Genomic DNA, 51,491 nt, shown 5'->3' on the forward strand with positions numbered 1-51,491 from the left:
CCACCCGAAAGCTCCGCCTCGAGCTTTGCAGCTTCCGCTTTCAGATCGATCCCCATCAATTTCGGCGCGACAAACGGTACGTACAGGAGCGTGAGGATGTAGCCGAGCACGTAGGTGACGGCGTAGCCGGCGGCAATATTGGCGTCTTGCTGCTGCAGCACCTCTTTCGCCAGTCCGAGCTGGGATAGAGCGCCAGATGCGGTGCCGATGACCGACGACTGCGTCAGGGCTCCCGCAGCAAGGCCCGAAGCGGTGCCGGGACCGAGCGCGAATACATGGGCAAATATGAGAACGATGACGAGGCCGGTACCACCAAGCACGAGCGCGAGCGCGACCTGAGCCAGGGTCCGGATGCTCAGCGAGGCAAAGAATTCGGGCCCGGACCGGTAGCCGATCGTGAACACGAACAGGCTGAACAGAACGACCCTGAGCAAGGACGGAAACGTGAAGGTGCCGAGCTGCCCGATAAGGACGGCAACGATGAGCGTGCACGCGGTGGTACCGATCGAAAAACCGTGAATCCGGACGCGGCCAAGAATGGTGCCGAGCGCGACCGACAGCAGCAGAAAGATTTCCGGAGCGGCGGAGATAGTCCATCTGATCGTGCTCATTGCGCGTGCCCTCCAGCGATTTGCGCTAAATCTGGTTCGTCAAACCCGGCGATGCTTGATTCAGATCAACCCCTGCCGGGGTTAAGCCGCTCCCTGTTGAGCCGCAGGATTTGACGTGGGGACATGAGCACGATGGATACCGCCGTTGCTTCGTCGATACGGCGCGACGAAGCGGTGCCAGTCGCGCTGTTGCTGGCCTTCGCGGGCGGCTATCTCGACGCCTATACGTGGATCATCCACGGCGTGATGGCCAATGCCCAGACGGCAAATCTCGTGCTGCTTTGGGTCTATGGCTCGATCGGCGACTGGACGAAAGCGCTTCACTTCGTCCCACCGATCGTTGCATTCGCGGTCGGTATAGTCGTCGCGTCATGGCTGCGCCGGGCGGCGCGAGAGCGCGCCAATGCCATCAGCACGTTGATGGAAATCCTCCTGCTGGTCATTATCGCCGTCCTGCACAATCGCTTGCCGGATCTCGCTGGAACACTTGGCATTTCGTTTGTCGCCGCCGTACAGAGCGCCGCTTTCACGAGGGTTGAGGGCGTGCCCTACAGCTCGGTCATGATCACGGGTAACATGCGGCAGGCGATCGAAGGCATGTTCGCTGTGGCCTCCCGGAATGACTCGCTGCGACCCCCGGGGATTTTCGCTATGTTGTGCATCACGTTCGGGCTCGGCGCCGCCGTTGGCGCCTTCGCGACCAAGCAGATCCCGAATCTGACGCTCGGCGTTCCCGTGATCGCGCTCCTGATCGTGCTGTTGCGTTGCGAAAGTCCAGGCGACGAGGCCAGCCCATGACCTCATCTGACCGCAGATCGCGCTGGACCTTCCTGTTTCCGCCCGCGACTTGGCTGGCGCAGTATCACAGTGCCTGGCTGCGTTCGGACGCGATCGCCGGAATCACCCTCGCGGCTTATGCGATCCCCGTGTCACTGGCCTATGCGACGCTGGCGGGCCTGCCGCCCCAGATCGGCATCTACGGCTACATGCTCGGCGGCATCGGCTACGCGCTGCTGGGGTCGTCCCGCCAGCTTGCGGTCGGTCCGACCTCAGCGATCTCGTTGATGATTGCGGCGACGGTCGGCGCGCTGGCCGGCGGAGACGCGGCGAAATACGCCGAGATCGCGAGCCTGGCCGCATGCGCAGTGGCGCTGCTCTGCCTGATCGCATGGTTGTTCAAGCTCAGCGTTATCGTCCGCCTGGTGAGCGACAGTATCCTAGTCGGCTTCAAGGCCGGCGCGGGACTTACCATCATGATGAGCCAGTTGCCGAGCCTGTTCGGCGTCGCTGGAGGCGGTCACAATTTCTTTGATCGCGCCATTAAGCTCGCAGGCCAGCTCGTCGGCATCAATTGGCTGGTTCTGGCGATCGGAGCCATCGCGCTCTTGTTCCTGCTGGTGGGAGAACGGCGGCTGCCGGGAAAACCGGTCGGGCTCACGATCATGGTACTCTCGATCATCCTGGCGGCAGTGCTTGGGCTCCCATCATTCGGGGTGCCGGTCACCGGCAAAATTCCGGAGGGATTGCCGGCGTTTGGATTACCCAGCTTTGGTCTGTTGGAGCCCGACGAGCTCTTCCCCTTGGCCGCGGGGTGCGTGCTGCTGGCCTACATAGAAGGCGTCTCCGCCGCGCGCAGCTTTGCTGCCAAGCATGGCTATGCCCTCGATGTCCGGCAGGAGTTTTTGGGGCTCGGCGCGGCCAACCTCGTCACCGCATTCGGCCACGGTTACCCCGTGGCCGGCGGGCTGTCGCAATCCGCGGTCAACGACAATGCCGGAGCACGCACGCCGCTGGCGCTGGTGATCTGCTCGGTGACGCTTGCGCTGTGCCTGCTGTTCTTCACGGGGCTGTTGACGAACCTGCCCAAGGCAGTGCTTGCGGCGATCGTGTTTGCCGCTGTCTACAGGCTGGTGGACATCCGCGCGCTGTTGCGGATGTGGCAAGTCAGCCGCATCGACCTTTATGCCGCGGCTATTGCGCTGCTGGCCGTGTTGCTCCTCGGGATATTGCAGGGCGTCCTGCTGGCGGCCATTGCCTCGATCGTCCTGCTGCTGGCGCGGGCCTCACGTCCTAACGTCGCTTTCCTTGGCCGCCTGCAAGGTACCGGCCGTTACTCCGACAATGCGAGACATGAAGGCGTCGAGCCATTGGCCGGCATCATCGCGTTTCGACCCGAAGCCTCGCTGCTCTACATCAATGCTGAAACGATCCTGCAATCAGTGTTGGACGCGTTGCGCGCCTCAGTCGATATCAGGCTGGTGGTCTGCGATCTCTCGGCATCGCCCTACATCGATCTGGCGGGCGCGCGCATGTTGCACGATCTCTATAACGAACTTGCTGACCGGCACGTCGCATTCTCCATCGTCGGCGCGCACGCGCAATTGCGCGATCTGTTGCGGGCTGAAGGGCTGGCGGAAAAGACCGACAGCGCGGCGTGGCTTCGTTCGCTCGACAGCGTACTTGGGGAAAGCATGATCGGCCAATCTTCTGATCCCAAACCGTAGGATCCGGTCGACTTGTTGGCCGGTCGGCTCTGATGCGATCTCACCTTGTCCTCAATTGGTCACGCGGCAGCGCCTTGGACAGCGCCTTGGACGATGTCGTACCGCAAATTAGTCCGGGCCTCCTCAAGGTGCTCGACCCTTGACTTGGATCAATAGACCGAGGTGAGCGGGCATCACGATCCCGGCCACGACGTCACAAAGATCCGGAGAGAGACATGTCCAAGGACGCCAAGCCAGCAGAGAAGCGCATCGATCAGTTCATCTCCGGGCCCGGCGCACGGGCGGATGATTGGCGCGATCTGGTCGAGGCCGCAAAGGCATGGGTGCGCGGCGGTGAGCGCACGAAGTACGATGCGGCGCTGGCTGATCTTTCCGTCATAGAGGAGTTTCACGGCTATCCCGGGCTGCAATTGATGGCGGCGTTGCGGGAGGCCGCTTCGGCGGGGGATGCGGCGGGGTCACTGAGCCTTGCGACGCGCATCACGCAGGCCTTGATGACACGATCCTTCCGCCAGCACGCCGGCGACTGGGATCCCAAGGACGACGGCAGTGGCGATGCACCCGAGCTTGCATCCTCCACTTTCGGCTCACATGCAGCCCGCCGGCCCTATTTCGAAACGCTGATCGTCACCGGCCTCTCCTCCGAGAAGTGGTCTGCGCTCGCCGCCGAATGGCGCAAGCTGCGACGGCCGGTGGATTCGTTCGTTTATGAGCCGGTGATCGTCGGCAGCCTGGAGGATGCCTTCTGCGCGACGATGCTCAATCCCGACATCGCGGCCGTCGTCATCAACGAAGGGTTCGGGCTGCGTTCGCGTCACGACGCGCCGATCCTGCGGACCATGACAGCCGGCGCGGGCCTCATTGACGAGGCCGATGCATCCGCGCTCCGGCTCGCGCACATCATCAAGCGGGTGCGCCCCGAGCTTGATATCTATCTGATGTCGAACCGCGACGTCGAGAAAATGGCCGGAGACCCCGAAGCCAACGTGGTTCGGCGGATATTCTACTCCATCGAAGAGCTCCTCGAGCTCCATCTCTCGATCCTCGAAGGCATCCAGGACCGCTTCGACACGCCGTTCTTCGACAATCTCAAGAAATACGCACAACGCCCAATCGGAACGTTCCATGCGCTGCCGATCGCTCGGGGCAAGTCTGTGTTCAAGTCGGACTGGATCCGCGACATGGGCGAATTCTACGGTTTGAACCTGTTCCTGGCCGAGAGCAGCGCGACCACCGGCGGCCTCGACAGCTTGTTGGAGCCGACCGGCACCATCAAGAAAGCACAGGACAAGGCGGCGCGAGCGCTCGGCGCGGATCGCGTGTTCTTCGTAACCAACGGCACCTCGACCTCGAACAAGATGGCAGTGCAGGCGCTGCTCGGGCCGGGCGACATCGCGATCGTCGATCGAAACTGCCACAAGTCGCACCACTACGGCATGGTGCTGGCCGGCGCCCAGCCGATCTATGTCGAAGCGTTCCCGATGACCGAGTATTCGATGTACGGCGCGGTGCCGCTGAAGACCATCAAGCAGGCGCTGCTGAACGCGAGGGCCGATGGCCGGCTGGACCGCGTCAAGATGCTCGACCTGACCAACTGCACCTTCGACGGCCACATCTACAACACCCGGCGGGTGATGGAGGAGTGTCTCGCGATCAAGCCGGATCTGATCTTCCTGTGGGACGAAGCCTGGTTCGGCTTCGCGCGCTTCTCGCCGTTCCTGCGGCGACGGACCGCAATGGGCGCCGCCAACGAGATCGAGGCCTGGATGCATGATCCAAAATCGGTCGCGGCTTACGAGAAGCAGCAGGCCGAACTCGGCAAGACGCCCTCGGACGAGGTGCTGCTCAAGACCCGACTGATCCCCGATCCGCGTCAGATACGCTTGCGCGTCTACCAGACCAACTCGACCCACAAGTCGATGTCGGCAATCCGGCAAGGGTCGATGCTGTCCGTCAAGGACGTCGAGTTCCACACCGTCGAGCAGCAGTTCAAGGAGGCCGTGTTCACGCACGCGTCGACCAGCCCGAACCAGCAGCTCATCGCCAGCCTCGACGTGTCGCGGCGCCAGATGGAACTCGAGGGCTATGGCCTGGTCGCCAATGCGATCGAAATCGCGTTCGCGATCCGCAAGGCGGTCAACAACAATCCGCTGATCTCCAAATACTTCCGGATTCTCGGCGCGGACGCGATGGTGCCGGCGCAATATCGCCAGAGCGGATTCACCGACTATCTCGCAACAGGCATGAACTGGGCGAACGTCCTGAAGAGCCTGGACGACGACGAATTCTGCCTCGATCCGACCCGCATGACCTTGGTGTGCGGCACCGCCGGTTACGACGGCACACAGTTCAAGGGCATCCTTGCCAATGACTACAATATCCAGATCAACAAGACATCGCGCAACTCGGTGTTGTTCCAGTCGAATATCAACAACACCCGCAGCGACGTCGCCCACCTGGTGAGGGTGCTGGCCGAGATCGCGGGCGAGGTCGACCGCGGGCTGGTTCAGGGCGGCGCCAATGCGAAGAAGACCTTCGAGGCTCGGGTCAAGAGCCTGATGACCGATGTGCCCGACCTGCCGAACTTCTCCCACTTCCACGACAGTTTCCGTGGCGATGCCGGTACCAAGACCAACGAGGGCGACATCCGTAGCGGATTCTACTCGGCCTATGACGCCGCGGGGTGCGAATATATCCGGCTCGGCGACTCCGAGATTGACCGCCGCCTCAAGGCCGGGCCGGACCTCGTCTCCGCGAGTTTCGTGATCCCGTATCCGCCGGGCTTTCCGATCATGGTGCCGGGGCAGGTCATCACCCAGGAGACCATCGACTTCATGCGCAAGCTCGATGTGAAGGAAATCCACGGCTACGACGCCAAGGAAGGGCTGAAGCTCGTACGCGCCGAAGCACTGGCGAAAATCGGCCGGCCCAAGCCCGGTGCGACGCCGAAGCTGAAGGCGGCATCATAAGGGGACTAACATGCAGGGATTTTTCTCGTTCCTCCAGCACAATCCGTATTTGTTGCTGTTCTTCGTCGTCGGGCTCGCCGTCTGGATCGGGCGAGCCAGCATCAAAGGATATGGTCTCGGCATGGTTGCCGGTGCCATCGTGGTGGGCGCCGGCCTCTCCGTGTGGGCGTCGATCTATGGCGTGAAGCTCGAACTGAACAACTTTGCCAAGAGCCTCTTCTATTACCTGTTCATGTATGGGGTTGGCCTTCGTGTCGGGCCCTCTTTCATCAACAGCCTGAAGGGCGATGGGCTGAAATTCTGTCTCCTGGCGCTGGTGTCGAGCGTCCTCGGTCTGGCGCTTGTCGTCATTCTTTCGAAGCTCTTCGCGCTGCCGATCGGCGCTGCCGGCGGCATGCTGGCGGGGTCGCAGACCATGTCTGCCGCGATCGGTTCAGCCGAGCAGGCCATCACCTCGGGTGTCGTCAAGCTTCCTGACGGCATGAAGCCCGAGGATGCTTCGGGCATGATCGCGCTGTCCTACGGCATCACTTATATCTGGGGCACTGTTGGCATCATCCTGATCTGCAAATATCTCCCGCGCTGGTGGGGCGTCGATGCCAAGGCGGCGGCCAAGCAGTACGAGCAGGAGTTCGGCGTCAAGGATCTCGAAGGCGGCGGCCTGACGGGCTATCGGCAGTTCGGTCTGCGTGCCTACCGGCTCGACAATCCGGCCCAGGTCGGCATGAGCATCGCCAAGTTCCGCACCATCAACCCGGAATACCGCATCGTCAACGTGGTACGAGGCGGTCAGCCGTTGGGAGCCGATCCCGACGTCGTGCTGCAAAAGGGAGACCTCGTCGCGCTCGGTGGCGCGACCGAGCATCTGACCGACAAGATGGGATTGATTGGCCCCGAGGTTGCCGATGCCAAGGCGCTCGGCATTCCCATGGACCAAGCGGACATCCTCGTCACCAACAAGGAGATGGTCGGACGTACCTTCGAGTCCTTCCGCGAGACGGCGTTGGCTGGCCAGTTGCAGGTCACCAAGGTCGAGCGCGGCGGCGTGCAGATCCCGGCCGGTCTCAAGACCGAGCTGCAGCGGATGGATATCATCTCCGTTGTCGGCCTCAAATCTGCCGTCAACGAACTCGGCGACATGTGGGGACGCATTGCGCGGACCAACACGTCGACCGATCTGTTGACGCTCGCCGCCGGCATGATCATCGGCTTCCTGATCGGCATGATCGAATTTCCGGCCTTCGGCGCCAAGATCGGCCTCGGCAATGCTGGCGGATTGCTGCTGTCCGGCGTGATCGTCTCGTCGCTGGTTTCGCGGCTCCGCTTCTTCGGCAATACGCCGAACGCGGCACGCAATGTGCTCGAGGATCTCGGTCTCGTGGTCTTCGTCTCCATCGTCGGCATCAACGCCGGCGCCGGACTGTTGGCGCAACTCACGGGGGCGGTTGCCTTGAAGATCTTCGTCGCCGGCTTCATCGCCTGTACGATCCCGCCGTTCGTTGTCTGGGCGATCGGCTTCCACGTCTTCAAGATCAACCCGGCCGTGCTGATGGGCGGCGTGGCCGGTGCGCGGTCGCACTCCGGCCCTTGCCGCGAAGCCGCGGTGGAGATCCAGAGCTCCGTGCCCTGGATTGGGTTCCCGGTCGGCTACGCCGTATCGGGCATTCTGCTCACCGTGTTCGGCTACTTCGCAATGATCCTGGCTCAATAGCTCGGCGTCAAAACCAGAGGAAAGAAAAGTCATGAGAAAAGTCGCTATCTATGCCGCCCTGGTCGCCTCGCTGGCAGGCGTCGCCGGATTCAGCACGCCATCTCGGGCAGAGACCGGTCAGGTTGCCGTTGTCTTCACCAAGGGCGGATTTGTCATCGGCGTCGGTGGGGGCGAGGGCGTTCTGCTGTATCGCGGCCACAAATACCCCTTCACCGTCTCCGGTATGAGCGTCGGCTTCACGATCGGCGCCTCGACCACCAAGCTGGTCGGTCGCGCCCTCAACCTGAGAGGGCCGGAGTCGATCGAAGGCTCCTACGCTGTGGGCGGTGCGGGCGGTGCCATTGCTGCGGGCGCAGGTGCCGTCCAACTGCAAAACGGCAACGGCGTCATTCTGCAGCTCAGCGGCCCGAAGGTCGGTGCGGAGCTGTCAGCCGCTGTGGGGGGCGTGACGATAGCTTTGAAGCGGTAGAGCGGCAGTCGCGCCGCTTCGGCGGTCGCGGCGCTCTAGCTTGAATGGCGGCTGCTTCTCTCATGTACGTAAGTCGGAGAAGCGGCCGCAATTCGGTGCCATGTTCGGGTGCCAACCGCGTTCCGCGAGGCATCGTCGAAAAGCGGATCACGGCACCCATATCGAGGGAGGACATGCCATGCTTCGTTATCTTCTCGCTCTCGCTGCGGCCGTCGTTCTTCTCACAGCCGCGCTCGTTCCCGATGATGCCTATGCCCGCCGCGGAGGTGGCGGTGGTGGCTATCGTGGAGGTGGAGGGGGCATGCGCGCCGGAGGTTTCCATGGCGGCGGGGTTCATACCGGACGCATCCATGGCGGAGGCGGACGCCACTATGCAGGAGGTCCGCGGCCAAGCCATCCGATTGCTGGTCGTCCGGGTCGCCCCGGTTACCCCGTTGCGGGCCGTCCCGGCCGTCCCGTCGCCGGCTATCCTGGAGGCTATCCGCGATACGGCTATCGAGGCGCGGCTTACGGTGCTGCTGCCGTCGGTGCGGCCGCCGCGGGCGCTTACGGATACTACAATAACAACTACAACAATGGTTGCTATCAGGACACGTACGGAAACTGGGTCTGCCCCAACCAGTATCCATACTGAGAATGCGCCGCTGGCGGGCTCTATCATACACCGTCAGCATTGGCCCCGGACTCAACGATCGGACCGCACCGGCAGTGCGGCCCACCACTTCGTCAATATCGCTCCGCGACGAAGTTCATCCCGCGCAGGCTGGCCTGGTCATTGTAGCGTCCCTTGTCGGATCGCTTCGGCAGCTTCACCTTGTCCTTCCTGATCCGCTTATGCGGGATAGCCTTCAGGATGTGCGCGATGCAGTTCAGCCGTGCGCGCCGCTTGTCGTCGGAGCGAATGATGTACCAGGGCGCATGCTTGGTGCTGGTCTTCTTGAGCATCTCGTCGCGCGCTCGCGAATAATCATACCAGCGCCGAAAGGATTCCACGTCCATCGGACTGAGCTTCCATTGCCGCACCGGATCGTCGATGCGAGCTTTGAAGCGTTGCTCCTGCTCCTCCATCCCGACCTCGAGCCAGATCTTGATCAGGATGATGCCGCCGTCGATAGCGTACTTCTCCACTTGTGGACAGAGCGAAAGGAAGCGATCGTGCTCGGCTGGCGAGCAGAAGCCCATGACGTATTCGACGCCGGCGCGGTTGTACCAGCTGCGGTCGAAGATCACGATCTCGCCGCCGGCCGGAAACTGCTCCATGTACCGCTGAAAGAACAGCTGCGACTTCTCGCGATCCGACGGCGCCGGCAGCGCCACCACCCGGAACACGCGCGGACTGACCTTCTCTGTGATCGCCTTGATCGTGCCGCCCTTGCCGGCGGCGTCGCGGCCTTCGAAAAGCACGATGACGCGAAGCTTGTTTTCCCTCACATAGTCCTGGAGGTGGCAAAGCTCGACCTGAAGCTTTTCGAGCTCCTTCTCGTAATCCTTGCGCTTCATTCGCTCTGCAGCCTCGGCCTTTGCCATGCTTCGCGTTCCATTGCCTCGAGTTGGCCAAGCCGTGATCAGTCGCCCCAGGAGATGGTGACCCCAATGTCGCCGGGCACGCCGTCGGGGAAGTCGATGACCTGATAGCCGATGCGATAGCCGCGCGGCTTGAGGTATTCGGTCCAGAGCTCGAAGATCTCCTTTGGAATTCCAGTCAGTGTTGTCTCCCAGCCCGCCTCCATCTGGTTGATCGCGCGGCCCTTGTCGGTGCACAGCGTATTCGGGAAGCGATAGACCTGCACTTCGGTCAGGCCGTTGCGAACCGCGCGCTGGATGATGGTCGAGGCGAGCTTGATCTTCTCCTCCTCGGATTTGCCGGACGGTTTGCTCAGCCGTTCGATCAGGGCGCGCTTCTCGGCTTCGGCCGCGGCGGCGAGGCGCACGTATTCTTCAGCCTTTCTGGCCTCCTCGAGCGCGGCTTCCTTGCGGATTTGCAGTGCGTTGGGAATGAGCTCATCGATGCCGGGCATGATTGTGCGTTCCTGGCTTGCTGTGGGATCGGAGTCAGGGCTAGGCTAGGTTTCGCGCCGTTCGGACCTTTGATTCATATCAAGCAATTTTCTCACCTGCGCGGCCAAGGTAACTGAGCGGCGCGCAGACCGCCCTGATCCCTTCTGTGGAGGCGACCATTGAGCGAGCAACTTCATCCGATGGCCCCGCATCATCTGCCGTTCTATCTCGCGCCGGGAAGCGGGACGGACGTGCTGATGGTGGTGATGGGGATATTCCTGGTCGGCAGCGTGCTTTGGGTTGGTACGCTGTATTGGAAGCTGCACAGCCTGCCTGAACGAATGGCCCACAAGTCGCAGAAGCTTCAGTTCGAGATAGTGGCCGTGCTGGGCATCATCTCGCTCTTTACGCACATGCACATTTTCTGGGTGGCTGGCCTTCTGCTCGCGATGATCGACTTGCCGGATTTCGGCACGCCGCTGCGGAGTATCGCGGGCTCGGTTGAGAGGATCGCCGACGCCGCGCCCGGCGAGGGTCGCGAGCCCGAACTGCCCAGCTTGCCGTCGGTCGAGAAGCCGATCGTCAAGGGGAAGGAGCACAGCCATGTTTGAGCTCATGTTCTGCTCCATCCTGACCATCCTGCCGGACTATCTCTACCGCCGCTATGCCCAAGGCAAACGGTTCGGCAAGGAAATCACCTTCTTTTCGATCTGGTACGAGTTGCGATGGGGCATCACCGGCTGCTTGATGCTCACGGTGTCGCTGATCACCATGATCTTCTACTTTCACCCGTCCACCACTTCGGCGGCGCTCTATTTTCGGACTGTGCCGATCCTGCCCGAGGGCGCAGGCCGCGTTGCCGAAGTCAATGTTGGCTACAGCGAAGCAGTGAAGAAGGGAGACGTGCTGTTCAGGCTGGACAGTTCGAAGCAGAAGGCCGCCTTGGAGACCGCCACGCGCAAGATCGCCGAGGTCGACGCCGCGATGACAAGCGCCGAAAACGACGTGGTCAAGGCCGAAGCGCAGATCCAGGAAGCCAAGGCCAGCCTTCAGCAGGCCAAGGACGAGCTGGACGTCAAGACGGAGCTGCAGCGCCGCAATCCCGGTATCGTCCCGCAACGCGATATCGAGAAACTACAGGTCGTGGTCAACCAGCGGCAGGCTGGTGTGGACTCGGCCACCGCGTCCAAGACGTCGGCGATGTTGCGGCTTTCAACGCTGTTGCCGGCTGAAAAAGCGAGCGGCCAGGCGGCGTTGGCTGAAGCGCAGGTCGATCTCGACAAGACCTTCGTTCGCGCCGGCGTCGACGGGCGGGTCGAACAGTTCCTCGTTCGGACGGGCGATCTCGTTGCCCAGATCATGCGACCAGCCGGCGTGTTGATACCGGCGGATGCCGGCAGGGGTAGGCTGCAGGCCGGGTTTGGACAGATTGAAGCGGGAGTAGTGAAGGTAGGGATGGTCGCAGAAGCGACCTGCATCTCCAAGCCATGGGTGATCATTCCGCTCCTTGTCACCGATGTGCAGGATTACATCGCCGCCGGCCAGGTCCAGGCTGGCCAGGAATTGATCGAAGCTCAGAATGCACGTAAGCCGGGTTCAATACTCGCCTTCCTGGAGCCGCTGTACAAGGGCGGCCTCGACGGCGTGACGCCGGGAAGCAGTTGCATCGTCAATGCCTATACCAGCAATCACGAAGAGATCTCCGCGAAGGAGACAGGCACGGGTCGGGCAATTGCCTTGCACGTCGTCGATGGTGTCGGCCTCGTGCACGCCATGCTCTTGCGAATTCAGGCGCTCTTGCTGCCGATCAAGACGCTGGTGCTCAGCGGGCACTGAACGGGTCCGCTCTTGGCCTGAATCGCACCGGTTGAGCAATACGCCGCAGCTGAGCCGGGCGGTGCGGCAATGAGCCCGTGCGGCCACCGGACGTTCGATCCATTGTGAGCGCCATATGGTCCCTGCGAAAATGCCGATCTGGCTTCGTTCCCTCATTGTCATCAGCGCTGTTGTGCTCGTGCTAGGGGCCGGCCTGGTCGGCTACCGCTGGTACTCTCGCCCGACGACGCTGACCATCGCGGTCGGATCGCTGGATGGCGAAGCCACACGGCTGGTATCGGCGTTGGCAAGCCGGCTTGCCGCCGTGAACGCCCCGGTCCGGCTCAAGCTGGTCGAAACCACCAACGCGGTTGATGCTGCCGAGCAGTTTGCGGCGGAAAAGGTCGAGCTTGCTGTCGTCCGCGGCGACGTCGGCGACCTATCGCAGGCGCAGGCCATCGTGGTTCTCGCCCATGCCGTTGTCCTCTTGGTTGCGCCGCCGGGCTCGGCAATTACCGATATCGCCGGGTTGAAACGCGCCAGTGTCGGCGTGATCGGCGGCGAGATAAATCGCAACATCGTCAACGTGCTCAACGACGAATACGGCTTGGCTCGGGCCAACGTGACATTTCGAAATCTCCAGCCGGCAGACGCGCGGCGGGCACTCGATGCCAAGGAGGTCCGGGCGATTCTGATCGTCATTCCCCTTGCCGAAAAATATCTGGCGCTGTTGCGTGGTCTCTTTCTACAGTCCCCGAAGACCGCGCCGGTCCTCCTTCCCGTCGAGGCGGCCGGTGCCATCGCGGAAAAGCAGCGCGCCTACGAAAGTTTCGATGTCCCAAAGGGAACGTTGCGTGGCTCGCCTCCCGTTCCGAGCGACGATCTGACCACATTGCGGGTCTCCTTCTATGTGGTCGCGCACAAGCAGCTTGGTGCTGAAGTAGCCGGCAGCTTGGCCGACGCACTGATGAAGGCACGCAGGGATCTGCTGGGGGAATTGCCGATACTTTCTCAAATGACCGCGCCGAGCACGGATACGGACGCGTTTCTCCCGGTCCATCCCGGCGCTGCGGCGTTCTACAACGGCACGCAGCAGAGTTTTCTGGACGAATGGGGAAACATCATCTTCCTCGCGCCCATGATTTTCGGCGGCCTTATCTCGGTGTTAGCGGCGGCCTGGAAATTCCTTCGGGTAGGTGATCCCTCGAAGGACGAGCGGGGGCTGGACCTGCTGTATGCGTTGGGTGTGCGGATACGCAGGACCGAGGCAGCAGCCGAACTGTCCGATATCGAGGCCGAAATCGACCGGGTTCTCCAGGCTCAGCGCGCCAAAGCCGCGGCAGGAGACGAGAATGCGCTCGATGTCACGACCCTGAATGTCGCCGCGCATCGCCTTCAGAGCCTGATTCACGACCGTCGGATCCTGCTGTCCGCGCACGGACATGAGCAAGCGCTCGGTCAGCCAGTTGACCGAACCTGACGGTGATCACTCCAGATCAAGTCGAATCACGGCCGAACCCAAGCTCAGCTACCTTGATCTTGATCAAACCCTCCGGCCGCCAACCCCGTTTCCTTCAGAAATCGCGTCATGCGAAGGGTGCGGGACATTCGGGGATAGCGGACGGGCAATGAAGCGCCGTGAGTTCATGGCCTTGGTCGGGACTGCAGCTGCTGTTCCGGTCTTCGCGCGCGCCCAGGACGGGGCACCGCGGCCGATGCCGTCGGTCGGCGTGCTGACTGGCAATTTGGTGGGCGATGGCGGCGCTCAGATGCGTGTCAATGCCTTTCAGCAGGGTCTCGCCGATCTCGGCTGGATCGCCAATCAGAACTACCGGCTCGATGTGCGCTGGCCGGGCTCCAATCCGACATGGCAGGAACATGCAGCTCGCGAACTTGTTGCCGCGAGACCCGACGTGCTGTTTGCCACCAGCACGGCGACGACACGGGCGCTGCGGGCTGCAACGCAGGTCATTCCGATCATCTTTGTCGGGCTCTCGGATCCGGTCGGGACAGGCCTCGTCGTCGATCTGGCAAGGCCGACCAGCAATCTTACCGGCTTCTCGCTTTACGAGCATGCCATGAGCGGGAAATGGCTGAGCCTGTTGAAGGACATGGTGCCCAGCATGAGCAGTGCGATGCTTCTGTACAATCCCGAGACCGCGCCATATGCGCCCCTTTATCTTCAGGCCGCACACCAGGTGGAAAGTCGCCTGCGCATGACGGTTACCGGCGCCTCCGTCCGCAGCGGCTCCGAGATCGCGGGGGTCATCGAGGCGGCGGCGCGGAATGGTAGCGGGCTCGTCGTGCTGCCGGATGGCGGTTTCTTCAGTACTCAGAGCGCCATGGCAATCCCGTTGCTGGCCCAGCGCCGCGTGCCGGCGATCTTCGCCGTCCGCTTCTATGCTGTGAATGGCGGGCTGATGTCTTATGGCGCCGACCTGACGCAACAGTTTCGCGACGGCGCTGGCTATGTCGCTCGCATCCTTCGCGGCGCCGAGGTCCGCAGTCTTCCGGTGCAATTCGCCACAAGGTTTGATCTCGTTATCAACGTGAGAGCCGTCCACGCGCTTGGGCTGGCGATCCCGGAACGATTGCTGATGGAGGCTGAGCTGATTGACTAGCTTGCTCGGGCGTCGCGGGGGATGAGGCAGCGTTTCGTTGATCTCGATCAACAAACGCCAGCTCTCGGGTCTGATGATCGCCGGAACATGTGTATGGAGGATCTGATGTTTTGCTGCGGCAGGACCTTGATGGCGCTTGCGCTCGTGATCGCGATTCCGCTGGCGGCGGTGGCGCAGACCGCAGATAAGGCGCCGGCCTCCAGCCCGCAGCAGGAAAATCCCCCCGCTCAAGCCGCAGAGCTTCTGAAACCGGAGCAGCTCGAAGCTCTGGTCGCGCCGATTGCGCTCTATCCCGACGAACTGCTTGCCAACGTGCTGGCGGCTTCCACCTATCCTCTGGAAGTCGTTCAGGCCGATCGCTGGCTAAAAGAGCGCAAGACTCTGAAGGGTGATGCCCTGAAGACTGAAGTCGAGAAGCAGCCGTGGGATGACAGCATCAAGGCGCTGGCCTCGACTGCTGAGGTCCTGGCCATGATGAGCGACAAGCTCGACTGGACCAAGGCGCTGGGCGACGCCGTGCTCGCGCAGCAACCGGATGTGATGGATGCGGTCCAGCGTCTGCGGACCAAGGCCTTCGACAATAAGAAGCTGGTGACCACCAAGCAGCAGAAGGTGAGCGTCAAGACCGAGGAAAGCAGGCAGGTGGTCGTGATCGAGCCGGCGGTTCCCGATACGATGTACGTGCCGTACTACGAGCCTGCGACAGTCTACGGAGCGTGGCCCTACACCGAATATCCGCCGTATTACTTTGGCTATCCCTCCTACATCGGCGCAGGTGTCGTCGCGGCTGGTCTTGCATTCGGCACGGCCTGGGCCATCGGTCGCTGGGGCAATTATTGGGGCGGCGGCTGCAACTGGGGCAACCGCAACGTCTATATCAATCACCGGACCACGAATATCGGAAATGGCTGGCAGCACAATCCCTCGCATCGCCAAGGGGTACGCTACAACAACGCCAACGTTCAGCAGCGCTTCGGCAATAGCAATCTGAAGGCCGGCGCCGCCGACCGGATGGATTTCCGCGGCCGCGACGGACAGCAGAAGCCGGGACAGGATCGGCCAGGTGCGGGAGATCGCGCAGGAGATCGTGCCGGCGACCGCGCAGGTGATCGAGGCGGTGACCGACAAGGCGCGGGGGATCGTGCCAAGGCGGGGGGCGATCGTGCTAAAGGTGGTGGCGATCGCGCGGCCAAGGGTGGTGGTGCCAAGAATGCCGGCGCAAAAAGTACCAGCCCTAAAGCGGGCGGTACCAAGGGCGGCGGTGGCGCCAAGGCCGCGAACCGCGGTGGTGGCGGCGCCCTGAACGTGTCGTCGGGCCGCTCGGCGGCTGCAGCATCGGCCCGTGGCCAGGCGAGCATGGCGAGCATGGGACCGCGCGGTGGCGGCGGCGGAGGTGCGAGCTTCGCCGGCCGAGGCGGCGGCGGAGGCTTCCAGGGTGGCGGTGGCGGTGGCCGCGGTGGTGGTGGTGGCGGCGGACGGCGTTCCGATATCGGGCTGAAGCACGATGTCGTTCTGCTCGGCCATCTCGCAAGCGGCCTTGGTTACTACCGCTTCAGCTATATCGGCAGCGACAAGGCCTATGTCGGCGTCATTGCGCAGGAAGTCGAGGAAGTGAAGCCGGTAGCCGTCACCCGCGGAGCCGACGGCTATCTCCGGGTCTATTACGAAAAGCTCGGTCTGAAATTCCGTACCTATCGCGATTGGCTCGAGAGCGGCGCGCGGATTCCTGCGGGGGTGACGCCATGATGGGTTTGAAGTCGCTTCTTGGTGCGGCGTTGCCGGCCATCATGGCGCTGGCGCTCCTGAACTCGCCATCCCTGGCGCAGCAGTCCTATCCGACACCGGAGGATGCGGCAGCGGCGCTCGCTGCCGCCGTCAAGAGCGGGCCGGACCGAGCCATCCTGAAGGTCCTCGGCAGCGCTGCCGAGGACATCGTCTCGTCCGGTGATGAGGTCGCCGACGTCGACATCCGGAAACGCTTCATCTCGATGTATGACGCCAAGCATTCGGTCAAGACAGAGGGTAACAAGAAGGCGATGCTGATGTTGGGTCCGGACGACTTCCCGTTCCCGATCCCGCTCGTCAACACCAAGACCGGCTGGGAATTCGATGCCGCCGAAGGCCGCATCGAAGTGCTGTATCGCCGCATCGGCCGCAATGAGCTCGACGCGATCCAGACCAGTCTTGCCTTTGTCGATGCCGAGAACGACTACGCTGACAAGGATCGCGGCGAGGGGGCCGGCGTGTACGCACAGCGCATCGTCAGCAGCGCGGGCAAGAAGGACGGGTTGTTCTGGCGCGACGACAGCGACCAGAGCCCACTCGGCGCACTGGTAGCGCAGGCTTCGGCTGAAGGGTACCAGGCCGGGGATGGCCCGGAGCCCTATCACGGCTACTATTTCCGCATCCTGAAAGGGCAGGGCTCGAACGCGCCAGGCGGCGCGCTCAACTACGTCGTCAAAGGCAAGATGATCGGAGGTTTTGCGCTGGTCGCCTGGCCCGCCGAGTACGGCAATTCGGGCGTCATGACCTTCCTGGTCAATCATGCGGGCGTTGTCTACCAGAAGGATCTCGGGCCTCGGACCAAGGTCCTCGCTGCCCGCATGACTGCATTCGATCCGGACCAGACCTGGAAGAAGGTCGATAGTGCAAAACCCTGAGCGACGCACGCAGATCTTGCGCCGGCTTCTTTGTCGTCTGACACCCTCGTGTCGGTCGGCGGCGGGGCCGGCCTGATCGGCGGCATCAATGGTGCCAAGTTGCGTAACGACAAGGGCGTCACGGTGGTGCTGCAGGGGCCAAAGGCCGGGTAGGAATTTGCCGCCAACCTCGGCACGATCATGATCTCGATGAAGCGAGCGAAAGGCGGAACGATGGTGACGGCCTCGTACCGCTATTGCGCAGAAGACTGAGCGGAGATTGGCATCTCCAACTCGAAAACGGAGCCCCTGACGTCCGACTTGACTAGCCTCAGCCTTCCTCCGCACTTTGCGACCAGGTTAGAGGAGATGGCCAGTCCCAACCCCATACCGCCTTGCTTCGTCGTGAAGAAAGGGTCGAAGATGCGCTCTTGATGACGCGGTGTGATGCCAGTGCCTGAGTCCTCGACCGACAAATGGACGGTTGTGCTACCATCGAGGGCGGTTTTCAGACGGAGCTGCCGTTGATCGGCGGGGACAGAACTCATTGCGTCAATCGCGTTCTTGCAGAGGTTCAGGACAATCTGCTGAAGCTCAGTGCCGTCCAGGGCGACTGGAGGTATGTTGCCCTGAAGCTCCGTCGCTACTGATACACCATTGGCCAGGAGATCGTGCTTCAAAAGTCTCAGCGTAAGCTCGGCGATATCCTCGACGTTTGCCGAAGCGCCGCCGTGTGCCGTTTTGATTGTCATCTCTCGAATGCTCGAAATGATATCAGCGGCCCGGCCGCCGTCAGCTTCGATGTCACAGAGGATGTTCTCGAGTTCCTCCAGTTCAGGGGAGACAGCCCGCAAGTGGCTCAGGCCCGTCGCAGCATTGAGCGAGATGGCTCCCAACGGCGATCTCAGCTCGTGGGCGATCGCGCCAGTGACCGCGTCGATGCTGAGAAGCCGGTTCGCTCGTTCGCGCCGCTGCAGGGCGATGACGCTGGCAAGGCGGGAATAGATAAACATCGTTTCGATGAGCAATACGGTCAGCAACATGCAACTGCCGACCAGAACGAAACCGCGTGCTGCGTACCAACCGATGGTGAACCGAACCGAGCTGCCGATGATTGCTACCAAAAAGTTCGGCAAGTAGGCGAGCAAAGTCACCATCAGCCAAAGGTCAAGAATGGTGCGCATGCGCGCAAACAAAACGGTTAGAGCAGTCACATTCCATATCAAAAGTATCAGGTTGACCTGATTGCCAAGCGGCGTCTGATGCCTGACGTCGTTCACATAGAAGCTGGGGAGAAGCTCGGCTTTCGCGGTCACTAGCCACGCCAGACCTGCTATCGCGATGGCGATACAGCTGATGGCAAATGCGATGCTCGCTCGTGCAGGTCTGCCTGGTCTGCCGACAGTCGAATGATCCTTCGTGAACCCGTAGACCAGGATCGCCGCGGGAAAGGCTGTGTGCCAAAACACGTACAGCCAAGCGGGGCTGTTCAGTCCATCCCCGATGACACCAGCGGGAGCGTAGCCGTTGGGAAAGGCGAGCGTTTGCAAAAATGCAAACGATCCGCTGAAAACATATCCACTTGCCAGTGCGAGAAGTGCCCGCTGAGGCTGGATCGCAAATTGCGCAAACAGCAGGGCTGCCGTGATGAACTCGGCCAGGCCCAGAGCGGTCTGTAACACCGGAACAAAGCCATTGATCTGGCCCAGCTGGATTGTCGCGAACGGCGCGATACTCGCTGCAGCGACAATGAGCAAGACGGCGACCCCCACCGCCCAGGCCTTTTGGCGAGGGCTTGCAGGCATGTTGGCGATGATCAATGGGAATTCTTGCTCATCGTCGTGAGCTGGCCCGGCGGCCGTGTTGGCGCGCCGCTGTACGGCTTGCGGAATACCCGGCCCTGATGCCGCCGCACCGCCCACAAGTCCCATGAACTTGCGCTGGCTCATGCCGTCTCCGAGTACCCACCGGAGGATAGTTTACGCGTCCTGACCTCGTTGGATAGTCCGGAAGAGCGGCAAATGCCTCGGCGATCTTTCCGGTTCGGCCGCTGTCGGATCGACATCGGACATGCCAGTCGGAAGACTGACGCACTGAAGGCCGAGGCTGCCGCTTGATGCGAGCGCCGTGGACGCCGATCAGGAGGCAGAGCGCACATTCGAGCTTGAGGACAAGCTCAGGGTTGCCGAACGAACCATTGCCGATCTGCGTACCGAGCGCGACAGGGCCAACGAATTGGTGTCGAACATGGTGGAGCACGTCGGCGATGCCGACGCCACGATCGAGCGGTGGATTGAGGCATTATAGGTCGGCTTCGCCTCGGCTGTCTTCCGATCGGCAAGACCGCGCCAGTAAGCCTCCAGCGTCTCGTCATTCGGGCCGCGACCCTGCTGGCCTTGGTACCCGTGCGGTCGGTGGCGAATTGATCTTGATGCTCAGTTTGACGTTGCCGCGCGGTCCTGCGAGCGTCACGGGAGCTTCAATCATTTCAGATAAGTGGCTGAATTAGCGGGGGATTTAAGCGCCGATGATGGCGCTCCCTAGCGGAATCGAACCGCTCTCTCCACCGTGAAAGGGTGGCGTCCTAACCGATAGACGAAGGGAGCAAACCCAGGGCCCCGCCGCTTATCGCGGCACGGCCGCTGGCCGCCCGAGTCATGCCCGGCGGCTGCAGCGGGCGAACCTATAATGGCCTTTGGCGCCCTGGGCAAGCCGTTCGGGAACGGTCTTTTGACACCGGTGGATAGCATCCTACGCCAGGATCAGTCGGGGCGAATTCAACGGTTTCTTAGGTTCCCTGGGCTAGCGCTGGACTGGGAGAATTTGAGCAGATGCCACCGCCCAAGAAGCGCGCAGCCCGCAAGTCGCTGTCGCAGCATGCCTGGATCACGCTCGAGGGCGGATTCGCGGCACGGCAATGCCTGGTCCAGGACATCTCCGCCACGGGCGCCAAGATCACACTGGACGAGGATGCGAGCCAGCTCCCGGGCGTGATCCGGATGGCGTTCGCGCGCGATGCGCGGACCGGGCGGAGCTGCCAGGTGGTGTGGCGCCGCGGCAAGTCGGCCGGCATCAAGTTCATCTGAACCGGGTGAACCGGGGCCAAGCGACCCCCGATGGCGCGCGGCGCCTGTCCGGGCTAGAACGGCCCGCATGCGTGCGCCGCTCCTTATCCTGATCTCGTTGCTGACCATGTCCGCGGCCGCGGCAGAAGCCTTGCGTCTGCCGCCTGCGGAGCGCCCACAGGCTGGCAAAGCCTTGCCGCTGAAGGGGGCCGGCGGAAGCGCGAAAGCGGGCTCCTGCGCCGCCTATGGCCGCGGCTTCCATATGGTCGAGAGCACCGGCACCTGCGTCAAGATCGGCGGTTCGATCAGCGTCGAGACCGCGGTCGGGCGCTGACGTCGATGCCGCCGGACATCATGCGGCCCGAGATCATTGTCCCGTTCGTGATGTATTGCGCGCTGCTGTGGTGGGTCGGCCGCGGCCTGAGCTGGACCGCGCGGCTCGCCACCGCGGCCGTCACCCTCGTGCTCGTCGTCTGCGTGCTTTTGTTCGAGCGCGGCTGGCCTTAACAAAAAACGCGAAAACAACCCCATGCACAGTAGCCGCCACCTCCCGGCGGCGCGCGCGAGAATGCCGATTCATCGTGCTCTCAACGGACTTTAAGCCGCGTCACCGCTCACGACATCGGCGGCGCCACAAATTGCGCAAAACCGGCCCGTTTGCCGAGCTCGGCGAGCCATCGCGTCAAATGCGGCTGCGCGGGCCGGGCGATGCCCTCGACGCCGAGCCAGCGCCGCGCATAGGCGCCGATCGCGATGTCGGCGAGGGTGAACGCATCGCCGTCCATGTACGGGCGCGTGGAGAGCAGGCGGTCGGCGATGGCCCAGACCTCGGCGGCGGCATCGGCATCCTTCTGCAGCTGGATCATGTCCCGCTCGGCGGGCGGCGTGCGCACGAGGCCCCAGAACACCGGGCGGTCGACCGGCTGCACCATCGACAGCGTCCAGTCGAGCCAGCGGTCGACGCTAGCGCGGAGCTTCGGCGCCTCGGGATAGATTTGCGTGCCGCGCCCGTGCGCGAGGCAGAGATAGCGCATGATTGAATTGGATTCCCACAGCGTGAAGTCGCCCTCGACCAGCGTCGGGATTCGCGCATTGGGGTTCATCGCGAGATAGTCGGCCTCGCGGGTCTTGCCAAACGCCATCCCGGCGTCGATGCGCTCGTAAGCCAGGCCAAGCTCGGCAAGGCACCACAGCACTTTCTGCACGTTGACCGAATTGGCGCGGCCCCAGATCGTCAGCTTTTGGTCCGGCACGTCATCCTCCCCAGGCGTTTTTTAACTTGTAGCCCGGATGGAGCGAAGCGCAATCCGGGGTGCTTCGGCAGCGTCAGTCTCGGATGACGCGTGCGCTCCATGCAGGCTGCAAGCCCGGGTGATAGCGGAATTCACTGCGGCAAGCGACGCGCGATTGCGCCGATCCTCTCATGCAAAAGGTCGGCATGCAAAAAGCCCCGCCCGAGGCGGAGCTTTCATTGCAAGGTCAAGCTGGTCAGGCGATCAGCGGCCGAAGAACAGCCACAGCAGAATGATCACCGGGATCGGCACACCCAACATCCACAACAAAATTCCGCGTCCCATCGCGTTCTCCTCCAATTGCATTGTCGAAGAAAGAACGCGTGGGACAGGGGCTGGTTCCCGCAAAAAGGCTCTACCAATGGCCGATGTTGGGCATCGACGACCACGGCTCCTGCGGCGGCTTCGGCTCGCCCTTCTGCAAGATCTCGATCGAGTGCAAATCCGGCGAGCGGACGAAGGCCATGTTGCCGTCGCGCGGCGGACGGTTGATGGTGACGCCGGCCTTCATCAGCTTCTCGCAGGTGGCGTAGATATCGTCGACCTCATAGGCGAGATGGCCGAAGAAGCGGTCCTCGCCATATTTTTCCTGGTCCCAATTCCAGGTGAGCTCGACCAGCGGCGCGCCGCGCGTCTGCGGCTGCTTCTTGAGCGCCTCGAGGTCGTCCGACGAGCACAGGAACACCAGCGTGAAACGCCCCTTGTCGTTCTCGATGCGCCGCACCTCCTTCAGCCCCAGCGCATCCTGGTAAAACTTCAGCGCGACATCGAGATTGCGCACGCGCAGCATGGTGTGGAGGTATCGCATGGTTGTTGCTCCCTTGAACGGATGGGGTTTTGATTTGGGCCGGGACGGCGGGGGTAGGAGATAGCAGGAAATTGGGAGGAGGGGCAGAGGGTGGGCGCACGTGTGCGTGAGGGCGAAGCCGGCTGATGGAGTAATTCAGCCCGCGAACTCAATGCACGTTCACCGCAAATCCAGTGCCGCACACGCGCGATTGGTGATCTGGGCGGGCGGTCTGCTGCCGTGGCCTATCCCGCCGCGAGGCGCTTTCCGGCCTGCTCGATCGGCGGCATGAAGAGCGATACTGCGGTGCCTTCGGGGTCGCGAAACTGGAACGTCTTGTTGCCCCATGGCATCGTCTTCAGCTCGTGCACCAGCGTGACCTTGTCCTTCAGGCGCTCATAATCCGCATCGATGTCTTCAACCTGAAACTCGATCACGGCGGTGCGGTTTGCGCCGGGCTCGGCACTGTTTTCTTTCCAGAGCGCGACCGTCTCAGCAGCGCCTATGGCCAGGTTGGCGCCCGGCGTCACGATCTTGGCGAACACCGGCGCGAGCCATTCGGCGGAACATCCGGTGACCATCTCGTAGAACGAAACCATGGTTTTGATGTCGGTGGCGATCAGGCGAGTGGAAGCGAACTTCATGGCATGTCCTTTGTTGGCCGCAGATTTGAGCGGCATCGCGGGGCTCGTCGCACACCGCTGCTGCCACCCTGATGTCAGCAGTCACGATGCCGCGCCGAGCGCGCGAATTAAGGGCATGAATTATGATGGCCGTGCTGGACTGCGCCTCAAGTGAAACACGATGATCTCGGTGACAGGGCTGGACCACACCGTCACCGCAATTGCAGAGTCACACGGGCCGCGCGCCAGTTCGTCCGAGGCCGCTGTTGTCAGGACGCTCAACTTTCCAGATAATCGATCATTGGAGAGTCTTCAGAACGTTGGAGCTCGGGCGTCATGCCGGTCGACCGAAGGGGGTGGACGCTATTGCAAGCTCCGGGGAGATATTGATGCGTTTCAGAACGGCACTTTTGGTTGCTTCACTGGCCGCGCCGTGGAGTACGGCTCCGGACGCGGCAAAGGCTGCGGGTAGCATGGCTCTCTGCCTGCAGGCTGGCTTCTCGCAAGCTTGCTGCAAAGCCGAGGAAGCGAAGGGCGGTTTCAACGGTGACGGGGCCGATGCCTCTGCGCGCCGCTGGAATAGCCTTGCTATGTGCAAGAGCGGGAGTGCGCAGAGGACCAAGCGTTAGACAGCGAGCCCCTCCACGCGAAGCGCCCCACAGCGCTACCGGGCGCTCCGAACGGTGATGCAAACCGCAGAATTGGCCACTCACCCCCGGGTGGACAGGGTCGTTTAGCCGTTCGCAGATGAACTCCTCGCGGAGATGACGCGACTAACCGCCATGGCCAATATTCTAGGGGAGCTTCTGTTTGCACTGATCCGCTCGATTGTTGCTGGATGGGCGTATGCGCTCTGGGTGAAACTGGCGACATGGCTCGAGCCGAAGATCCAACGGCGTTGGGTGAAGGTTGCCGTAGGAGGTCTCCTCGGCCTGGCAGCCTTTTTTATGATTCCGATACTGATGGGGCTGTTGGGCCTTTGAAGACAATGAAATCCGTTCTCGTCCTCGCACTGGCAATCGGGGCGCTCGTCTCGACGGTGCTGCTCGTCATGGAGCAGCTCACCGATTACTCCATCGCTGTGATGGCATGGGAGATGCCGGGCATATCTGCAGCTTACCTATTCTGGGGAGCTGTCGGCAGTTCCGTTTTCCTGGGCGTCGCCATCACCTGGGCCGTGAATGCAATCGTTTACGGGGCAGTCGCCTTCGTCGTTCTTACGGTCGCCAAGCTGGCAATCCGCGGCCTACCGGAGTGATCCGGCAATGACCGTGATGCCGGATATTCGCCCATCCGACGGGAATTGCGGATTACGGTGACGCGCCGTTCGCTGCGTGATCGCGGTGCTCTTCGCCAGCATCGATGCCTTAAGATCCGCACCAAACCCCGCCACGTTCATTCCAAGTGAGTACAATCTAGGCGGGAAACCTATCAAGGAACGGTTGCGCGGATGCGATAGAATAACTGTTGGATGCGCCGGCGATGAGACATGCATCTGAGGCGGATTGATTGCTGTGCCCTACAGCAGACGCACGACCAGAGGGCTCGCTAGCGCTTTGCTTGCTGCTTGCCACGCCTGATTTCCTCGGCTTCGGCCACGAGCTTCAAGGCGGCGCCGTCGTAGCTCAGCTTCAGCCCACGGCCGACGGTCCATGTCCATCCCTCCCGGTCGTCCCTGGTTGGCTGGGCGTTGAATTGGTCGGATATCGATTTGACTGCAGCGTCTTTGGAAGCAGCGTCCTGGGGACCCGGATTGCTCACCTCCGCATTGACGCGCCAGATGGAATGTTTGGGGTCCGGATTCTTGGGGTCAACGTCGTCGGCAAAGATCGTGACCTTGGCGCCGTCGACTACGCATTCAAGGACGTAAGAATCGCGAAGCTGACGGCAGCGGTAGCGCCGTTGCGTGATGAGCTTGTTGGTCTCGTCGAATGTCATGCCGGGCGAAAAGCCGAGGATATCGGACTTCTGCACGAGTGCCAGAGACGCAGGCTTCAGAAAGCCGGGCTGTACCGCCACGAGAACGGCAGCAGCAACAACGGTCAACCCGGCGATAACAATGGCAATCTTCATCAGCCCCTCACAAGAAACGTGCGACCATACAACAGCCGCAGCGTTCTACCAGCCACGGCGCTGCATGGTTCGAGACGCCCGCTTTAGCGGGCTCCTCACCATGAGGGTCTGATATCTCGCCCGCAAAACTGGCCTCATCCTGAGGGCTCGACGCAGGCGCGCACGTATCCTCCGATCATGAACGTGAAAAACCGCCCCTGACATGACCAGAGGCGGCTTTCGCCAAGCGGCGTTTTCGAAACGCGATTAGTGACCGGTGCCGGGCTTCGTCGTCTTCGGCGGCTTGCCGTCTTCGATCCGGCCTTCGTTGCGCAAATCGCGACCTTCCTGGGCCTTCTTCTGGCTCTCGGGGGACTTGCCGTGTTCGTTCATCTCTTCTTTGATGAACCCGGCGCCTTCCTTCACTTTACCTTCAACGCTCATGACGATCTCCTTGCTGGAGATGGGGCAACTCGCGGCGAGACCTGGCCGTTCCGGCACGCGCGGGATTGTGAGGAGTGCAATGCGACAGGTTCCAAAAAGACCCGCATCATGAAATGGCCGTGCCGCTTGTGGAAGCGGCGCGGCCGGGAAGCGAGCCGTACAGGAAGCCGGCTTACTTCATGTTGCTGCGGGTCCTGGTGCCGCCCTGGTCGCTGCCGGGGCCGGAGCCGCCATGGCCGGAGGCGTCGGGCTTCACCATTCCGCCCTTGCTCATGCCGTCATGGCTCATGCCGGTCGTGCCCTTGGTCATCGTGCCCTTGTCCGTGTTGGTCATGCCGGGCTTCTGCATGTTGTCGGACTGTGGGGCAGGGCCGGTCTGGTTCTGCGCAAAGGCAGCGCCGCACATGAGGCCGAGGGCGGCGGTCGCAACGACGAGCTTCTTCATCTCAAACTCCTGGTTGGTTGTGTGGGCCAACGGGAGCGCGGAAGCCGTGTTCCTAAAACAGGGCGTTCCGGAGTGCAAAAATTCTCGTCTTCGCGCGAACCGCTATCACTTCGCTTGAAAACCTTCTAGGCCGCAAGCCGCTGATCGCCCGGGCCCGTCAGGTGCTTGAGCACTTCCGCATGCTCCAGGTCAGGAACCGCGATCGCCGTGTGGCTGTAGCTCGCATGGGTTCGTGAGTTTGCGATCCTGTCGAGGATATCGCCGCCCTTGATGACGTGGAGGCCCATGCCCTCTCCGGACGGGAAGATCGCGAGCACCACGTCATAGGCGGTGATGACGGCGCGAAGCGCTTCGGCCTTGTCTTCGGCAATCTCGACGAACACGCGAACATCGGCCGCGAGTTCACGCAGCTCGTTAAAATCCAGCACTGTGGGTACTCCAACGCAACGATACTGACAGGAGCTTGGAGGCGTTAGGTTACCGAAGTCTCAACGGGGCATGCCCGATCACAGGTTTCTCGACCAGGTGCCGCATGCGATCGATAGGCGCGCCGGCATTGCCGCCTGCTCGGCAATGCGCCGGCACGGGAAGGAGATCTGGAGCGGGGAGGGACGAAGCGCGCCTCGTACCCCTAGGGGCGTCACACGATGCGTGTGTGACTTATGCGCGCTTTACTTGGCGTATCCCTGCGAGCGGAGCCACGCGATCTTGCGGTCGCCGTTGATCCAGTCGTCGGCGTCTGCCTTGCTGGTGAAGCCCTTGATTTCGCGCTGTTCGCTGTCCGGGTAATCCGCCAGGATTTTCCAGTCGTTGTCTGCAATGCGGACGGTTTTGAAGGTCACTTTTGTTTTTGCCATGCCGCATTATGCAGGAGATGGCCGGAAAAGAGAACCTGCCTTGTGACGGTCACCCGCGTGGCCCCGGCGCAGACCTCGGGGCCCAGCCGGATCGGCAATGCGCGGCAGGGCTCCCGGCAAAGGCGAAAGCCCCGCCTGGGGGAAGCGGGGCTCTCTGATGGGGTGAAGTTTGGGGACTTCAAAGAGTTAGACGCCTCCGGGAGAAAATGGTTCAACGCGAAAACGGCGCAAGCTGCGGCATCCTTTGCCGGGGCGTGCGGCCCTCCGCAGAACCCCCTGCTTGCGTTTTGGCCGTCGATGGGTTCTAAGCCCCGTCACTTCATGAAAGTTGGCATGAATCAGAAGCGCGTTGCGCGGTCGGACCGCGTCCTGAGCAAAGCCTGCTCGCGCGCACAGAAGGAAATTCAGACATGGCGAAGATGACGAAGACTCAGTTGATCGATGCAATTGCCGAGGGCACGCAGCTGTCGAAGAACGACGTGAAGTCGGTCATCGAGTACATGGCGACGGTTGGCTACAAAGAGCTCAACGAGTCCGGCGAGTTCGTCATTCCCGGCTTCGTGAAGATGTCGGTGGTGAACAAGCCGGCCACCGAAGCCCGCATGGGCGTCAATCCCTTCACCAAGGAGCCGATGCAGTTCGCCGCGAAGCCGGCGAGCAAGTCGGTGAAGGCCTCTCCTCTGAAGGTGGCCAAGGACTCCGTCTAAGGGCTCGCCAAGGGCTCGCGTTTTCGTTGTGGGACTCTCCTTTTCGCGGAGTGCTGCCGCGGACTGCTGCAATGACTGCTTGCTTGTGCTGAACCAATAAGGAACTCTCTTAGGGAACTCTCGGGCGTCGTCAGGCTTTGCTTCCGAAAGGGAGAAATCACATGACTGGTCTCAGCGAAGAAGAGATTCGAAATCGGGCTTATCACCTCTGGAAGGAGGCCGGCGAGCCCGCGGGCACGATGGACACCTTCTGGTACGAGGCCGAAAAGGAGCTTCTCGCCGAGCGGACCAAGCAAGGCGAAGTCCCACCCGGGATGACCGACAATCTGCCGGTCTGACTTTGCTGGTCTAACAGGCGGACAGAGGCGAGTGTCGACAGTTCTCAAAGCAGCCACCCGGCGTAACACCCGGGATGGCTGCTTTGCTGTTCGGGCCACCGCTCTCAAAGAAAAACCCCGGGCTTGGGGACCGGGGCTCTTCAAGCTGGCAGGCCGCGTCGCGACATGCCGCCAGCACCACTGAATTCGACCTGATAACGCGGGCCGGGAAAATTCGTTCCGGCCGCTAGTCCGGCGACACGGACACGTCGATGATCGCCGGCGTATCGACCTGGCGCTCGCGCCAGACGACGAGATCGCATTTGGGATTGAGCCACTGATATTCGGAGCCGCGCGCCTTCAGGTGCGCGAGCGCTGCATCATGTGCGGCGGTCTGATCCGGCGCTTCGACCATGATCTCCACAGTCTCCTCGATCTGACGCACCACTTCGACGGCGTAGTATTTTCTGGTCACGGTCCCTCGCTCCGGAATGACTAACGGGGAGGGCGATGGCGCGTTCCCCAAAAGAAAAACCCCGCGCTTTCGCGCGGGGCCTTCTTAGCTGGCTGCGATGGGATTTCAGCGCGCCGCCCGCCGCGTTCTCGAACTTAAGGTTGAAAACCCAAAAAGCAACCGCGCCGGCGCGCGGAAGGCTCAAGGCGATCTGCCCGGCGAATTTCGCGAGGAGGGGCTGGACTTTGTGTTCTTCATTTGTTCTAGTGAAGCATCTCTTTGGCGGCGACCATTTGGTTGGAGGTGCCCATGACTGTCGAGAAACAACGCGAAGTGATCAGGCTCTGGAATCAACTCAGGAAGCTCGAAGGTCCGGCCGCGGAAGAACTCCGCATCCAGATCCTCGAATGCTTTTCGGAGAAGGACCTGTCGGGGAAGGAGACGGTGAAGCAAGCGGCGTGATGAGCGTCGCACTACGTCGATGATAACAGGCAATCGCGCCGGCCTTCACCGATCGTTAGGAATCGTTTTGTGCTGATTTCTCGACTCCGATTCGTTCCTTGCGAACGAAATGGAGTCGGATGCAGAACAAGCCGTGGCTTCTGTGTCGATGCGGGACGCGCCCTTCCTGACCAAGCCGGCGTGATGCTTCGCACAGTCCCGTCCGCGTGTCCTCGCTACGAGATGAGGCGAGGGAGACGCGACATGGATGCGTGCTGGTTGCTCGAGATGTTTGCCGAGATCGCGTGTTTTGGTACGACCGGCACCCGCGCTTGCGCAAAGGCAGGCCGTCGGTGCCGCAGGTGCCACCGCGATGGAAATCCGAAGACGCGATGTGAGCGCGCGATCGTTGGCGATGATGCGATCGTTTGCGCACAAACGAAGTGTTAAGACTTGCTTCGCGCCGATTTCTGCGATTCCGATTCGTTCTTCGAGAACGAAAGGCAGGTGAAGCTGGAACAAAGCCGGACGGCGGATCGCCAGAAGCTTCGGCTTCGAGCTTGAAGCGGCTCGCCGAGTTCTGGAGACGCTTCGCCAACTCCTAACGGAAGCTTGCCGCGAAGCCGATAACCCTATTCGGTTAGGTTAAAAGCGCAATCGCGTTGCGCTTGCCGCTGCTTGGGATAGGTGTCTGGCGAAGACGCGATCCGACTTTGCCAACAAGCGACTTTGACCAACAAGCAATTTTGCCAAGAACGAATTCATGACACCTTTTTCAGAACCGAGTTTTTATCAGGGCGACCGCCACACCTACCGGCGCGTCGCCATCGTCGGCACGCTTTTTTGTCTGGCATTCGTAGTGATCAGTATCTCGCTGCGGCCACAGCTCGAGGACACGCGTGTCGCGGTCAAGGCCGACCGGCTGATGCGCACGGCCGGCCAGGCACCGCACGCGAATTAGCGGTCGTCGCCGGAGATCTGATGGTCGGCGGAATTGCTTGGGCACGCGGTGCCCTGTGAGGCGAGCGCCACGAAGCCGGCATAGCCGGACAGGTTGAGCAAGACTTCGAGCCAAACGGGCATGTCGGCCTCTTTTCTCCTTGAAGGCTACGCCAACGTGCGCGCGAAGCGCATGTTCCCGGACAAGAACAACGGCACCTCAAAGCGGGGTGGTGGGGTCGAGCCGCCGGCCGAGGGCGCCTACGGACTCGCTCGACGGCTGTTCCTTGAGGAACTCGGCAATGGCCCGCGCCAGCTCGCCGTCGCTCATCGGCGTCGGCGGCGGGCGCAGCGTGCCGACACCGAAACTGCGGACGATCTCGTCGTAATGCTGATCGCCGGATCTGGGAACGAGCCTGCGGATACGGGCCAGCAATTTGGATATCGGCACTTCATCCTCCTAGGCGCTCCCCGCTGGCAGCAATGGTGGTGCGTTGCCAATTCGCTGTCGTAAAACTGAAAACCCCGCCAGCATTGGTGATGCTGACGGGGTCTTCGTGCTGTTGCCTCAACCCGACGGCGGAGGCTTCCGCACTTGAACAAACAATTCGCGGAACGCGCCCCTGTTCCATGCGTGGCCGGATTTATTCCGAGCTCGGTTCCACAGGCTTGCGCGCAACCATCGCAACGCGCCGGCGTTGTCTGTGCGAGATACGAAGGAGGACATTTATGATCAGGAAGACACTGGCAGTTCTGGCTACCGTTGCGGCCGTCGGCGTGACCACGATCGCGGCGCCTGCGCCCGCCGAGGCGCGCGGCCGCGGCATCGGTCCGGGCCTCGCATTCGGCCTCGCGGCCGGCGCCATCACCGCGGGCGCTGTCGCAGCATCCCATCCTTATGGCTACGGCTACGGCCCGGGGTATGGCTACTATGGCCGCCCGGCCTACGCTTACGGCCCTGGTCCGTACGCCTATTACGGCGATGGACCGTACTACCGCCGCCACCATTATTACCGTCACTGGTAACGGTTGAACAAACGAAAGAGCCCGGAGCAACGCTCCGGGCTCTTTTCATGCCTGGTGATCTGGTGTCGTTACGGCCAGAGCGAGGGCCGTTCCACCTTGCGCGCGTTGTCGAGCGTCGACACGAAATACTCGTCACGCTCGCGTTTGAATTTTTCCTGGGTGGCACGGAAGGCGGCGACACGGGCGGCGATCTCTTCGCGTTCGCGGATTTTACGCTGTTCGTCCTCGGTCATTTCAAATCCCCTCTGCACGTGAGTATGTGTCCTACTGAACCCAAGCACTGCCGCCGCAATCACGTTGAGTCGCGTCAACACATGCATTGGCGCTTCTGATTGGGGCGTCAATGGGGAGGAGGCATTGCAGGATTGTGATAAGCGAGGGTCGGAAAAAATTGCCGACCGCGTCTTGCGCGGCAGTGGATAACAGCGTCAATAATCTTGTCGCTTGCACATGTTGCAGCTAGCGCAAAAACAAATCAGCAAAACCGATCAGCCAAGCCAATCGGCAAAGCAAAACGGGAGGCCGCGTTGATTGCATCGGATCTTCGCAGCGGCGTCGAGCGTCTCGGCGACATGATCGCCGAAGCCAAACGGATCGTGCCGTTCACCGGGGCGGGCATCTCGACGGAGTGCGGCATCCCCGACTTCCGCTCGCCGGGCGGAATTTGGACGCGCAACCGCCCGATCCCATTCGACGAGTTCGTCGCCAGCCGGGAGGCGCGCGACGAATCCTGGCGCCGGCGCTTCGCGATGGAGGAGGTCTTTGCGGCGGCGAGGCCCGGTCGCGGCCATCGCGCGCTCGCCTCGCTCTACCGCGCCGGCAAGGTTCCCGCGATCATCACCCAGAACATCGACAATCTGCACCAGGCCTCAGGCGTCGCGAGCGATCACGTGATCGAACTTCACGGCAACACCACGTATGCGCGCTGCATCGGATGCGGTCAGGCCTATCCGCTCGACTGGGTGAAGCGCCGCATCGACGAGGAGGGCGCCGCGCCCAACTGTACCGTGTGCGACGAGCCGGTGAAGACCGCCACGATCTCCTTCGGCCAGATGATGCCCGAGGACGAAATGCAGCGCGCGACCGCGCTGTCGCAAACCTGCGACCTCTTCATCGCGATCGGTTCCTCGCTGGTGGTATGGCCGGCCGCGGGCTTTCCGATGATGGCGAAGGAATCGGGTGCGCGCCTGGTGATCGTCAATCGCGAGCCTACCGAGCAGGACGACATCGCCGACCTCGTGCTCCGCCACGACATCGGCGAAACGCTCGGGCCCTTTGTCGGTAATTGAGGCAGCAATTTGATTCGCGGCTGTGCAAGCTGTTCATAGGTTCCGGCGAATCTCTTTTTTGTCTATGCCTCGCAACCGGGAGTGTTATCTTTTGAGTCGAAAGATTCGCGTCGCGTCGAGTTGAGAAGATTCTCTAAAGACGCGTGATTCGGCGCCGCCATTCAGGCGGGTTGCATGGCATGTGTGGGGTCCGGGGTTATGGGGTCGTCGGACGGATTTGAGTCCAAGAAGGTCGGAGTTCCCGCGGTGGGCGAACACGGCGGGGGCGGTCGCGACAGCGCACTCAGTCCCTTCACCGGACTTGGTGAGAGCAGCGCCAACCTCGTCGAGGTTCACGGCGTCATCAAATGGTTCGATGCCTCAAAGGGCTACGGCTTCATCGTTCCCGACAATGGTTGGCCCGACGTGCTCCTGCACGTTACCGTGCTTAGGCGCGACGGCTTCCAGACCGCCTACGAGGGCGCCCGCATCGTCGTCGAGTGCATCCAGCGCGCCAAGGGGTACCAGGCGTTCCGCGTGGTCTCGATGGACGAGTCGACTGCGATCCATCCGGCGCAGATGCTGCCGCCGCGCACCCATGTCACGGTGACAGCGACCAGCGGGCTGGAGCGGGCTCAGGTCAAGTGGTTCAACCGGCTGCGCGGTTTCGGCTTCCTGACATGCGGCGAGGGCACCCCCGACATCTTCGTGCACATGGAGACGCTGCGCCGCTTCGGCATGACCGAGTTGCGGCCCGGTCAGTATGTCCTGGTCCGCTTCGGGCCCGGCTCCAAGGGTATGATGGCGGCCGAGATCCATCCCGAGACGGGATCGCCGGTCTCGTCCCACTGATCCAATTCCCGCAATCGTGAGCAGAGGCGCGCTGGCTGGCCGGCGCGCCTCTGGCTTTTCCGGCGACCGCCACGTAAGGACTGGTCCAGTCCCACGCCTCGAGAGCCATCCATGAATTTCGATCGAAAGGCCGTCTTCGCCGTTGCGAAGGGCTGGCTTGCCGCCATCCTCGTCGTCGCCGGCTGTGCCGTCGCGAGCGCGCCGGTCCGCGCCGCCAGCTTCCAGCCGCTCGAGATCGTCACCAAAAACGGCGTGCAGGTGTTCTCGGTCGAGATCGCGACCACCGAGGAGGAGAAGCAGACCGGCCTGATGTACCGCAAGGAACTGGCGGACGGCAAAGGCATGCTGTTCGACTTCAATCCCGAGCAGGAGGTGTCGATGTGGATGAAGAACACCTACGTCTCGCTCGACATGATCTTCATTCGCGCCGACGGCCGAATCCTCCGCATCGCCGAAAATACCGAGCCGATGTCGACAAAGATCATCTCATCCGGGGGGCCCGCGCGGGCTGTTCTGGAGGTGGTGGCAGGCACGGCACAAAAATATGGCATCCGCGCCGGCGATCGCGTCGGCCACCCGCTGTTCGGCAGCAAGTAGGCGGGAAGGGAGCTATTACCCCCGTCCCGGCGGTCTTTTGGGAAGCGTGCTTCGCGCCTTTGGAAGGCTTGCTGGCGCTTTGGGAAGCGTGTATCGACGGGGCTCGCCGGACATTCGGGGTATAGCGCAGCCTGGTAGCGCGGCAGTTTTGGGTACTGCAGGTCGTTGGTTCGAATCCAGCTGCCCCGACCAGTCCCGAGGTGGGCCGGACCCGCGCCTCAGAACAGCAACCGTTCGACGAGGCGCCAGGCGATCCCGGCCAAGCCGACAAGGCGCGTTCAGTGCCGATGCCTGGAGCTGCCAAAGCTTCCCAATCCTCGGCGCTCATTCCCTGCGCAACGCGACTTCCGCGCGATTTTTCAAGGCATTGGGCCGGATCGGGCGGCGCGGAATTCCTGAAACTTTGTCGAACCTTTAGGCGTCGCCCCAGACACATAGGTGTTGGGGGATTTCAGCGCCCAATGCCTAACGGACGCCGCCAAGCGATGATATTCCGCTTGCGCGGCGTTACGCTTTTCCAACCATCAGTTCGTCGCGTACCAGCCGAACGGAAACGGCAGGAACGGCCAGGCCAGCTGATTGTCGTTGGCGACCTTCCGCGGCTCTTGCTCCGGCGCCTTCGCAGGCAGAGCAGGCGGCGTCGATCGTAGCGCCAAGCGCAGACATGCACATTGCAAATTCATCGTAGTGGCCCCCGCCCATCAATCGTTTTCAAAAATTCGCGTCAGTCTGGAAATAACCGCGCGTCCTCAAAACGACGCGCTCATTCTCAAATCGCACACAGTCTAGGAAAATCGGCGACCGCTTTCAACCGGTCTTGCCACGCGCTCACAGGAAGTAAGGTTGACCGGTTAGGTTAAGGGCGAGCGGTTGTTGCGGCGGCCTTCGTGCCTGTTATCAGATCGGTCCGGCTTGCGATGGGCTGCCTGAAATCGTGCTCACACGACATCACAGTTCGTCGCAGCGCTCGTATCTTGTGAGTTCTGCATCATGTCTTTCGATCGCAACGTCCGAACCATCGGTCCGCAGGCGAGCTGGACCGAGATCTGGCACCTCTGGACGGTGTTCGTGCCGCGCCGCTCGATCAACGGACAGCTCGTTTACGGCAAGGTCTGGCGCCGCCACGACGGTCGCGACTGGATCTACAAGAAGTTTACCGAGTACGACGGCGAAGTGGCGGCCTAGCAGGCCGCGCCCGTTAACCCGAATGCCTCTCGCCCGCGGCCGATCCCGGCGTCTGCACACGCGGCAGCGGCAATTTGAAGTGACGCTTCGCGTAGGCGACGATTTCGTTATCGGAGGGATGATCGGCCGCTTCCACCGCGGCAATCCGCGTGGCGATGTCGGGCGCGTGTGCGCGAATGTGGCTGGCAAGCTCCGTCTTTCCACTCGCCGGACCGATGATCAGGATTTCGCCGGCATCGGCGAGGGCTTTGGTCACGTCGGCAAGGAACGCCTTGTCCGGCGCGGCATGGCCGCTGCCAATCGCGTTGGCCTTGTGATGAAGATGACGCGTCGCCAACTGCGGATGCAGTGTGATTTCGTCCGAGCCGCTCAGACCGAGATGGAAGATCCGGGCCTGGGAATGGTCGATCCATACCACGGCGTGAAAATGAGAGGGCATGTGCTTGGGCCTTGTCCGAGGGGAGGGCGCCGACATCGCTGCGGCGGGTGCGTCGCGGCGACATTAGGCCGGCGGGGCGCCGCCCTGGTTGAGGCAGGTCAATCCGATCCCGGACAAGCCGAAACAGTCCAGCGGACTGAACGGAGCCTGGAGGACCAGGCAACCGGCTCAGGCTGCTTTTGCGGCCGCAGGCTTGGGCGGCGGCGGCTTCAGCGGCTTGTCCTGCTTCTTCGACCAGGAGATGTAATAGGCCACCGTCGTCATGATCGCGATGCCGGCGACGCTGACGAAGATCTGCGCGAACAGCGAGCCCGAGCTCATCGACAGCTCGAAATGACCGACGAAGGACAGGAACACGCCGACGCAGAACACGGCGAGCGACTGCTGGCCGCACACGATGATGGGGTCGAACCCTTTCCATTCCAGGCCCGGCCAGTCCTTCGGCACGAAGCGGATCACCAGGATCACGATCACGACGAAGTGGATGAAGCGGTAGGGCGCAAGATTGGTCTTGTCATTCGGATTGAACGCCGAGAACAGCCATTCCGGGAACATACCGCCGAGGGTCGGGAAGCGGCCGGCCATGGTCATGACCAGCGCGAACAGCATGTAGCCGAGACAGAGCCACAGCGTGACCGGCGCGTTGATCAACGTCATCGAGCGCCGCGCGCCGCCCATGGCGCACCAGGCGCCGAACACGAACAGCACCTGCCAGCAATACGGGTTGAAGTACCACTGTCCGGCCGGATAGGCGTTCAGGTTCAAGCCGAAATGGCGCGCGGTCAGCCACAGCACGATGGACAATGCCATCGTCAGGTCCGGCTTGCGCAGCATGAACCAGAGCACCGGCGGAAACAGCCCCATCAGCACGATGTAGAGTGGCAGCACGTCGAGATTGAGCGGCTTGAAGCGCAGGAACAGGCCCTGGCGCAGCGTCTCGGTGGCGTTGTCGACCAGGCCCGCGACGTTGAACTCGTTGATCATCTCGGAATCGCCGAAGCGCAGCGCCAGATAGCTGATCGAGGCGATGTAGATCACGAACAGGATGATGTGGGCGACGTAGAGCTGCCAGACCCGCTTGGTCAGCCTCGTGGCGCCGACCAGGAAGCCGCGCTCGAGCATCATCCGGGCATAGACGAAGGAGGCGGTGTAGCCGGAGATGAAAACGAACAGATCGGCGGCGTCGGAAAAGCCGTAGTTGCGGGTGGTGATCCAGTTCACCACGTTGTCGGGGATATGGTCGAGGAAGATCGCCCAGTTCGCGATGCCGCGAAACAGGTCGAGCCTGAGGTCACGGCCCTTCTCGGGAAGCGTGGCGTTGATGTTCAGGAAGGACATGCGACGGGAGCTTTCGGAGGGGACGGATAGGTGGGCGTCAACGAAGCAGGGCCGCCGGGCGAGATCCCGGCGCGGAAGGCGGGTACGCAATTGTCACGATGCAGCATAGTGATTATACCGGTCGGCGAGGCATCCCGGGGGCCGGAATCACCGATTAGTTCCCAAAAGGTGTCTCTATACTATGCCCGCGGTTTCCACCAACTGCTACCGTGACGCATCGAAATCGAACGAAAAGACGAGAAGAGGGCCGGACGATCCATGACCGCACGCATTTTCAAGCCCGCCAAGAACGCGATGCAATCCGGCCGGTCGAAGACCAAGGAATGGCAGCTCGACTACGAGCCCGAGCAGCCGCGCGCGGTCGAGCCGCTGATGGGCTGGACCTCGTCCGGCGACATGAAGCAGCAGATCACGCTGCACTTCCACAGCAAGGAAGAGGCGGTCGCCTATTGCGAGCGCAAGGGCATCGCCTACCAGGTGATCGAGCCGAAGGAATCGGTGCGCCGTCCGGTCGCCTATGCGGACAATTTCTCGTTCCGCCGCGGCGAACCCTGGACGCATTGAGGACGGGCCACGCTCCGTGACTCGCGTCATGCCCGGGCTTGCCGTCTTCGCTGAAGCTTCGCCGGCCCAACACTGAATGCCCGGCGAAGCCTTGGCGGAGCCGGGTCCCGGGCATCCTTGTTTTAGCCCCCGCGTAAGAGCCCGCGGCTGGCGGGAATAAGCTCGGCCAACCATGCGCATTCTTCCCATAGTCCTGCCCTTGGCAGCCATTCCGCTCCGTGCTTCGCTGCCTCGCATAAGTCGAGCATGACGAGGTGGGCTATGGCGGGGCGTGACCAGCTCGACGGCGTCGATCTGAAAATACTCTCCGAATTGCAGCAGGACGGGCGGGTTCGCAACAACGAGCTGGCGCTGCGCGTCGGGGTGTCCGGGCCCAACTGCGTGAGGCGGCTGAAATCGCTGTTCAGCCGCGGCGTGATCCGGGCGGTGCGCGCCGTCATCGACGAGCGGCTGCTCGGCTACGAGGTGGTGTCGTTCGTCTCGATCCAGCTCGGCAGCCAGGCCCAGCCGGTGCTGGCGGCGTTCGAGAGCTCGGTCGCGGCGATCCCCCGTATCCAGCAGTGCTGGCGGATTTCGGGCGACACCGACTATCTTCTCAAATGCGTTGCGCCGAGCGTCGAGAGCATGCGCCAGCAGCTCCTGCATTTCGCCGCGATGCCGAACGTGAAGAACGTCCGCAGCTTCCCGGTGCTGGGCGTGGCAAAGGACGTTCCGCTGCCGTTGCAGGAGATCGCGGCGGCAGGATAGTTCGGCGGCGAAGGCTTCCAAACCTGGCTCGCACAACGACATCCAAAAAATCCGAAGGCGCCGGAGTAATTCCCTTACCGGGATACAAATTCGGATAAGGCGGATAAAAAGATAAGTAACTCACCTAACTGTGAGCGCTGGCCTTCCAGCCGAAGCAGACGCAGTCGCGCACCAAGTTTCGCCCGGGTGGGCAGGCAAACTCGAACTGATCGAGACCGGTTTCGGAATGATGCGGCCTCCGAGTGGACCTCGGAGGCCGCACCAGCTGAGAGCCCCCGCGTCAGCGATACCTGCCGCGAAACTCGCGCGGTGAGGTGCCGGCCCAGGTGCGGAAGGCGCGGGAAAAGCTCTTCTCGTTGCGGAAGCCGGCGATCTCCGCGATCCGCTTGATCGGGCTACGACCGCGCATCAGCTCCTGCTTGGCAAGCTCGAATTTTGCCTCTTCCTTGAGATCGCGAAGCGAGGTCGCTTCATCGCGCAGGCGCCGATGCATGGTGCGGGTGGAGAGTGCCAGCTCGCGCGCGACATCCTCGGCTCCGAGACTGCGTCCGCGCGCATTGCGGAGCACGCGGCGAACGCGCTCGACCAGCAGCCGGTCGCGCCGATAGGGTAGCACTGTCAGCCGCAGCGCGCCCTTGAGCATGTTGTCGAGGTCCGCCGCGCTCCGGGTGAGCGGCAGCGACAGATAATGCTTGTCGAAGGTGATGGAAGCACGGTCAGCATCGAAGCGGACGTTTCGGCAAAAGATGGTCGGATAGACCGAGACGTGGCCGGGCTCGGGGTGTGGAAATTCCGCGGCGCGGAGCGCGATCCTGGAATCTACAGCCCAGCAGGAAAAGCCGAGAACATAGCGGAGCAGGGTGACCAGGCAGAATTCGCGTAAAGGTCCGAGGTCGGCCAGTTCGCGGATGGACACGACCGCGGTCTCCTTGCCGACCTCGAGATCGAGCAGCACGTCTTCTGTAAGCAGACGATGGTGCCGACACCAGCGCTTGAGCGCGACCTCCAGCGTCGGGGCGGTGATTGAGGCGCGGCACAGCATGCCGTAGGTGCCGAAGGGCAGCCGCCGCGAGAACCAGCCGAGCGCCTCGTCATCCAGTTCGCGCATGGCGTGGCCCGCCAGCGCCTCGAACTGGCCGGCCGTGACCCGCCCATCCGGAGAATTGACAAGGTCTGGCGTTACCTGACCCCGGCTCAGCGCCTCGGTCGGATCGCGGCCGTAGCGTTCGTAAGCGGCAACGACGCCGCGGACGAAGGCGGCAGGGGTCACGGCACGGCGCGGGATCGCGGTTGCGACTTGAAAAGGCATCGGAAACCCTCTGGGAAAATCCTCGCCAAGTTTGGCGGAAAATGCAACCTTTTCGACGGCAGAAGGGCCCCGTTGCCGCTAGGTTCGGTCCCCAAAATACGGAGGAATCGCCTTGAATATCCCGAGCATCGATTTCGATCTGGGCGAAGACATCAGCATGCTGCGCGACACGCTGCGCGCCTTCGTGGAGGCGGAGATCGCCCCGCGTGCCGCCGATATCGAGAGAGCCAATCTATTCCCGGCGGACCTGTGGAAGCGCCTCGGCGACCTCGGCCTGCTCGGCATGACCGCGCCGGAGCAATATGGCGGCTCCAACATGGGTTATCTCGCCCATATCGTCGCGATGGAGGAGATTTCGCGCGGCTCGGCCGCGGTCGGGCTCTCCTACGGCGCCCACTCAAATCTCTGCGTCAACCAGATCCGCCGCAACGGCAATGATGCGCAGCGCGAGCGCTATCTGCCAAAGCTGATCTCCGGCGAGTATGTCGGCGCGCTCGCGATGTCCGAGCCCGGCGCCGGCTCAGACGTCGTCTCGATGAAGCTGCGCGCCGACAAGCGCGGCGACCGTTATGTGCTCAACGGCTCGAAGATGTGGATCACCAATGGCGGAGATGCCGACGTGCTGGTGGTCTATGCCAAGACCGATCCGGAAGCGGGTCCACGCGGCATGACCGCCTTCCTGGTCGAGAAGGGGACGAAGGGCTTCAGCCACGGCCAGCATCTCGACAAGCTCGGCATGCGCGGCTCCAACACGTATCCGCTGTTCTTCGACGAATGCGAGGTGCCGGAGGAGAACGTGCTTGGCAAGGTGGGCGAGGGCGTCAAGGTGCTGATGTCCGGGCTCGACTATGAGCGCACGGTGCTCTCGGGCGGCCCACTCGGGATCATGGCGGCCTGCATGGACGCGGTGGTGCCCTACATGCACGAGCGCAAGCAGTTTGGGCAGCCGATCGGCGACTTCCAGCTCATGCAGGGCAAGCTCGCCGACATGTACGCGACCTGGCAGGCCACGCGTGCCTATGTCTATGCGGTGGGGCGTGCCTGCGACCGCGCCGATCACGCGCGCAGCTTGCGCAAGGACGCCGCCGCTGCGATCCTCTATTCAGCGGAGAAGGCGACCTGGATGGCGGGCGAGGCGATCCAGGCGCTGGGCGGGGTCGGCTACACATCCGAATTTCCGGTCGGACGTCTGTGGCGCGATGCCAAGCTCTATGAGATCGGCGCCGGCACCTCGGAGGTCCGGCGCATGCTGATCGGGCGCGAATTGATGGCCGAGACGGCTTAAAACCTTCACGCAATTGGAATCAACATGCCGCTCCATTCCAGCATCGATACGTCTTCATCGGACTTTGCCCGCAATTCCGAGGCCATGCGCACTCTCGTCGCAGATTTGCGCGAAAAGCTGAGCCAGGTCGCCGGCGGCGGCGGCGAGGTCTCGCGCAACCGCCATACCTCGCGCGGCAAGATGCTGGCGCGCGAGCGCGTCGACCTGCTGGTCGATCCCGGCACCTCGTTCATGGAGCTGTCGCCGCTCGCGGCCTATGGCCTCTATGGCGGCGACGTGCATTCGGCGAGCGTCGTCACCGGGGTCGGGCGCATCTCGGGCCGCGAATGCGTGATCGTCGCCAACGACGCCACCATCAAGGGTGGCACTTATTATCCTATGACCGTGAAGAAGCATCTGCGTGCGCAGGACGTGGCGCGGCAGAACAATCTTCCCTGCGTCTACATGGTCGATTCCGGTGGCGCCTTCCTGCCGCTGCAGGACGAGATCTTTCCGGACGAGCGGCATTTCGGCCGCATCTTCTACAACCAGGCCCAGATGTCGTCGCAAGGTATCCCGCAGATTGCCATCGTGATGGGTTCCTGCACGGCCGGCGGCGCCTATGTCCCCGCGATGTCGGACGAGAGCATCATCGTGCGCAATCAAGGCACCATCTTCCTCGGCGGGCCGCCGCTGGTGAAGGCGGCGACGGGCGAGGTGGTGACCGCCGAGGAGCTCGGTGGCGCCGACGTGCATTCGCGGCAATCGGGGGTGACCGATCATTACGCCCAGAACGACGCGCATGCGATCGGCATCGCCCGCCGCATCGTCGGTACGCTGAAGCCAGCGGTACGGCCAAACCTCAACATGCATCCGCCGCGTGATCCCTTGTTTGCGGCGGAAGAGATCTACGGCGTGGTGCCCGTCGACGGGCGCAAGCCGTTCGATGTGCGCGACATCATCGCGCGCGTCGTCGACGGTTCCGAGTTCGACGAGTTCAAGAAGCTCTACGGCACGACGCTGGTGTGCGGCTTCGCCCACATCTGGGGTTTTCCGGTCGGCATCATCGCCAACAACGGCATTCTCTTCAGTGAAAGTTCGCTGAAGGGGGCGCATTTCATCGAGCTGTGCTGCCAGCGCGGCATTCCGCTGGTGTTCCTGCAGAACATCACCGGCTTCATGGTCGGAAAGAAATACGAAGCCGGCGGCATCGCCCGCGACGGCGCCAAGCTGGTAACGGCGGTCGCGACGGCCTCCGTGCCGAAATTCACCGTGGTGATCGGCGGCTCCTACGGCGCCGGTAATTACGGCATGTGCGGCCGCGCCTACTCACCGCGCTTCCTGTGGATGTGGCCAAACGCCCGCATCTCGGTGATGGGCGGCGAGCAGGCCTCGATGGTGTTGAGCCAGGTCCGGCGCGACAATATCGAGGCGAAGGGCGATAGCTGGTCGAAAGAAGACGAAGAGACATTCCGCGAGCCGATCCGCGCGCAATATGAGAGCCAGGGGCACCCGTATTACGCGACCGCGCGGCTGTGGGACGATGGCGTGATCGACCCGGCCGACACGCGCCTCGTGCTCGGCCTTGGCCTCTCGGCGGCGTCGAATGCGCCGATCGAGCCGACGAAATTCGGCCTGTTCAGGATGTGATGCGATGGACCGCTCAAAGCTCTACCGCCGTTTTCGCACGCTCCTGATCGCCAACCGCGGCGAGATTGCCTGCCGCGTGATCCGCACAGCGCGCGCCATGGGCCTGCGCTCGGTCGCGGTCTATTCCGAGGCCGACCGCGACGCGATGCATGTCGCGCTCGCCGACGAGGCCGTGCTGCTCGGGCCCGCTCGCGCCCGCGACAGCTATCTCAATGTCGAGCGGCTGATCGAGGCCGCGCGCAAGACGGGCGCAGAGGCGATCCATCCCGGCTACGGCTTCCTGTCGGAGAACGCCGAATTCGCCCAGGCGTGTTTCGACGCGGGCCTGGTCTTCGTCGGCCCGACGGCCGGGATGATGACGGCGATGGGCTCGAAGTCCGGCTCGAAGGCTTTGATGGAGAAGGCCGGCGTACCGCTGGTGCCCGGCTATCACGGCGAGGCCCAGGACGATGCGACGCTGGCGAAGGCGGCAGAGAAGGTTGGTTTCCCAATTCTGGTGAAGGCGTCCGCCGGCGGCGGCGGCCGTGGTATGCGCATCGTTCGCTCCGCGGATGAACTCGCGCCTGCAATCGTCAGCGCGAAGCGCGAGGCCAAGGCCGCGTTCGGCGACGACCGCATGCTGATCGAAAAATATGTCGACAACCCTAGGCATATCGAGGTGCAGGTGATCGGCGACAGCCACGGCAATCTGCTGTCGCTGTTCGAGCGCGAATGCACGCTGCAGCGCCGCCACCAGAAGGTGATCGAGGAGGCGCCGTCGCCGACGCTCAATGCGGCCCAGCGCGAGACGGTCTGTGCCGCCGCGCGAAAGGCGGCCGGAGCCGTCAACTATGTCGGCGCCGGCACCATCGAGTTCGTCTCCGACGGCAAGGACGTGTTTTTCATCGAGATGAACACCCGCCTCCAGGTCGAGCATCCCGTGACCGAGCTGATCACCGGGATCGATCTCGTCGAGTGGCAGCTCCGCGTCGCCTTCGGCGAGATGCTGCCCTTGAAGCAGGACGAGATCCGCCTCAACGGTCATGCGGTCGAGGCGCGCGTCTACGCGGAAAACCCGACCAGGAATTTCATGCCATCGGTTGGAAAGATTTCGACCTGGCGTCTGCCCGCTGAAACCGGGGGGCTGCGCATCGACTCCGGCTATCGGGAGGGCGATACGGTCTCGCCGTACTACGATGCGATGCTAGCTAAGATGATCGCCTGGGCGCCGACGCGTGATGTCGCGATCGAGCGGCTGAACCGCGGGCTGGAAGAGTCCGACGTCCGCGGCATCGTCAGCAATATCCCGTTCCTGTCGGCGCTGATGACGCATCCGAAGGTGAGGGCGAATGCAATCGACACCGGCTTCATCGAGCGCGAGCTGGCGGTTCTGACGCAGGCCTCGCCGGCGCCGGGCGAGCTCGAGCTCTGCGCCGCGGTGGCTGCGATCGTCAATGATGAGCGGCAGGCCGCGCAAGGCGAGGCGAGCTCGCCCTGGCAGACGTTTGGCTGGATGCCGGTCGGCCGCCGCCAGCGCGGCTTTGCTTTCCGCGTTGGCCACGGACCCGAGCAGAAGGTCGCTCTAAACTACGGCAGCGGCCCGTCGACGCTGATGATCGGCGAACGCGAGCTGGCGTTTGCGATTGTGCCGAGAGATGGCGGGTTCGATCTCACGCTCGACGGCGTCAAATCGTCGGTCGCGGCCGTGATCGACGGTCATGAGCTGTATTTGCGTACGCGCAACGGCCGCTTCGATCTGCACTGGATCGATCCGTTCGGCGGCGAGACCGAGGAGCAGGCCGGCGCGGACAAGATCGCGGCGCCTTTGCCGGGCACGGTCGTCGCCGTGCTGGCGGAGGAGGGCGCCAAGCTCGAGAAGGGCGCGCCGATCCTCACCCTGGAAGTGATGAAGATGGAGCAGACGCTGCGCGCGCCCTATGCCGGCGTGCTGAAGTCGATCAAATGCAAGGTCGGCGACATCGTCCAGGAGGGCGTCGAGCTCGCCGTGGTCGAGCCTTCCGGAGAATAAGATGAGCGATCAGGTCCGCATCATCGAAATGGGGCCGCGGGACGGCCTCCAGAACGAGAAGACGGCGGTCAGCGTCGAGGCCCGCATCGCCTTCATCGAGGCGCTGGTCGCGGCCGGCCTCAATACAGTCGAAGTCGGTGCCTTCGTCTCGCCCAAGGCGATCCCGCAGATGGCGAGCTCGGATGCTGTGCTGCGCGGCGTCAGCCATTTGACCGGTGCCGAATTCCACGTGCTGGTGCCGAACGAGAAGGGCTATGACGCCGCGCGCGCGGCCGGAGCGAAGATCGTCTCGGTGTTCGCCGCGGCCTCCGAGGGCTTTTCGCGGGCCAACATCAATTGCACGGTCGCGGAGTCCGTCGAACGGTTCAAGCCGGTGCTGACGCGCGCCAAGGCCGATGGTGTCAAGGTCCGCGGCTATATCTCCTGCGTGCTGGGCTGTCCCTTTGACGGCGAGATCAAGCCGAAAGCCGTCGCCGATCTCGCCACCACGCTGTGGGAGCTCGGCTGCTACGAGATCTCGCTCGGCGACACCATCGGGGTCGGCACGCCGGCCAAAGCCAAGGAGATGCTGCGGGCGGTCAGCGCCAACATCCCGCCCGCCAAGCTCGCGATGCATTTTCACGACACCTACGGCCAGGCGCTCGCCAATCTCCATGCGGGGATGGAGGAGGGCGTCCGCGTCATCGACGCCGCCGCGGGCGGCCTCGGCGGTTGTCCCTACGCGCCCGGCGCGACCGGCAATGTCGCGACCGAGGACGTCGTCTATATGCTCGAGGGCATGGGGATCAGGACCGGCGTCGATATGGACCGGTTGCTGGCGGCCACGAACGAGATGAGTGGCGTGCTCGGCAAGCCGCCCGTGAGCCGCGTGGCCTCCGCGTTGAATGCGAAGAAGAGGCGCGCGGGCTCCTAGTTCTCCGTCATTGCGAGCGCAGCGAAGCAATGACGGTGGACGCAGCCGCTACCTGCTCCCGTCCGGCCCCATCACCAGGTCCGGCAGCGCGGTCGAGATCCCCGGCACGAAGCACAGCAGCAGCACCGCGACCATCATCAGCAACACGAACGGCAGCGTGCCCCAGATCACCTCGCGCAGGGGAATATCCGGCGCGACGTTGCGGATGACGAAGATGTTGAGGCCGACGGGTGGATGGATCAGTCCCATTTCCATCACGATGGTCATGACGACGCCGAACCAGATGATGTCGAAGTTCGCCGCGCGGAGCGGCGGCAGGATGATCGGCGCGGTCATGAGAATAATCGAGACCGGCGGCAGGAAGAAGCCGAGCACGACGACCATGACGAGGATCGCGAACAAGAGGCCCCAGCGCGGCAGATGCATCGCGACGACGGATTCGGCGGCCGATTGCGAGATGTGCAGGTAGCTCATCACGTAGGAGTAGAGCAGTGACATGCCGATGATCATCATCAGCATGGTCGATTCCCGGATCGTCGATTTCAGGATCGGGGCGAGGTCGCTTGGCCGCCACACGCTGTAGATCGCCGCGATCAATGCCAGCGCCAAGAGGCCGCCGAGGCCGGCGGTCTCCGACGGCGTGGCGTAGCCGCCATAGAGCGCGATCATGACGCCGGTGAGCAGCAGCACGAAGGGGATCACGCGCGGCAGCACGCTGAAGCGTTCCGCGAGCGTGTACTCGTCGCGGGCGAGGATCGCAGCTTCCGGGCCGCCGTTCTTGTAGATCGCTTCGGCCGCGGCATATTCCTGGCGGAAGCGGATCACGGCGTAGATTCCGAACAGCGAGACCAGCAGCAGGCCGGGTCCGATGCCGGCGAGGAATAGCCGTCCCAGCGATTTTTCGGCAGCGACCGCAAACAGGATCATGGTGATCGACGGCGGCAGCAGGATGCCGAGCGTGCCGCCGGCGGCGATGATCCCCGCGGCAAAGCCGCCGGAATAGCCGCGTTTACGCATCTCGGGGATGCCGGCCGAGCCGATTGCCGAGCAGGTCGCGGGCGAGGAGCCCGCCATCGCCGCAAACAGCGCGCAGGCGAATACGTTGGCGACGCCGAGGCCGCCAGGGACGCGGTGCAGCCAGGCGTGCAGGGCCGAGTAGAGATCCTGGCCGGCGCGCGACTTGCCGATCGCGGCGCCCTTCAGGATGAAGAGCGGGATCGACAGCAGCGTGATCGAGGCCATTTCCTCGTAGACGTTCTGCGTCACCGTATCGAGAGAGGCGGCGGGCATGTAGATGCCCATGAACACCACCGCGACCGCGCCGAGCGCGAACGCGATCGGCATGCCCGAAAACATCACGACCAGCGTCGCGATTCCGTACGCGAGGCCGATACCGAAAACGCTCATGAACGCCTGGCTCCAGCGAAAGGCAGCGCAAGCTGCACGAGGATCTGGACGCAGAGCAGACTCATGCCGAACGCCATCAGCGAATAGGGGATGGCCAGCGGCGGCGACCACATCGAGTTCGAGACCTGGCCGTCGACATAGGCTTCATGCGCCAGCGTCCAGGACTTCCAGGCGAAGAAAGCGCAGAACAGAAACGTCACGGCATCGACCAGCCAGAGCCTGATCCGGTTCGCCAGCGGCGAGAGCAGGCCGACGAAGGCCTCGATGCCGATGTGACCGCGGTTCTGCTGTACGTAGGCGGCGGTCATGAAGGTGGCGCCGACCAGCAGGAACACCGCCGCCTCGTCCTGCCAGTAATTGGCGGCCTTGAACAAGGCGCGGCTGAGCACGCTGTAGCTCAGGATGGCGCAGGCGGCGATCAGCGCGATCGCGGCGAACACGACGATGATGTTGTTGAGGATGGCGAGACCGCGATCGATCGCCGCCGCAAGGCCGGTCCTTGCGGCAGCGTTGGCCTTGGCGTCACGATCCGGAAGCGGACCGTGGCTCATGCCGCGACGTCGGTCGCGAGCTTGAGCAGGTTGGCCGAGGTCGCGGTCTTGGCGCCGTAGTCCTTCCACGCGGTGTCGCGGGCGATGTCACGCCACTTGCCGACGGTCGCGGCATCGAGCGCCGAGACCTTGGCGCCGGCCTTCTCGTAGACCTTGGCGACCTCGATGTCGTCGTCCTGCGCGCCCTTGCGGCCGAAGGCTTCGAGCTCGGTGCCGACCGCGAGCAGGATGTCCTGCTGGTTCTTCGGCAGCTTGTCGAAGATCGCCTTCGACATCATCAGCGGCTCGAGCATGAACCAGTAGGACGCGCCTGCGCCCGAGGTCAGCGATTTCGCGACCTCTTCGAGGCGGAACGAGATCAGGCTGGTTGAGGAGGTGATGCCGGCATCACAGGCGCCCGTCTGCATCGCTGCATAGATTTCGTTCGAGGGCACCGACAGCACCGAGGCGCCGGCGGTCTGCAGCACCATGTCCATCTCGCGCGAGCCGCCGCGCACCTTGAGACCCTTGGCATCTTCGGGGGCCACGATCGGCTTGGAGCGGCTGGCGACGCCGCCGGCCTGCCACACCCAGCTGAGCAGGATGATGCCCTTGTCGGCGAGGAAGTCGGTCAGCGCCTTGCCGACCGGCTCCTTCTTCCAGCGCATGCCCTGGTCGTAGGTGGTGACGAGGCCCGGCATCAGGCCGATATTGGTTTCCGGCAACTCGCCGCCGGCGTAGGGCATCGGATAGAGGCTGATGTCGAGCGCGCCCTTGCGCATCGCGGAGAACTGCGCGTTGGTCTTGATCAGCGAGGAGTTCGGATAAATCTCGGCCGCGATGTCGCCGTTGCTGCGCTTGGCGACTTCGGCGGCGAACATGCGGCAGAGCCGGTCTCGGAAATCGCCCTTGTCGACGGTGCCGCCGGGGAATTGGTGCGAGATCTTCAGGGTGGTCGCGGCATGCGCGGTGCCGGTACCGAAACGGAGAATGGCGGGTGCGGCGACGGCGGTCGCAATCAGATGGCGGCGCGTAAGCATGGTGTGATCCCTTTGGACGTTTCTTTGAACGGTTCTTGTTTGCTGTGACTTTGGGTGGGCCTTCGAGACCGTGCTGAGGCCTATCCTAGCCGGTCTTTCAGACAATGTTCTCTAGTCTGATAGTTCGAGACCGAATGCCGCGGCAAGTGTCGGCTATGCTGCGTTGCACACTGCCGATTTCCCGTATCCGCCGAACAAGGGACGGCGGCGGGCGCGCAGAAATTTATCGGCGGCCGCGTAACAACGCCCCGTGGCAATCCGTCGAGATCAGATAGCGGCGTCCGTCGCTGACAAACCTCATCTCGAAGGGAAGACCAGTCATGACCATTCGTACCCGCATCGCGCTCGGCGTTTCAGCGGCCATTCTCTCGCTCGGCCTCGCGCTGTCGCCGGCTGCCTTTGCCCAGGACAAGATGGGCAAGGATGACGGCATGATGAAAAAGGACACGATGTCCAAGGACGGCATGAAGAAGGACACCATGTCCAAGGACGACGGCATGAAGAAGGACACGATGTCGAAGGACGGGATGAAGAAAGACGACGGGATGATGAAGAAGCACTGATCTTCCATCGTCGAGGCAGCGCTTGCGACAGGCAGGCGCGCGCCAAAAATCCGGGGGCGGTCACGTAGACCGCCCCCAGAATATTGTTTCAGTCCAAATTCAATTGAACGTGACTTGCGAGCGTTAGACTTGCGAACGCTACTTGCGCTTCGCCTTGCGGGCGGCGTAACGGGCGTCTCGCTTGGCCTTTTGCTCGGCTTCGGCTTCGGCCGCCTTCGCGACGAATTCTTCGGCTTCGCGGGCGATCCGCGCGGCCTCGAGCGCGGCAGCCTCTTCTTGAAGGCGCTTCTGCTCGGCCTTTTCCGTCTCGCGCGCAGCCTTTGCCTCGGCGCGCTTGGCCGCAAGGGCCTCGCGCTCCGCACGCTTCGCCACAACCGCGGGATCATCCGGCCCCGGCTGCGACTTGAATTTATTCAAAAGGTTTTTGCGTGCTTCCTGTGCCGCCTTTTGTCGGTCGGAGAAGCCTGGTTCCCTAAATCCACTCATCGGCGAACCTTGTCATCCTCGCTTTCGATCCTACATCACTGCCTGTTGGTACGTCGGCTGGGCATAGCGGGCGCCGCGCGACGCAGATGCGTGTACATCGGCGCGCGCCGTGATGCCACCTATAATCGCAGCCGATCAGGTAGACGAAAATCGCCGCCCCCGACGATCTCTCGTAGCCCCGAAAAACTGCCGAATTGTGATGTCCCTCATACGGGGGCACCAGGGCGGTGCCTAGCGTCCGCCCCGGTATGAGACGCGGAGCACGGGTATGACGATCTCAAGACTGAGCCTGAAGGCGCTCGCAATCGCTGTCGCGGTGGCAGCCCTGGCCGGTGCCACGCTGCTGCTCGCCGGGCCGCAGCCGATCGAAAGTGCCGTCCTGGGTGCAGATTGGGAATGCACCCAGACCGCGTTTGTGCTCACGACCTGCTCACCGCGGGTCCAGCAGGCGATCCCGGCGGTCGAGACCTCGCGCAAGGATGCGATCCGGCCGACCCGGGGCTAACCCAGAGAAGCTGGGCGGGATGTGACGCCACGCCGCAGAGGTGATAAAGCCCGCTCGCCCCCGTGATCGGTCAGCCATGTCCAAGTTGGAAGCCAAGCCCCAAGCTGAGTCCCGAGCCGAGTCCGAACCTGAGCCCGAACCGGGCGCGAAGCCCAAATCCCCTCCAAAACCTCAATCCGGTGACAACCGCCGCGGCGCCATCGCCGGCTTGATCATCGCGATCGTGATCCTCGGCGTCGGCTGGTGGCTCGCCCGTGATCTCACCTCCGCGAGCAAGATGCAGGACTGCCTGATGTCAGGGCGAAGCAACTGCAATGTGATCGAGCCGGCCCGCTAGAAGCACTCGTGCGCTGCCCGCGCCGACGAAAAAATGTCGTGATCTTAATCATTTGTAACGGGACTTGGCCGACCAAAGCAGGTCAGTCATGTCAGCCGGCATCAACTCAGCGCGAGCCGAATCGTCTATCGCGCCAGGCATCACGGCCATTGACGGCAATCGAGAAAGTAGGGGGCAAGCACGCATGAGTGCGTCCAGTCGCATCAAGATCATCATTCCCTTGGTTTCGGCGATGTCGTTGCTCGCCATCCCGGCGCAGGCTCAGGACGCCAGACCGCCGAGAGACGCCGCCCAGCCATCGGCCGGGCCAGGCGCCGGCGCGCCGCCTCAGAACATGCGAAAGGGGCCGCCGCCGCAGCAGGCTGCTCGGCCCGCGCCACAGCCGGGCGGCCAGCCCCACGCCGGCGGTCCTGGTCATGCAGGTCCAGGTCCAAATCCCGCTCTCGCAGGTCCTGCGCCGCGCAATGCCGGCGGTCCGCCGCCCGGACGCAATTACGCCAGGGGTCCCGCGCCGGCGCGCGATTGGGGCGGACACGCCTATCGCGGCCATCTTGCCTGGGATGGCGGACGCTGGCGCCACGAAGTCCACAACGGCCGCTCCGGCTGGTGGTGGGATGTGGGCGGCGCGCGGTATTACTATCCGCAGCGGATGGAGGGACCCCCGGCCTACATCTCGGAGGATTATTACGACGACGTGCCCGTGGCCTATGCCCCGCCCGTCGCCTACGAACCGCCGCCGCCTCCGCCGCCGGCCGATCCCGGTGCGAGCGCGCTCGGCGGCGCTATCGTTGGCGGCCTGCTGGGCGGCCTGATATCGGGCAACGCCTCGGGAGCGGCCGCAGGCGCTGTGATCGGCGGTGCCACCGGGGCGATAGCCGGCGCGACGGCTGCTTCGCGCCCCGGCTACTATCTGGCCCAGGGCAATTGCTACTACCGCTATCCGAGCGGCCAGTATGTGCAGGCCGATCCCCGGGCGTGTTACTGAGCGCTCCAGGCGAGAGCTGAAGCGAAGAGGCGGGCGAAAAGTCCGCCTCTTTTCGTTTTTGCGTTGGCCTTCGGCTGGCCGGGAATTGATTCAACGGCGATCGCCCCGCGCGTCAGGACACCAGCCAGCTGAAGAACGCGATCGCGGCCCAGACCAGGCCTGCGATCCAGGCCAGCATCACGATGCCGATGGTCGCAAGATAAGCTATGCCGAGCGGGTCGGATCTTTCGCGTCGCGTCGGGACGGCAATTTCGGCTGCGGCTTCTTGCGTCATGACGGGAATATCTCCCAAGCCTTCTCGCTCTCTGGGAGCGCTGAGGACTGTTTAGCGGAGACGCCGGGCGCCGGCTGTGACGCACTTCACAGATCGTTACGCATGAAGCCCACAATCGGCGCGGGTCGTTCGCCAGATGCGTGAGCTGGATCGCGTCGCAAATCCGTATCGGGAGGCATTAACCCCGCAATCATACGGACGAAATTGCCACGCGCTTGTCCAGATCGTCCGGCTAGAATTGGCTTCATGTGTACCAAGTACGATCCACAGCATGAAGCCGAGGCGGCGATGAAGCGCGCCGTGGCGGCCGATGGCCCCGACCGGCAACGTCTCATCGAGCTGGCCCTGGCCTGGCATCAACTCGCCCGCGACCGGCGGGAAGAGCGGACGGACTGAGCTCTCACTCTTACGACAATACCCGTATTCGACAATACCCGTATTCAC

Annotated in this window: 63 protein-coding genes and 2 tRNA genes; 40 read left to right on the top strand and 25 right to left on the bottom strand. The window is 62.8% G+C overall.

The features are described 5' to 3' along the window. Window positions 1-611: aspartate-alanine antiporter-like transporter (locus AC0L2F_RS29185; RefSeq protein WP_473250769.1), on the bottom strand; the 611-nt coding region annotated here is incomplete at its 3' end. 123 nt (window positions 612-734) lie between these two features. Between AC0L2F_RS29185 and AC0L2F_RS29190 the strand changes: the two genes are divergently transcribed. The 6 genes from AC0L2F_RS29190 to AC0L2F_RS29215 all read left to right on the top strand — a co-directional run bounded on the left by AC0L2F_RS29190 (window position 735) and on the right by AC0L2F_RS29215 (window position 8,898). Beyond that, window positions 735-1,409 carry a YoaK family protein gene (locus AC0L2F_RS29190; RefSeq protein ID WP_473250770.1) on the top strand — a complete coding sequence of 225 codons (675 nt, stop codon included), beginning with the start codon at window positions 735-737 and terminating at the stop codon, window positions 1,407-1,409. Next, window positions 1,406-3,115 carry a SulP family inorganic anion transporter gene (locus AC0L2F_RS29195; protein WP_473250771.1) on the top strand — a complete coding sequence of 570 codons (1,710 nt, stop codon included), beginning with the start codon at window positions 1,406-1,408 and terminating at the stop codon, window positions 3,113-3,115. Before AC0L2F_RS29190 ends, AC0L2F_RS29195 begins: the two co-directional genes overlap by 4 nt. 215 nt (window positions 3,116-3,330) lie before the next feature. Next, a complete protein-coding gene (locus AC0L2F_RS29200) occupies window positions 3,331-6,084 on the top strand; it encodes a decarboxylase (protein WP_473250772.1) in 2,754 nt (917 codons plus the stop codon). A 10-nt stretch (window positions 6,085-6,094) separates the two neighbouring features. Continuing rightward, window positions 6,095-7,795, top strand: coding sequence for an aspartate:alanine exchanger family transporter (locus tag AC0L2F_RS29205; protein WP_473250773.1), 1,701 nt, complete (start codon window positions 6,095-6,097; stop codon window positions 7,793-7,795). Window positions 7,796-7,826: 31 nt separating this feature from the next. Beyond that, window positions 7,827-8,264, top strand: a complete 438-nt coding sequence (locus AC0L2F_RS29210) for a hypothetical protein (protein WP_007610039.1) — start codon at window positions 7,827-7,829, stop codon at window positions 8,262-8,264. A gap of 178 nt (window positions 8,265-8,442) precedes the next feature. Continuing rightward, window positions 8,443-8,898 carry a hypothetical protein gene (locus AC0L2F_RS29215; protein WP_473250774.1) on the top strand — a complete coding sequence of 152 codons (456 nt, stop codon included), beginning with the start codon at window positions 8,443-8,445 and terminating at the stop codon, window positions 8,896-8,898. A 92-nt stretch (window positions 8,899-8,990) separates the two neighbouring features. Here the strand turns inward: AC0L2F_RS29215 and ppk2 are convergent, their stop codons facing one another. Both ppk2 and AC0L2F_RS29225 read right to left on the bottom strand, forming a co-directional pair. Further along, window positions 8,991-9,791: a polyphosphate kinase 2 gene (ppk2, locus tag AC0L2F_RS29220; protein ID WP_063994256.1), complete on the bottom strand. Its 801-nt coding sequence runs from the start codon at window positions 9,789-9,791 to the stop codon at window positions 8,991-8,993. A 38-nt stretch (window positions 9,792-9,829) separates the two neighbouring features. Beyond that, a complete protein-coding gene (locus AC0L2F_RS29225) occupies window positions 9,830-10,282 on the bottom strand; it encodes a hypothetical protein (protein WP_275167496.1) in 453 nt (150 codons plus the stop codon). A gap of 180 nt (window positions 10,283-10,462) precedes the next feature. Here AC0L2F_RS29225 and AC0L2F_RS29230 point away from each other — a divergent pair, with 180 nt between their 5' ends. The 7 genes from AC0L2F_RS29230 (at window position 10,463) to AC0L2F_RS29260 (ending at window position 17,511) form a co-directional block, all read left to right on the top strand. Next, window positions 10,463-10,873, top strand: a complete 411-nt coding sequence (locus AC0L2F_RS29230) for a hypothetical protein (RefSeq protein WP_007610043.1) — start codon at window positions 10,463-10,465, stop codon at window positions 10,871-10,873. After that, window positions 10,866-12,098: an HlyD family secretion protein gene (locus AC0L2F_RS29235; RefSeq protein WP_473250775.1), complete on the top strand. Its 1,233-nt coding sequence runs from the start codon at window positions 10,866-10,868 to the stop codon at window positions 12,096-12,098. The genes AC0L2F_RS29230 and AC0L2F_RS29235 overlap by 8 nt, the downstream gene beginning before the upstream one ends. Window positions 12,099-12,213: 115 nt before the next feature. Next, window positions 12,214-13,557 carry a TAXI family TRAP transporter solute-binding subunit gene (locus AC0L2F_RS29240; protein WP_007610046.1) on the top strand — a complete coding sequence of 448 codons (1,344 nt, stop codon included), beginning with the start codon at window positions 12,214-12,216 and terminating at the stop codon, window positions 13,555-13,557. Next, window positions 13,520-14,698: an ABC transporter substrate-binding protein gene (locus AC0L2F_RS29245; protein ID WP_473250776.1), complete on the top strand. Its 1,179-nt coding sequence runs from the start codon at window positions 13,520-13,522 to the stop codon at window positions 14,696-14,698. The genes AC0L2F_RS29240 and AC0L2F_RS29245 overlap by 38 nt, the downstream gene beginning before the upstream one ends. Window positions 14,699-14,803: 105 nt before the next feature. After that, window positions 14,804-16,444: a DUF3300 domain-containing protein gene (locus AC0L2F_RS29250; protein WP_473250817.1), complete on the top strand. Its 1,641-nt coding sequence runs from the start codon at window positions 14,804-14,806 to the stop codon at window positions 16,442-16,444. Beyond that, the gene (locus AC0L2F_RS29255) at window positions 16,441-17,358 is read left to right on the top strand and encodes a DUF2950 domain-containing protein (RefSeq protein ID WP_473250777.1); all 918 of its coding nucleotides are present in this window, start codon (window positions 16,441-16,443) and stop codon (window positions 17,356-17,358) included. The genes AC0L2F_RS29250 and AC0L2F_RS29255 overlap by 4 nt, the downstream gene beginning before the upstream one ends. Before the next feature lie 30 nt (window positions 17,359-17,388). Next, entirely contained in the window at window positions 17,389-17,511 is a 123-nt protein-coding gene (locus AC0L2F_RS29260; RefSeq protein WP_256379916.1) for a hypothetical protein, read from the top strand. A gap of 80 nt (window positions 17,512-17,591) precedes the next feature. On the opposite strand, the gene AC0L2F_RS29265 is transcribed toward AC0L2F_RS29260, so the two are convergent. Then, a complete protein-coding gene (locus tag AC0L2F_RS29265) occupies window positions 17,592-19,286 on the bottom strand; it encodes an MASE4 domain-containing protein (protein WP_007610058.1) in 1,695 nt (564 codons plus the stop codon). A 178-nt stretch (window positions 19,287-19,464) separates the two neighbouring features. On the opposite strand from AC0L2F_RS29265, the gene AC0L2F_RS29270 reads away from it, so the two are divergent. Then, a complete protein-coding gene (locus AC0L2F_RS29270) occupies window positions 19,465-19,644 on the top strand; it encodes a hypothetical protein (protein ID WP_063994261.1) in 180 nt (59 codons plus the stop codon). A gap of 224 nt (window positions 19,645-19,868) precedes the next feature. On the opposite strand, the gene AC0L2F_RS29275 is transcribed toward AC0L2F_RS29270, so the two are convergent. Then, window positions 19,869-19,943 (bottom strand) — tRNA-Glu (locus AC0L2F_RS29275). A 225-nt stretch (window positions 19,944-20,168) separates the two neighbouring features. On the opposite strand from AC0L2F_RS29275, the gene AC0L2F_RS29280 reads away from it, so the two are divergent. The 3 genes from AC0L2F_RS29280 to AC0L2F_RS29290 all read left to right on the top strand — a co-directional run bounded on the left by AC0L2F_RS29280 (window position 20,169) and on the right by AC0L2F_RS29290 (window position 20,909). Next, entirely contained in the window at window positions 20,169-20,423 is a 255-nt protein-coding gene (locus AC0L2F_RS29280; protein ID WP_007610106.1) for a PilZ domain-containing protein, read from the top strand. A 67-nt stretch (window positions 20,424-20,490) separates the two neighbouring features. Continuing rightward, entirely contained in the window at window positions 20,491-20,736 is a 246-nt protein-coding gene (locus tag AC0L2F_RS29285; protein ID WP_007610108.1) for a hypothetical protein, read from the top strand. A 5-nt stretch (window positions 20,737-20,741) separates the two neighbouring features. Further along, on the top strand, window positions 20,742-20,909 hold the full coding sequence (locus AC0L2F_RS29290; RefSeq protein WP_088931070.1) for a hypothetical protein: 168 nt from the start codon (window positions 20,742-20,744) through the stop codon (window positions 20,907-20,909). A gap of 107 nt (window positions 20,910-21,016) precedes the next feature. Here AC0L2F_RS29290 and AC0L2F_RS29295 read toward each other — a convergent pair whose 3' ends face one another. From AC0L2F_RS29295 to AC0L2F_RS29305, 3 genes are all read right to left on the bottom strand, one after another. After that, the gene (locus AC0L2F_RS29295; RefSeq protein ID WP_473250778.1) at window positions 21,017-21,655 is read right to left on the bottom strand and encodes a glutathione S-transferase family protein; all 639 of its coding nucleotides are present in this window, start codon (window positions 21,653-21,655) and stop codon (window positions 21,017-21,019) included. Window positions 21,656-22,049: 394 nt separating this feature from the next. Next, the gene (locus AC0L2F_RS29300; protein WP_473250779.1) at window positions 22,050-22,502 is read right to left on the bottom strand and encodes a VOC family protein; all 453 of its coding nucleotides are present in this window, start codon (window positions 22,500-22,502) and stop codon (window positions 22,050-22,052) included. A gap of 224 nt (window positions 22,503-22,726) precedes the next feature. Next, complete coding sequence (locus AC0L2F_RS29305; RefSeq protein WP_063996744.1) at window positions 22,727-23,125, bottom strand: VOC family protein; 399 nt, start codon at window positions 23,123-23,125, stop codon at window positions 22,727-22,729. Window positions 23,126-23,886: 761 nt separating this feature from the next. Here AC0L2F_RS29305 and AC0L2F_RS29310 point away from each other — a divergent pair. Further along, the gene (locus AC0L2F_RS29310; protein WP_007591403.1) at window positions 23,887-24,087 is read left to right on the top strand and encodes a hypothetical protein; all 201 of its coding nucleotides are present in this window, start codon (window positions 23,887-23,889) and stop codon (window positions 24,085-24,087) included. Between the two features lie 5 nt (window positions 24,088-24,092). After that, window positions 24,093-24,362, top strand: coding sequence for a hypothetical protein (locus AC0L2F_RS29315; RefSeq protein ID WP_473250780.1), 270 nt, complete (start codon window positions 24,093-24,095; stop codon window positions 24,360-24,362). A 290-nt stretch (window positions 24,363-24,652) separates the two neighbouring features. On the opposite strand, the gene AC0L2F_RS29320 is transcribed toward AC0L2F_RS29315, so the two are convergent. The 5 genes from AC0L2F_RS29320 to AC0L2F_RS29340 all read right to left on the bottom strand — a co-directional run bounded on the left by AC0L2F_RS29320 (window position 24,653) and on the right by AC0L2F_RS29340 (window position 26,887). Beyond that, the gene (locus AC0L2F_RS29320; protein ID WP_473250781.1) at window positions 24,653-25,177 is read right to left on the bottom strand and encodes a hypothetical protein; all 525 of its coding nucleotides are present in this window, start codon (window positions 25,175-25,177) and stop codon (window positions 24,653-24,655) included. 246 nt (window positions 25,178-25,423) lie between these two features. Further along, window positions 25,424-25,600, bottom strand: a complete 177-nt coding sequence (locus AC0L2F_RS29325; protein WP_007610124.1) for a hypothetical protein — start codon at window positions 25,598-25,600, stop codon at window positions 25,424-25,426. Window positions 25,601-25,772: 172 nt separating this feature from the next. Further along, on the bottom strand, window positions 25,773-26,045 hold the full coding sequence (locus AC0L2F_RS29330) for a hypothetical protein (protein WP_473250782.1): 273 nt from the start codon (window positions 26,043-26,045) through the stop codon (window positions 25,773-25,775). Window positions 26,046-26,170: 125 nt separating this feature from the next. Then, window positions 26,171-26,473 carry a hypothetical protein gene (locus tag AC0L2F_RS29335; protein ID WP_063994336.1) on the bottom strand — a complete coding sequence of 101 codons (303 nt, stop codon included), beginning with the start codon at window positions 26,471-26,473 and terminating at the stop codon, window positions 26,171-26,173. A gap of 243 nt (window positions 26,474-26,716) precedes the next feature. Continuing rightward, entirely contained in the window at window positions 26,717-26,887 is a 171-nt protein-coding gene (locus AC0L2F_RS29340; protein WP_231170940.1) for a hypothetical protein, read from the bottom strand. 425 nt (window positions 26,888-27,312) lie between these two features. Between AC0L2F_RS29340 and AC0L2F_RS29345 the strand changes: the two genes are divergently transcribed. Together AC0L2F_RS29345 and AC0L2F_RS29350 are read left to right on the top strand one after the other, a co-directional pair. After that, window positions 27,313-27,609 carry an HU family DNA-binding protein gene (locus AC0L2F_RS29345; protein WP_007591377.1) on the top strand — a complete coding sequence of 99 codons (297 nt, stop codon included), beginning with the start codon at window positions 27,313-27,315 and terminating at the stop codon, window positions 27,607-27,609. Between the two features lie 161 nt (window positions 27,610-27,770). Then, a complete protein-coding gene (locus AC0L2F_RS29350; RefSeq protein WP_007610132.1) occupies window positions 27,771-27,947 on the top strand; it encodes a DUF2934 domain-containing protein in 177 nt (58 codons plus the stop codon). A 226-nt stretch (window positions 27,948-28,173) separates the two neighbouring features. Here the strand turns inward: AC0L2F_RS29350 and AC0L2F_RS29355 are convergent, their stop codons facing one another. After that, window positions 28,174-28,401, bottom strand: coding sequence for a hypothetical protein (locus AC0L2F_RS29355; RefSeq protein WP_007610136.1), 228 nt, complete (start codon window positions 28,399-28,401; stop codon window positions 28,174-28,176). Between the two features lie 288 nt (window positions 28,402-28,689). On the opposite strand from AC0L2F_RS29355, the gene AC0L2F_RS29360 reads away from it, so the two are divergent. Beyond that, on the top strand, window positions 28,690-28,842 hold the full coding sequence (locus AC0L2F_RS29360) for a hypothetical protein (protein WP_007610141.1): 153 nt from the start codon (window positions 28,690-28,692) through the stop codon (window positions 28,840-28,842). 742 nt (window positions 28,843-29,584) lie between these two features. Further along, complete coding sequence (locus AC0L2F_RS29365) at window positions 29,585-29,782, top strand: hypothetical protein (protein WP_473250783.1); 198 nt, start codon at window positions 29,585-29,587, stop codon at window positions 29,780-29,782. On the opposite strand, the gene AC0L2F_RS29370 is transcribed toward AC0L2F_RS29365, so the two are convergent. Together AC0L2F_RS29370 and AC0L2F_RS29375 are read right to left on the bottom strand one after the other, a co-directional pair. Continuing rightward, window positions 29,779-29,904, bottom strand: a complete 126-nt coding sequence (locus AC0L2F_RS29370; RefSeq protein WP_473250784.1) for a hypothetical protein — start codon at window positions 29,902-29,904, stop codon at window positions 29,779-29,781. The two genes, AC0L2F_RS29365 and AC0L2F_RS29370, sit on opposite strands and share 4 nt — an antisense overlap. Before the next feature lie 76 nt (window positions 29,905-29,980). Beyond that, the gene (locus AC0L2F_RS29375) at window positions 29,981-30,211 is read right to left on the bottom strand and encodes a hypothetical protein (RefSeq protein ID WP_007610151.1); all 231 of its coding nucleotides are present in this window, start codon (window positions 30,209-30,211) and stop codon (window positions 29,981-29,983) included. Window positions 30,212-30,489: 278 nt separating this feature from the next. Between AC0L2F_RS29375 and AC0L2F_RS29380 the strand changes: the two genes are divergently transcribed. Continuing rightward, window positions 30,490-30,786: a hypothetical protein gene (locus tag AC0L2F_RS29380; protein WP_275174556.1), complete on the top strand. Its 297-nt coding sequence runs from the start codon at window positions 30,490-30,492 to the stop codon at window positions 30,784-30,786. Between the two features lie 68 nt (window positions 30,787-30,854). Here AC0L2F_RS29380 and AC0L2F_RS29385 read toward each other — a convergent pair whose 3' ends face one another. Then, on the bottom strand, window positions 30,855-31,019 hold the full coding sequence (locus AC0L2F_RS29385; protein WP_007610153.1) for a hypothetical protein: 165 nt from the start codon (window positions 31,017-31,019) through the stop codon (window positions 30,855-30,857). A 294-nt stretch (window positions 31,020-31,313) separates the two neighbouring features. Between AC0L2F_RS29385 and AC0L2F_RS29390 the strand changes: the two genes are divergently transcribed. The 5 genes from AC0L2F_RS29390 to AC0L2F_RS29410 all read left to right on the top strand — a co-directional run bounded on the left by AC0L2F_RS29390 (window position 31,314) and on the right by AC0L2F_RS29410 (window position 34,688). Beyond that, window positions 31,314-32,075: an SIR2 family NAD-dependent protein deacylase gene (locus AC0L2F_RS29390; RefSeq protein ID WP_473250785.1), complete on the top strand. Its 762-nt coding sequence runs from the start codon at window positions 31,314-31,316 to the stop codon at window positions 32,073-32,075. Window positions 32,076-32,273: 198 nt separating this feature from the next. Next, complete coding sequence (locus AC0L2F_RS29395) at window positions 32,274-32,906, top strand: cold-shock protein (protein WP_018457757.1); 633 nt, start codon at window positions 32,274-32,276, stop codon at window positions 32,904-32,906. A gap of 111 nt (window positions 32,907-33,017) precedes the next feature. After that, complete coding sequence (locus AC0L2F_RS29400; protein ID WP_473250786.1) at window positions 33,018-33,503, top strand: DUF192 domain-containing protein; 486 nt, start codon at window positions 33,018-33,020, stop codon at window positions 33,501-33,503. 115 nt (window positions 33,504-33,618) lie between these two features. Then, window positions 33,619-33,695, top strand: a tRNA-Pro gene (locus AC0L2F_RS29405). 798 nt (window positions 33,696-34,493) lie between these two features. Then, entirely contained in the window at window positions 34,494-34,688 is a 195-nt protein-coding gene (locus AC0L2F_RS29410; protein ID WP_007610164.1) for a hypothetical protein, read from the top strand. Window positions 34,689-34,701: 13 nt separating this feature from the next. On the opposite strand, the gene AC0L2F_RS29415 is transcribed toward AC0L2F_RS29410, so the two are convergent. After that, window positions 34,702-35,127 carry a translational machinery protein gene (locus AC0L2F_RS29415; protein WP_473250787.1) on the bottom strand — a complete coding sequence of 142 codons (426 nt, stop codon included), beginning with the start codon at window positions 35,125-35,127 and terminating at the stop codon, window positions 34,702-34,704. A 168-nt stretch (window positions 35,128-35,295) separates the two neighbouring features. After that, entirely contained in the window at window positions 35,296-36,465 is a 1,170-nt protein-coding gene (locus AC0L2F_RS29420) for an OpgC domain-containing protein (RefSeq protein ID WP_456652149.1), read from the bottom strand. 258 nt (window positions 36,466-36,723) lie between these two features. On the opposite strand from AC0L2F_RS29420, the gene AC0L2F_RS29425 reads away from it, so the two are divergent. Further along, the gene (locus AC0L2F_RS29425) at window positions 36,724-37,029 is read left to right on the top strand and encodes an ETC complex I subunit (protein WP_007591346.1); all 306 of its coding nucleotides are present in this window, start codon (window positions 36,724-36,726) and stop codon (window positions 37,027-37,029) included. A 261-nt stretch (window positions 37,030-37,290) separates the two neighbouring features. Then, window positions 37,291-37,776 (top strand): Lrp/AsnC family transcriptional regulator, encoded by a 486-nt coding sequence (locus AC0L2F_RS29430; protein ID WP_007610167.1) that lies wholly within the window; start codon window positions 37,291-37,293, stop codon window positions 37,774-37,776. Window positions 37,777-38,056: 280 nt separating this feature from the next. Here the strand turns inward: AC0L2F_RS29430 and AC0L2F_RS29435 are convergent, their stop codons facing one another. Continuing rightward, on the bottom strand, window positions 38,057-39,085 hold the full coding sequence (locus AC0L2F_RS29435) for an AraC family transcriptional regulator (protein WP_473250788.1): 1,029 nt from the start codon (window positions 39,083-39,085) through the stop codon (window positions 38,057-38,059). A 157-nt stretch (window positions 39,086-39,242) separates the two neighbouring features. On the opposite strand from AC0L2F_RS29435, the gene AC0L2F_RS29440 reads away from it, so the two are divergent. Genes AC0L2F_RS29440 through AC0L2F_RS29455 form a run of 4 tightly spaced genes read left to right on the top strand, consistent with a single transcriptional unit; the run spans window position 39,243 to window position 44,920 of the window. Beyond that, a complete protein-coding gene (locus AC0L2F_RS29440) occupies window positions 39,243-40,370 on the top strand; it encodes an isovaleryl-CoA dehydrogenase (RefSeq protein ID WP_473250818.1) in 1,128 nt (375 codons plus the stop codon). 24 nt (window positions 40,371-40,394) lie between these two features. Further along, window positions 40,395-41,999, top strand: coding sequence for a carboxyl transferase domain-containing protein (locus AC0L2F_RS29445; RefSeq protein WP_473250789.1), 1,605 nt, complete (start codon window positions 40,395-40,397; stop codon window positions 41,997-41,999). 4 nt (window positions 42,000-42,003) lie between these two features. Further along, the gene (locus tag AC0L2F_RS29450) at window positions 42,004-44,007 is read left to right on the top strand and encodes an acetyl/propionyl/methylcrotonyl-CoA carboxylase subunit alpha (protein ID WP_473250790.1); all 2,004 of its coding nucleotides are present in this window, start codon (window positions 42,004-42,006) and stop codon (window positions 44,005-44,007) included. Window position 44,008: 1 nt separating this feature from the next. Continuing rightward, on the top strand, window positions 44,009-44,920 hold the full coding sequence (locus AC0L2F_RS29455; protein WP_473250791.1) for a hydroxymethylglutaryl-CoA lyase: 912 nt from the start codon (window positions 44,009-44,011) through the stop codon (window positions 44,918-44,920). Between the two features lie 48 nt (window positions 44,921-44,968). On the opposite strand, the gene AC0L2F_RS29460 is transcribed toward AC0L2F_RS29455, so the two are convergent. The 3 genes from AC0L2F_RS29460 to AC0L2F_RS29470 are packed head-to-tail and all read right to left on the bottom strand — an operon-like array spanning window position 44,969 to window position 47,897. Next, window positions 44,969-46,327 carry a TRAP transporter large permease gene (locus tag AC0L2F_RS29460; RefSeq protein WP_063994346.1) on the bottom strand — a complete coding sequence of 453 codons (1,359 nt, stop codon included), beginning with the start codon at window positions 46,325-46,327 and terminating at the stop codon, window positions 44,969-44,971. After that, the gene (locus tag AC0L2F_RS29465) at window positions 46,324-46,878 is read right to left on the bottom strand and encodes a TRAP transporter small permease (RefSeq protein WP_007610176.1); all 555 of its coding nucleotides are present in this window, start codon (window positions 46,876-46,878) and stop codon (window positions 46,324-46,326) included. Before AC0L2F_RS29465 ends, AC0L2F_RS29460 begins: the two co-directional genes overlap by 4 nt. After that, complete coding sequence (locus AC0L2F_RS29470) at window positions 46,875-47,897, bottom strand: TRAP transporter substrate-binding protein (RefSeq protein ID WP_473250792.1); 1,023 nt, start codon at window positions 47,895-47,897, stop codon at window positions 46,875-46,877. Before AC0L2F_RS29470 ends, AC0L2F_RS29465 begins: the two co-directional genes overlap by 4 nt. Before the next feature lie 320 nt (window positions 47,898-48,217). On the opposite strand from AC0L2F_RS29470, the gene AC0L2F_RS29475 reads away from it, so the two are divergent. After that, a complete protein-coding gene (locus AC0L2F_RS29475) occupies window positions 48,218-48,460 on the top strand; it encodes a pentapeptide MXKDX repeat protein (protein WP_007610178.1) in 243 nt (80 codons plus the stop codon). Window positions 48,461-48,598: 138 nt separating this feature from the next. Here AC0L2F_RS29475 and AC0L2F_RS29480 read toward each other — a convergent pair whose 3' ends face one another. Then, complete coding sequence (locus tag AC0L2F_RS29480) at window positions 48,599-48,946, bottom strand: DUF6481 family protein (protein WP_473250793.1); 348 nt, start codon at window positions 48,944-48,946, stop codon at window positions 48,599-48,601. Window positions 48,947-49,214: 268 nt separating this feature from the next. Between AC0L2F_RS29480 and AC0L2F_RS29485 the strand changes: the two genes are divergently transcribed. The 3 genes from AC0L2F_RS29485 to AC0L2F_RS29495 all read left to right on the top strand — a co-directional run bounded on the left by AC0L2F_RS29485 (window position 49,215) and on the right by AC0L2F_RS29495 (window position 50,773). Then, window positions 49,215-49,451 carry a hypothetical protein gene (locus AC0L2F_RS29485; protein ID WP_007610180.1) on the top strand — a complete coding sequence of 79 codons (237 nt, stop codon included), beginning with the start codon at window positions 49,215-49,217 and terminating at the stop codon, window positions 49,449-49,451. Between the two features lie 76 nt (window positions 49,452-49,527). Next, window positions 49,528-49,788, top strand: coding sequence for a hypothetical protein (locus AC0L2F_RS29490; RefSeq protein WP_473250794.1), 261 nt, complete (start codon window positions 49,528-49,530; stop codon window positions 49,786-49,788). Between the two features lie 184 nt (window positions 49,789-49,972). Further along, a complete protein-coding gene (locus AC0L2F_RS29495) occupies window positions 49,973-50,773 on the top strand; it encodes a hypothetical protein (RefSeq protein WP_473250795.1) in 801 nt (266 codons plus the stop codon). Between the two features lie 112 nt (window positions 50,774-50,885). Here the strand turns inward: AC0L2F_RS29495 and AC0L2F_RS29500 are convergent, their stop codons facing one another. After that, window positions 50,886-51,047 carry a hypothetical protein gene (locus tag AC0L2F_RS29500; RefSeq protein ID WP_007610185.1) on the bottom strand — a complete coding sequence of 54 codons (162 nt, stop codon included), beginning with the start codon at window positions 51,045-51,047 and terminating at the stop codon, window positions 50,886-50,888. A 246-nt stretch (window positions 51,048-51,293) separates the two neighbouring features. Here AC0L2F_RS29500 and AC0L2F_RS29505 point away from each other — a divergent pair, with 246 nt between their 5' ends. Beyond that, complete coding sequence (locus AC0L2F_RS29505; RefSeq protein WP_167552267.1) at window positions 51,294-51,443, top strand: hypothetical protein; 150 nt, start codon at window positions 51,294-51,296, stop codon at window positions 51,441-51,443. The last annotated feature ends 48 nt before the right edge of the window (window positions 51,444-51,491 follow it).

The sequence above is a fragment of the Bradyrhizobium sp. Ken64 genome (assembly GCF_055807555.1).

What these genes read in the sequence shown, in the direction of transcription:
- AC0L2F_RS29190 (WP_473250770.1), top strand. Translation starts at nt 735, where the DNA reads ATGAGCACGATGGATACCGCCGTTGCTTCGTCGATACGGCGCGACGAA.
- AC0L2F_RS29195 (WP_473250771.1), top strand. Translation starts at nt 1,406, where the DNA reads ATGACCTCATCTGACCGCAGATCGCGCTGGACCTTCCTGTTTCCGCCC.
- AC0L2F_RS29200 (WP_473250772.1), top strand. Translation starts at nt 3,331, where the DNA reads ATGTCCAAGGACGCCAAGCCAGCAGAGAAGCGCATCGATCAGTTCATC.
- AC0L2F_RS29205 (WP_473250773.1), top strand. Translation starts at nt 6,095, where the DNA reads ATGCAGGGATTTTTCTCGTTCCTCCAGCACAATCCGTATTTGTTGCTG.
- AC0L2F_RS29210 (WP_007610039.1), top strand. Translation starts at nt 7,827, where the DNA reads ATGAGAAAAGTCGCTATCTATGCCGCCCTGGTCGCCTCGCTGGCAGGC.
- AC0L2F_RS29215 (WP_473250774.1), top strand. Translation starts at nt 8,443, where the DNA reads ATGCTTCGTTATCTTCTCGCTCTCGCTGCGGCCGTCGTTCTTCTCACA.
- ppk2 (WP_063994256.1), bottom strand. Translation starts at nt 9,791, where the DNA reads ATGGCAAAGGCCGAGGCTGCAGAGCGAATGAAGCGCAAGGATTACGAG.
- AC0L2F_RS29225 (WP_275167496.1), bottom strand. Translation starts at nt 10,282, where the DNA reads ATGCCCGGCATCGATGAGCTCATTCCCAACGCACTGCAAATCCGCAAG.
- AC0L2F_RS29230 (WP_007610043.1), top strand. Translation starts at nt 10,463, where the DNA reads ATGGCCCCGCATCATCTGCCGTTCTATCTCGCGCCGGGAAGCGGGACG.
- AC0L2F_RS29235 (WP_473250775.1), top strand. Translation starts at nt 10,866, where the DNA reads ATGTTTGAGCTCATGTTCTGCTCCATCCTGACCATCCTGCCGGACTAT.
- AC0L2F_RS29240 (WP_007610046.1), top strand. Translation starts at nt 12,214, where the DNA reads ATGGTCCCTGCGAAAATGCCGATCTGGCTTCGTTCCCTCATTGTCATC.
- AC0L2F_RS29245 (WP_473250776.1), top strand. Translation starts at nt 13,520, where the DNA reads ATGAGCAAGCGCTCGGTCAGCCAGTTGACCGAACCTGACGGTGATCAC.
- AC0L2F_RS29250 (WP_473250817.1), top strand. Translation starts at nt 14,804, where the DNA reads ATGTTTTGCTGCGGCAGGACCTTGATGGCGCTTGCGCTCGTGATCGCG.
- AC0L2F_RS29255 (WP_473250777.1), top strand. Translation starts at nt 16,441, where the DNA reads ATGATGGGTTTGAAGTCGCTTCTTGGTGCGGCGTTGCCGGCCATCATG.
- AC0L2F_RS29265 (WP_007610058.1), bottom strand. Translation starts at nt 19,286, where the DNA reads ATGAGCCAGCGCAAGTTCATGGGACTTGTGGGCGGTGCGGCGGCATCA.
- AC0L2F_RS29280 (WP_007610106.1), top strand. Translation starts at nt 20,169, where the DNA reads ATGCCACCGCCCAAGAAGCGCGCAGCCCGCAAGTCGCTGTCGCAGCAT.
- AC0L2F_RS29285 (WP_007610108.1), top strand. Translation starts at nt 20,491, where the DNA reads ATGCGTGCGCCGCTCCTTATCCTGATCTCGTTGCTGACCATGTCCGCG.
- AC0L2F_RS29290 (WP_088931070.1), top strand. Translation starts at nt 20,742, where the DNA reads ATGCCGCCGGACATCATGCGGCCCGAGATCATTGTCCCGTTCGTGATG.
- AC0L2F_RS29300 (WP_473250779.1), bottom strand. Translation starts at nt 22,502, where the DNA reads ATGCGATACCTCCACACCATGCTGCGCGTGCGCAATCTCGATGTCGCG.
- AC0L2F_RS29305 (WP_063996744.1), bottom strand. Translation starts at nt 23,125, where the DNA reads ATGAAGTTCGCTTCCACTCGCCTGATCGCCACCGACATCAAAACCATG.
- AC0L2F_RS29310 (WP_007591403.1), top strand. Translation starts at nt 23,887, where the DNA reads ATGGCCAATATTCTAGGGGAGCTTCTGTTTGCACTGATCCGCTCGATT.
- AC0L2F_RS29315 (WP_473250780.1), top strand. Translation starts at nt 24,093, where the DNA reads ATGAAATCCGTTCTCGTCCTCGCACTGGCAATCGGGGCGCTCGTCTCG.
- AC0L2F_RS29320 (WP_473250781.1), bottom strand. Translation starts at nt 25,177, where the DNA reads ATGAAGATTGCCATTGTTATCGCCGGGTTGACCGTTGTTGCTGCTGCC.
- AC0L2F_RS29325 (WP_007610124.1), bottom strand. Translation starts at nt 25,600, where the DNA reads ATGAGCGTTGAAGGTAAAGTGAAGGAAGGCGCCGGGTTCATCAAAGAA.
- AC0L2F_RS29330 (WP_473250782.1), bottom strand. Translation starts at nt 26,045, where the DNA reads ATGAAGAAGCTCGTCGTTGCGACCGCCGCCCTCGGCCTCATGTGCGGC.
- AC0L2F_RS29345 (WP_007591377.1), top strand. Translation starts at nt 27,313, where the DNA reads ATGGCGAAGATGACGAAGACTCAGTTGATCGATGCAATTGCCGAGGGC.
- AC0L2F_RS29350 (WP_007610132.1), top strand. Translation starts at nt 27,771, where the DNA reads ATGACTGGTCTCAGCGAAGAAGAGATTCGAAATCGGGCTTATCACCTC.
- AC0L2F_RS29360 (WP_007610141.1), top strand. Translation starts at nt 28,690, where the DNA reads ATGACTGTCGAGAAACAACGCGAAGTGATCAGGCTCTGGAATCAACTC.
- AC0L2F_RS29365 (WP_473250783.1), top strand. Translation starts at nt 29,585, where the DNA reads ATGACACCTTTTTCAGAACCGAGTTTTTATCAGGGCGACCGCCACACC.
- AC0L2F_RS29370 (WP_473250784.1), bottom strand. Translation starts at nt 29,904, where the DNA reads ATGCCCGTTTGGCTCGAAGTCTTGCTCAACCTGTCCGGCTATGCCGGC.
- AC0L2F_RS29380 (WP_275174556.1), top strand. Translation starts at nt 30,490, where the DNA reads ATGATCAGGAAGACACTGGCAGTTCTGGCTACCGTTGCGGCCGTCGGC.
- AC0L2F_RS29385 (WP_007610153.1), bottom strand. Translation starts at nt 31,019, where the DNA reads ATGACCGAGGACGAACAGCGTAAAATCCGCGAACGCGAAGAGATCGCC.
- AC0L2F_RS29395 (WP_018457757.1), top strand. Translation starts at nt 32,274, where the DNA reads ATGGGGTCGTCGGACGGATTTGAGTCCAAGAAGGTCGGAGTTCCCGCG.
- AC0L2F_RS29400 (WP_473250786.1), top strand. Translation starts at nt 33,018, where the DNA reads ATGAATTTCGATCGAAAGGCCGTCTTCGCCGTTGCGAAGGGCTGGCTT.
- AC0L2F_RS29410 (WP_007610164.1), top strand. Translation starts at nt 34,494, where the DNA reads ATGTCTTTCGATCGCAACGTCCGAACCATCGGTCCGCAGGCGAGCTGG.
- AC0L2F_RS29415 (WP_473250787.1), bottom strand. Translation starts at nt 35,127, where the DNA reads ATGCCCTCTCATTTTCACGCCGTGGTATGGATCGACCATTCCCAGGCC.
- AC0L2F_RS29420 (WP_456652149.1), bottom strand. Translation starts at nt 36,465, where the DNA reads ATGTCCTTCCTGAACATCAACGCCACGCTTCCCGAGAAGGGCCGTGAC.
- AC0L2F_RS29425 (WP_007591346.1), top strand. Translation starts at nt 36,724, where the DNA reads ATGACCGCACGCATTTTCAAGCCCGCCAAGAACGCGATGCAATCCGGC.
- AC0L2F_RS29430 (WP_007610167.1), top strand. Translation starts at nt 37,291, where the DNA reads ATGGCGGGGCGTGACCAGCTCGACGGCGTCGATCTGAAAATACTCTCC.
- AC0L2F_RS29435 (WP_473250788.1), bottom strand. Translation starts at nt 39,085, where the DNA reads ATGCCTTTTCAAGTCGCAACCGCGATCCCGCGCCGTGCCGTGACCCCT.
- AC0L2F_RS29440 (WP_473250818.1), top strand. Translation starts at nt 39,243, where the DNA reads ATGCTGCGCGACACGCTGCGCGCCTTCGTGGAGGCGGAGATCGCCCCG.
- AC0L2F_RS29445 (WP_473250789.1), top strand. Translation starts at nt 40,395, where the DNA reads ATGCCGCTCCATTCCAGCATCGATACGTCTTCATCGGACTTTGCCCGC.
- AC0L2F_RS29450 (WP_473250790.1), top strand. Translation starts at nt 42,004, where the DNA reads ATGGACCGCTCAAAGCTCTACCGCCGTTTTCGCACGCTCCTGATCGCC.
- AC0L2F_RS29455 (WP_473250791.1), top strand. Translation starts at nt 44,009, where the DNA reads ATGAGCGATCAGGTCCGCATCATCGAAATGGGGCCGCGGGACGGCCTC.
- AC0L2F_RS29460 (WP_063994346.1), bottom strand. Translation starts at nt 46,327, where the DNA reads ATGAGCGTTTTCGGTATCGGCCTCGCGTACGGAATCGCGACGCTGGTC.
- AC0L2F_RS29465 (WP_007610176.1), bottom strand. Translation starts at nt 46,878, where the DNA reads ATGAGCCACGGTCCGCTTCCGGATCGTGACGCCAAGGCCAACGCTGCC.
- AC0L2F_RS29470 (WP_473250792.1), bottom strand. Translation starts at nt 47,897, where the DNA reads ATGCTTACGCGCCGCCATCTGATTGCGACCGCCGTCGCCGCACCCGCC.
- AC0L2F_RS29475 (WP_007610178.1), top strand. Translation starts at nt 48,218, where the DNA reads ATGACCATTCGTACCCGCATCGCGCTCGGCGTTTCAGCGGCCATTCTC.
- AC0L2F_RS29480 (WP_473250793.1), bottom strand. Translation starts at nt 48,946, where the DNA reads ATGAGTGGATTTAGGGAACCAGGCTTCTCCGACCGACAAAAGGCGGCA.
- AC0L2F_RS29485 (WP_007610180.1), top strand. Translation starts at nt 49,215, where the DNA reads ATGACGATCTCAAGACTGAGCCTGAAGGCGCTCGCAATCGCTGTCGCG.
- AC0L2F_RS29490 (WP_473250794.1), top strand. Translation starts at nt 49,528, where the DNA reads ATGTCCAAGTTGGAAGCCAAGCCCCAAGCTGAGTCCCGAGCCGAGTCC.
- AC0L2F_RS29495 (WP_473250795.1), top strand. Translation starts at nt 49,973, where the DNA reads ATGAGTGCGTCCAGTCGCATCAAGATCATCATTCCCTTGGTTTCGGCG.
- AC0L2F_RS29500 (WP_007610185.1), bottom strand. Translation starts at nt 51,047, where the DNA reads ATGACGCAAGAAGCCGCAGCCGAAATTGCCGTCCCGACGCGACGCGAA.
- AC0L2F_RS29505 (WP_167552267.1), top strand. Translation starts at nt 51,294, where the DNA reads ATGTGTACCAAGTACGATCCACAGCATGAAGCCGAGGCGGCGATGAAG.